Annotated in this window: 52 protein-coding genes, 1 tRNA gene, 1 rRNA gene and 1 pseudogene (1 of these 55 only partly in view); 39 read left to right on the forward strand and 16 right to left on the reverse strand. The window is 69.6% G+C overall.

Annotated features, from left to right (window positions below):
- The 21 genes from rrf to AB0B64_RS29840 all read left to right on the forward strand — a co-directional run.
- Positions 1-86, forward strand: a 5S ribosomal RNA gene (gene rrf / locus AB0B64_RS29740); the annotation flags it as partial.
- A gap of 1,442 nt (positions 87-1,528) precedes the next feature.
- Positions 1,529-2,818, forward strand: a complete 1,290-nt coding sequence (locus tag AB0B64_RS29745) for a folylpolyglutamate synthase/dihydrofolate synthase family protein (protein ID WP_357941452.1) — start codon at positions 1,529-1,531, stop codon at positions 2,816-2,818.
- Entirely contained in the window at positions 2,818-3,156 is a 339-nt protein-coding gene (locus AB0B64_RS29750; protein ID WP_357648052.1) for a DUF4233 domain-containing protein, read from the forward strand. The genes AB0B64_RS29745 and AB0B64_RS29750 overlap by 1 nt, the downstream gene beginning before the upstream one ends.
- A gap of 11 nt (positions 3,157-3,167) precedes the next feature.
- A complete protein-coding gene (locus AB0B64_RS29755) occupies positions 3,168-4,985 on the forward strand; it encodes a hypothetical protein (RefSeq protein ID WP_358181234.1) in 1,818 nt (605 codons plus the stop codon).
- A 545-nt stretch (positions 4,986-5,530) separates the two neighbouring features.
- The gene (ndk, locus tag AB0B64_RS29760; protein WP_214642928.1) at positions 5,531-5,941 is read left to right on the forward strand and encodes a nucleoside-diphosphate kinase; all 411 of its coding nucleotides are present in this window, start codon (positions 5,531-5,533) and stop codon (positions 5,939-5,941) included.
- A 545-nt stretch (positions 5,942-6,486) separates the two neighbouring features.
- Positions 6,487-7,518, forward strand: a complete 1,032-nt coding sequence (locus tag AB0B64_RS29765; protein WP_357939777.1) for a rod shape-determining protein — start codon at positions 6,487-6,489, stop codon at positions 7,516-7,518.
- The gene (gene mreC, locus AB0B64_RS29770) at positions 7,518-8,396 is read left to right on the forward strand and encodes a rod shape-determining protein MreC (protein WP_357939779.1); all 879 of its coding nucleotides are present in this window, start codon (positions 7,518-7,520) and stop codon (positions 8,394-8,396) included. Before AB0B64_RS29765 ends, mreC begins: the two co-directional genes overlap by 1 nt.
- Positions 8,393-8,860 carry a rod shape-determining protein MreD gene (mreD, locus tag AB0B64_RS29775; protein ID WP_357939781.1) on the forward strand — a complete coding sequence of 156 codons (468 nt, stop codon included), beginning with the start codon at positions 8,393-8,395 and terminating at the stop codon, positions 8,858-8,860. The genes mreC and mreD overlap by 4 nt, the downstream gene beginning before the upstream one ends.
- Positions 8,857-11,214 carry a penicillin-binding protein 2 gene (gene mrdA / locus AB0B64_RS29780; protein WP_358181237.1) on the forward strand — a complete coding sequence of 786 codons (2,358 nt, stop codon included), beginning with the start codon at positions 8,857-8,859 and terminating at the stop codon, positions 11,212-11,214. The genes mreD and mrdA overlap by 4 nt, the downstream gene beginning before the upstream one ends.
- Positions 11,211-12,377, forward strand: coding sequence for a rod shape-determining protein RodA (rodA, locus tag AB0B64_RS29785; RefSeq protein WP_357939786.1), 1,167 nt, complete (start codon positions 11,211-11,213; stop codon positions 12,375-12,377). The genes mrdA and rodA overlap by 4 nt, the downstream gene beginning before the upstream one ends.
- Before the next feature lie 4 nt (positions 12,378-12,381).
- Positions 12,382-12,561 carry a hypothetical protein gene (locus AB0B64_RS29790; RefSeq protein WP_357648066.1) on the forward strand — a complete coding sequence of 60 codons (180 nt, stop codon included), beginning with the start codon at positions 12,382-12,384 and terminating at the stop codon, positions 12,559-12,561.
- A gap of 20 nt (positions 12,562-12,581) precedes the next feature.
- Positions 12,582-14,492 (forward strand): TIGR03960 family B12-binding radical SAM protein, encoded by a 1,911-nt coding sequence (locus AB0B64_RS29795; RefSeq protein ID WP_358181240.1) that lies wholly within the window; start codon positions 12,582-12,584, stop codon positions 14,490-14,492.
- Between the two features lie 165 nt (positions 14,493-14,657).
- Entirely contained in the window at positions 14,658-15,410 is a 753-nt protein-coding gene (locus AB0B64_RS29800) for a TIGR03936 family radical SAM-associated protein (protein ID WP_357939790.1), read from the forward strand.
- 143 nt (positions 15,411-15,553) lie between these two features.
- Positions 15,554-18,358, forward strand: coding sequence for an Rne/Rng family ribonuclease (locus tag AB0B64_RS29805; RefSeq protein ID WP_357939792.1), 2,805 nt, complete (start codon positions 15,554-15,556; stop codon positions 18,356-18,358).
- 201 nt (positions 18,359-18,559) lie between these two features.
- A complete protein-coding gene (gene rplU, locus AB0B64_RS29810) occupies positions 18,560-18,862 on the forward strand; it encodes a 50S ribosomal protein L21 (RefSeq protein ID WP_357939795.1) in 303 nt (100 codons plus the stop codon).
- 16 nt (positions 18,863-18,878) lie between these two features.
- Positions 18,879-19,136 (forward strand): 50S ribosomal protein L27, encoded by a 258-nt coding sequence (gene rpmA / locus AB0B64_RS29815; RefSeq protein ID WP_090773491.1) that lies wholly within the window; start codon positions 18,879-18,881, stop codon positions 19,134-19,136.
- A gap of 243 nt (positions 19,137-19,379) precedes the next feature.
- Positions 19,380-20,729 (forward strand): GTPase ObgE, encoded by a 1,350-nt coding sequence (gene obgE / locus AB0B64_RS29820; RefSeq protein WP_357939797.1) that lies wholly within the window; start codon positions 19,380-19,382, stop codon positions 20,727-20,729.
- 172 nt (positions 20,730-20,901) lie between these two features.
- The gene (proB, locus tag AB0B64_RS29825) at positions 20,902-22,020 is read left to right on the forward strand and encodes a glutamate 5-kinase (protein WP_357939799.1); all 1,119 of its coding nucleotides are present in this window, start codon (positions 20,902-20,904) and stop codon (positions 22,018-22,020) included.
- Positions 22,021-22,212: 192 nt separating this feature from the next.
- Positions 22,213-23,493 carry a glutamate-5-semialdehyde dehydrogenase gene (locus AB0B64_RS29830; protein WP_358181243.1) on the forward strand — a complete coding sequence of 427 codons (1,281 nt, stop codon included), beginning with the start codon at positions 22,213-22,215 and terminating at the stop codon, positions 23,491-23,493.
- A gap of 66 nt (positions 23,494-23,559) precedes the next feature.
- A complete protein-coding gene (locus AB0B64_RS29835; RefSeq protein ID WP_358181246.1) occupies positions 23,560-23,736 on the forward strand; it encodes a hypothetical protein in 177 nt (58 codons plus the stop codon).
- Between the two features lie 82 nt (positions 23,737-23,818).
- Positions 23,819-25,591 carry a protein kinase gene (locus AB0B64_RS29840; RefSeq protein WP_357939805.1) on the forward strand — a complete coding sequence of 591 codons (1,773 nt, stop codon included), beginning with the start codon at positions 23,819-23,821 and terminating at the stop codon, positions 25,589-25,591.
- Between the two features lie 11 nt (positions 25,592-25,602).
- On the opposite strand, the gene AB0B64_RS29845 is transcribed toward AB0B64_RS29840, so the two are convergent.
- The gene (locus tag AB0B64_RS29845; RefSeq protein ID WP_357939807.1) at positions 25,603-26,634 is read right to left on the reverse strand and encodes a M48 family metallopeptidase; all 1,032 of its coding nucleotides are present in this window, start codon (positions 26,632-26,634) and stop codon (positions 25,603-25,605) included.
- 121 nt (positions 26,635-26,755) lie between these two features.
- Here AB0B64_RS29845 and nadD point away from each other — a divergent pair, with 121 nt between their 5' ends.
- From nadD to AB0B64_RS29870, 5 genes are all read left to right on the forward strand, one after another.
- A complete protein-coding gene (gene nadD / locus AB0B64_RS29850) occupies positions 26,756-27,373 on the forward strand; it encodes a nicotinate-nucleotide adenylyltransferase (protein WP_357648087.1) in 618 nt (205 codons plus the stop codon).
- Positions 27,374-27,464: 91 nt separating this feature from the next.
- Entirely contained in the window at positions 27,465-27,860 is a 396-nt protein-coding gene (rsfS, locus tag AB0B64_RS29855; protein WP_357648089.1) for a ribosome silencing factor, read from the forward strand.
- Positions 27,857-28,480: a histidine phosphatase family protein gene (locus AB0B64_RS29860; protein ID WP_357939809.1), complete on the forward strand. Its 624-nt coding sequence runs from the start codon at positions 27,857-27,859 to the stop codon at positions 28,478-28,480. Before rsfS ends, AB0B64_RS29860 begins: the two co-directional genes overlap by 4 nt.
- Positions 28,481-28,668: 188 nt before the next feature.
- Complete coding sequence (locus tag AB0B64_RS29865) at positions 28,669-29,589, forward strand: TetR/AcrR family transcriptional regulator C-terminal domain-containing protein (RefSeq protein ID WP_357939811.1); 921 nt, start codon at positions 28,669-28,671, stop codon at positions 29,587-29,589.
- Between the two features lie 65 nt (positions 29,590-29,654).
- Positions 29,655-29,727, forward strand: a tRNA-Ala gene (locus AB0B64_RS29870).
- Between the two features lie 894 nt (positions 29,728-30,621).
- On the opposite strand, the gene AB0B64_RS29875 is transcribed toward AB0B64_RS29870, so the two are convergent.
- A complete protein-coding gene (locus tag AB0B64_RS29875; protein ID WP_357939813.1) occupies positions 30,622-30,885 on the reverse strand; it encodes a hypothetical protein in 264 nt (87 codons plus the stop codon).
- A gap of 471 nt (positions 30,886-31,356) precedes the next feature.
- Between AB0B64_RS29875 and AB0B64_RS29880 the strand changes: the two genes are divergently transcribed.
- Positions 31,357-31,611: a hypothetical protein gene (locus AB0B64_RS29880; RefSeq protein WP_357939815.1), complete on the forward strand. Its 255-nt coding sequence runs from the start codon at positions 31,357-31,359 to the stop codon at positions 31,609-31,611.
- A gap of 713 nt (positions 31,612-32,324) precedes the next feature.
- On the opposite strand, the gene AB0B64_RS29885 is transcribed toward AB0B64_RS29880, so the two are convergent.
- Complete coding sequence (locus AB0B64_RS29885; RefSeq protein WP_358181249.1) at positions 32,325-33,179, reverse strand: helix-turn-helix domain-containing protein; 855 nt, start codon at positions 33,177-33,179, stop codon at positions 32,325-32,327.
- 198 nt (positions 33,180-33,377) lie between these two features.
- Entirely contained in the window at positions 33,378-34,907 is a 1,530-nt protein-coding gene (locus AB0B64_RS29890; protein WP_358181252.1) for a carboxylesterase/lipase family protein, read from the reverse strand.
- 96 nt (positions 34,908-35,003) lie between these two features.
- Here AB0B64_RS29890 and AB0B64_RS29895 point away from each other — a divergent pair, with 96 nt between their 5' ends.
- From AB0B64_RS29895 to AB0B64_RS29920, 6 genes and pseudogenes are all read left to right on the forward strand, one after another.
- Positions 35,004-35,390, forward strand: coding sequence for a hypothetical protein (locus AB0B64_RS29895; protein WP_357939821.1), 387 nt, complete (start codon positions 35,004-35,006; stop codon positions 35,388-35,390).
- Between the two features lies 1 nt (position 35,391).
- Positions 35,392-35,979 (forward strand): TetR/AcrR family transcriptional regulator, encoded by a 588-nt coding sequence (locus tag AB0B64_RS29900; protein ID WP_357939823.1) that lies wholly within the window; start codon positions 35,392-35,394, stop codon positions 35,977-35,979.
- 711 nt (positions 35,980-36,690) lie between these two features.
- Entirely contained in the window at positions 36,691-39,675 is a 2,985-nt protein-coding gene (locus tag AB0B64_RS29905) for a DUF4082 domain-containing protein (RefSeq protein WP_358181255.1), read from the forward strand.
- 222 nt (positions 39,676-39,897) lie between these two features.
- A pseudogene (locus AB0B64_RS29910) lies at positions 39,898-40,127 on the forward strand (sigma factor); the annotation flags it as partial.
- 146 nt (positions 40,128-40,273) lie between these two features.
- Positions 40,274-40,813: a dihydrofolate reductase family protein gene (locus tag AB0B64_RS29915; protein ID WP_357939827.1), complete on the forward strand. Its 540-nt coding sequence runs from the start codon at positions 40,274-40,276 to the stop codon at positions 40,811-40,813.
- A 145-nt stretch (positions 40,814-40,958) separates the two neighbouring features.
- The gene (locus AB0B64_RS29920) at positions 40,959-41,894 is read left to right on the forward strand and encodes a GNAT family N-acetyltransferase (RefSeq protein WP_358181258.1); all 936 of its coding nucleotides are present in this window, start codon (positions 40,959-40,961) and stop codon (positions 41,892-41,894) included.
- On the opposite strand, the gene AB0B64_RS29925 is transcribed toward AB0B64_RS29920, so the two are convergent.
- Together AB0B64_RS29925 and AB0B64_RS29930 are read right to left on the reverse strand one after the other, a co-directional pair.
- A complete protein-coding gene (locus AB0B64_RS29925) occupies positions 41,849-42,025 on the reverse strand; it encodes a hypothetical protein (protein WP_358181261.1) in 177 nt (58 codons plus the stop codon). The two genes, AB0B64_RS29920 and AB0B64_RS29925, sit on opposite strands and share 46 nt — an antisense overlap.
- A gap of 81 nt (positions 42,026-42,106) precedes the next feature.
- Positions 42,107-43,081: a YafY family protein gene (locus AB0B64_RS29930; protein ID WP_358181264.1), complete on the reverse strand. Its 975-nt coding sequence runs from the start codon at positions 43,079-43,081 to the stop codon at positions 42,107-42,109.
- A 44-nt stretch (positions 43,082-43,125) separates the two neighbouring features.
- Here AB0B64_RS29930 and AB0B64_RS29935 point away from each other — a divergent pair, with 44 nt between their 5' ends.
- Complete coding sequence (locus AB0B64_RS29935) at positions 43,126-43,578, forward strand: hypothetical protein (protein ID WP_358181267.1); 453 nt, start codon at positions 43,126-43,128, stop codon at positions 43,576-43,578.
- Here the strand turns inward: AB0B64_RS29935 and AB0B64_RS29940 are convergent.
- The 8 genes from AB0B64_RS29940 to AB0B64_RS29975 form a co-directional block, all read right to left on the reverse strand.
- Positions 43,565-44,341, reverse strand: coding sequence for a hypothetical protein (locus AB0B64_RS29940; protein WP_358181270.1), 777 nt, complete (start codon positions 44,339-44,341; stop codon positions 43,565-43,567). The two genes, AB0B64_RS29935 and AB0B64_RS29940, sit on opposite strands and share 14 nt — an antisense overlap.
- Positions 44,342-44,411: 70 nt before the next feature.
- Complete coding sequence (locus AB0B64_RS29945; protein ID WP_358181273.1) at positions 44,412-44,921, reverse strand: hypothetical protein; 510 nt, start codon at positions 44,919-44,921, stop codon at positions 44,412-44,414.
- A 66-nt stretch (positions 44,922-44,987) separates the two neighbouring features.
- The gene (nhaA, locus tag AB0B64_RS29950) at positions 44,988-46,784 is read right to left on the reverse strand and encodes a Na+/H+ antiporter NhaA (protein WP_358181276.1); all 1,797 of its coding nucleotides are present in this window, start codon (positions 46,782-46,784) and stop codon (positions 44,988-44,990) included.
- 173 nt (positions 46,785-46,957) lie between these two features.
- Complete coding sequence (locus tag AB0B64_RS29955) at positions 46,958-47,905, reverse strand: hypothetical protein (RefSeq protein WP_358181279.1); 948 nt, start codon at positions 47,903-47,905, stop codon at positions 46,958-46,960.
- A gap of 305 nt (positions 47,906-48,210) precedes the next feature.
- The gene (locus tag AB0B64_RS29960) at positions 48,211-49,713 is read right to left on the reverse strand and encodes a M28 family metallopeptidase (protein WP_358181282.1); all 1,503 of its coding nucleotides are present in this window, start codon (positions 49,711-49,713) and stop codon (positions 48,211-48,213) included.
- Between the two features lie 176 nt (positions 49,714-49,889).
- A complete protein-coding gene (locus AB0B64_RS29965; protein WP_358181513.1) occupies positions 49,890-50,888 on the reverse strand; it encodes a lytic polysaccharide monooxygenase in 999 nt (332 codons plus the stop codon).
- 41 nt (positions 50,889-50,929) lie between these two features.
- Complete coding sequence (locus AB0B64_RS29970) at positions 50,930-52,231, reverse strand: HAMP domain-containing sensor histidine kinase (RefSeq protein ID WP_358181285.1); 1,302 nt, start codon at positions 52,229-52,231, stop codon at positions 50,930-50,932.
- Positions 52,228-52,905: a response regulator transcription factor gene (locus tag AB0B64_RS29975; RefSeq protein WP_357939849.1), complete on the reverse strand. Its 678-nt coding sequence runs from the start codon at positions 52,903-52,905 to the stop codon at positions 52,228-52,230. The genes AB0B64_RS29970 and AB0B64_RS29975 overlap by 4 nt, the downstream gene beginning before the upstream one ends.
- Before the next feature lie 27 nt (positions 52,906-52,932).
- On the opposite strand from AB0B64_RS29975, the gene AB0B64_RS29980 reads away from it, so the two are divergent.
- Positions 52,933-53,472 (forward strand): hypothetical protein, encoded by a 540-nt coding sequence (locus AB0B64_RS29980; protein ID WP_357939851.1) that lies wholly within the window; start codon positions 52,933-52,935, stop codon positions 53,470-53,472.
- A gap of 84 nt (positions 53,473-53,556) precedes the next feature.
- Complete coding sequence (locus tag AB0B64_RS29985; RefSeq protein WP_357939853.1) at positions 53,557-53,937, forward strand: hypothetical protein; 381 nt, start codon at positions 53,557-53,559, stop codon at positions 53,935-53,937.
- Here the strand turns inward: AB0B64_RS29985 and AB0B64_RS29990 are convergent.
- Together AB0B64_RS29990 and AB0B64_RS29995 are read right to left on the reverse strand one after the other, a co-directional pair.
- The gene (locus AB0B64_RS29990; RefSeq protein ID WP_357939855.1) at positions 53,913-54,407 is read right to left on the reverse strand and encodes a DUF523 domain-containing protein; all 495 of its coding nucleotides are present in this window, start codon (positions 54,405-54,407) and stop codon (positions 53,913-53,915) included. The genes AB0B64_RS29985 and AB0B64_RS29990 overlap by 25 nt on opposite strands.
- Complete coding sequence (locus AB0B64_RS29995; protein WP_358181288.1) at positions 54,377-55,732, reverse strand: MDR family MFS transporter; 1,356 nt, start codon at positions 55,730-55,732, stop codon at positions 54,377-54,379. The genes AB0B64_RS29990 and AB0B64_RS29995 overlap by 31 nt, the downstream gene beginning before the upstream one ends.
- Before the next feature lie 54 nt (positions 55,733-55,786).
- On the opposite strand from AB0B64_RS29995, the gene AB0B64_RS30000 reads away from it, so the two are divergent.
- The 3 genes in view from AB0B64_RS30000 to AB0B64_RS30010 are tightly spaced (at most 10 nt apart) and all read left to right on the forward strand, a layout consistent with a single transcriptional unit that may run on beyond the window.
- A complete protein-coding gene (locus AB0B64_RS30000; RefSeq protein WP_358181291.1) occupies positions 55,787-56,476 on the forward strand; it encodes a TetR/AcrR family transcriptional regulator in 690 nt (229 codons plus the stop codon).
- A 10-nt stretch (positions 56,477-56,486) separates the two neighbouring features.
- On the forward strand, positions 56,487-56,849 hold the full coding sequence (locus tag AB0B64_RS30005; RefSeq protein ID WP_357939861.1) for a hypothetical protein: 363 nt from the start codon (positions 56,487-56,489) through the stop codon (positions 56,847-56,849).
- Positions 56,846-57,072, forward strand: partial view of a hypothetical protein gene (locus AB0B64_RS30010; protein ID WP_357939863.1) — the 5' portion only. The gene runs 154 nt beyond the window's last position; 227 of the gene's 381 nt are visible here — the first part of the coding sequence; the start codon lies at positions 56,846-56,848; its stop codon lies off the right edge, out of view. The genes AB0B64_RS30005 and AB0B64_RS30010 overlap by 4 nt, the downstream gene beginning before the upstream one ends.

The raw sequence follows: 57,072 nt of genomic DNA on the forward strand, positions 1-57,072 counted from the left end.
GTTACATTCCGAACCCGGAAGTTAAGCTTCCCAGCGCCGATGGTACTGCACTCGGGAGGGTGTGGGAGAGTAGGTCACCGCCGGACAATCTTTGAAGACGGAAAAGGGCTCCACGCACACGCGTGGGGCCCTTTTCCGCGTTTCAGAGACCTCACGCGTTGCGGGGCCTTGCGCGTTGTGGGGTTTTGCGCGCTGTGTGTGGGGCCCTTTTCTGCGTTGTTGGGTCGTGCGCCTTGCGCGTTGGGGTCCTTCTTTTGCGTTACGGGTCGGTACGGGTCGTTCCCGGGGGGTCGGGGGCGGAAGGGTTGTGCGGGAGGGTGGTGGCGCGCTGGGCTTGGTCAGGGCTTACGGGCGCCAGAGCGCTCGGCTCGTTCGCGGTGATGGGTTTCACGTCTTGGGCGTGGGGCCTTTTTTCGCGTTATGGGGCGTTGGGCCGTTCCCGGGCCTGGAGGGCTCGGCCCGCACGAGGCGGCCTGCCGGAGAGACGGCGAACGCGGGTAGGGACGGCTTGGCACGGGCCCACTTTTTGCGTTATGGAGTCAGGCGCCGTTCCCGGGCATTGCCGTTCCCGGGCTTTTCTGGGTTTCGGCCCTCGCGCCGCTCTCGGAGCCTCGAGGGCTCGGCCCGCATGAGGCGGCCTGCGGGAGGGACGGCGAAGGCGGGAGGGAGACGGCCTGGCGCGGGGGTCCACTTTTGCGTTTCGGGGTCAGGCCCTGTTCCCAGGCTTTTCTGCGTTCCGGGTCTCGCGCCGTCCTCGGGGCCTGGAGAGCTCGGCCCGCACGAGGCGGCCTGGAGGCGGCTTGCTGGAGCCGCGTCGAAGGAGCTGGAAGGACGGCTTGGCGCGTGGGGACCATTTTTGTGTTCCTGCACCTTTGGAACGCTCGTCGGAGACGAGAGGCCTTTGCCGGCGGCAACGGAGCATCCCGCGGATGAGGTCCCACACCACAGGCGACTTCGACGGGGACCTCAAGCGGGTTGGACGAGGATGGCGCGAGCCGGAACCGTGCGGCGTGGTTACTGGACGACCGTCTTCCTGCGTCGGTTCGGCATGGCGAACCTCAGATAGGCCGCCGGGATTTGCGGCTGACGTCTGAGAGCGGTAATCCACGGTCTCGTCATCGTGGTTTCCCTTGTCCTCTGCAGTGTCTTCGAGCGTGCGGAGCGATGTCGTGGAGGAAATGCCCGCGACCCGCCCTCCGGTTCGCGGCACGCAGATTCAGATCGACGGGGAGCTGACGGGGACGGTAATGCCGGAGTACCGCGGGTGGGTGACCATCCGTCAAACGGCCATGGAGTGTCACGGCTGGACGACCGGCCATGGAGTGTCACGGGTGGGCGACCGTCCGGCAGACGGCCGGCATCAACGACGCAAGCCGTCGGCCGTGCGGGTCGCGTACCGCGAGTTGCCAGCCCATTGCCGGCAAAGCCGGGCACCGAAACCGCTGATCATCAGGTGGTGGCGTGGGAGAGCGCTCCGTACGGTCAGTAGGGTTGAGGGGTGGACTTTCGTGCGGTTGAACGCGCGATCATGGAGCGAGGCGTCGAGTGGGACTTCGAGCCGACGCTGGACCGGATCGCGGCCCTCATGGACCTGCTCGGCTCGCCGCAGCAGGCATACCCTGTCGTACACATAGCGGGCACGAACGGTAAGACGAGCACGGCGCGCTTGACCGAGGCGCTGCTCAAGGAGCGCAATCTGCGTGTGGGCCGGTTCACGAGCCCGCATCTCGTCTCGGTGCGCGAGCGCATCACCGTTGACGGCGAGTCGCTGAGCGAGGAGCGGTTCGCCCAGGTATATGAGGAGATCGCCCCTTACGTTGAGCTCGCCGACACGCAGGGGCGGCGGATCCAGTTCTTCGAGTTGCTCACGGCCATGGCCTTCGCCGCCTTCGCCGACACTCCGGTGGACGTGGCGGTCGTCGAGGCCGGCATGGGCGGCTCCTGGGATGCGACGAACGTCGCGGACGGCACCGTCGCCGTCGTCACCCCGATCTCGCTCGACCATACCGACCGGCTCGGGCCCGACATCCCGAGCATTGCCGGGGAGAAGGCGGGCATCATCAAGCCCGGTGCCACGGCCATACTCGCCCAGCAGCAGCTCGAGGCCGCCGAGGTGCTGATGCGCCGGGCCGTCGATGTCGGCGCGGTGGTCGCCCGCGAAGGGCTCGAGTTCGGTGTGCTCGCCCGCGAGGTGGCGATGGGCGGACAACTGCTCACCCTGCGGGGCCTCAAGGGCGTCTACGAGGAGGTCTACCTGCCTCTCTATGGCGAGCACCAGGCGAGCAACGCGGCCTGCGCACTGGCCGCTGTGGAGGCTCTGACGGGGGGCGACGATCCGCTCGACGTGGAGCTCGTACGCCAGGCGTTCGCGGGGGCGTCCTCGCCGGGCCGGCTGGAGATCCTGCGCCGCAATCCCACGGTCGTCGTCGACGCGGCGCACAACCCCGGCGGCATGCAGGCGTCGCTCGAGGGCATGCAAGAGGCGTTCGACTTCGCCAAGGTCGTGGGCGTCGTCGCGGTGATGCGCGACAAGGATGTGGCTACCCTGCTCGACCTGCTGGAGCCGATTCTCGACGAGATCGTCGTCACGCGTAACTCCTCGCCTCGGTCGATGTCGCCCGCCGAGCTGGCGGAGGTGGCCATACCGCTGTTCGGAGAGGACAGGGTGCGGGTCGTCGAACGCCTCGACGAGGCCATCGACATGGGCATCGGCATCGCCGACGCCCAGGGTGAGTTCAGCGGCACGGGTGTGCTCATCACCGGCTCGGTCGTGACGGCCGGGGACGCGCGTCACCTGCTCAAGGCGGGGAGTGTGTGATGAACTTCCAGGTCACCCCGGGCATGCGCCGGCTCGGCGCCAGCGTTCTCGGCATGGAGGCCATCGTCGCCGCGCTGATTACGCCGGTGGCGATCAACAGCGGCGTTCAGACGGCGGTGGCGGTCACTGTCGGTATTGGGCTGGCGGTGCTGTGCGTGATCGTCGCCGGGCTGCTCAAGCGGCCCTTCGCGTACGTCGCAGGCACTATCCTGCAGGTCCTGGCCATCGGCACGGGGTTCCTCGTGCCGACGATGTTCTTCCTAGGGGTGATCTTCGCGGCGCTATGGATTACCGCGATATTCGTCGCTCGCCGTGTCGAGGGCGTGACTTCCCGCTAAAGTCGGCGAACATGGCCGTCCCCCCGATCCAGCGGTCCCCGAACGCACACAGCGCGGGACCCACCGCACGCGTCAGGTTCCCATGGTTGCTCGACTCGGTGCTCGGGCTGCTCATCATCGTCGCGTTGCCACTGGCGATGCTCGCGATCCCCAACACCGTGTCCGTGGTCTCGGGTCTGCTGCCCGAGGGCTTCGACAAGCTCGCGCTGATGCGCGCGCACGGGTTGGCGCTCCCGGCGATGATCCTCACGGTGCCGCTCGCCGCGGTGGCGCTGCGTCACGTCAAGGTCCCCCACATGCTGCTCGGCGGGCTCACGGTGCTCGCGCTGGCCGACGTCGCGGGCGGATTCGCGGGCTCGACGTTCCTGGTGGCGACGCTGCGCGTGCTGCACGGGATCGGCGCGGGCCTGCTCATCCCGGCCACGCTGGTCGCGGCCTGGGAGCGTTCCATGGCATTGCGGGCGATCTGGACCGGCATGCTCGCGTTCAGCCTGCTCGCCGCCCAGGCGCTCGCCTTGTGGCCGCTCGATCAGGTGAGCGACTGGAAGATCACGCTCCAGCCGTACCCGCTGCTGACGGGCATCGCGCTCGCGCTGGCAGCGGTCTACTTCGTCGTCTGGCTGCTGCAGGGCCAGCCGCCGATGCCCTCGCCACGGGCCGCCGAACGCAGCCGCTTGCTGCTCGCGAGCGTGCCCGCGGTGGGCATCTCGGTGGTGGCCATCAGCACCGCGAGCGAGGAGTGGGGGCCCGGCCTGGTCATCCTGCTGGCCGTGCTGGCGGTCGTCGCGCTGCTCGTGATGGCCTCCTTCGGCAGCCGTGAGGGCCGCACACTGGCGTACGTCATGGTCGCGGTCGGCATCGTGCTGCTCCCGAGCCTGGCCCAGATCACCTACGTGGAGATGCGTGGCCTCGGCGGTCCGGGCATGACCGGGCTGTGGATCCCGTTCGTGGTGGCGGGTGTGCTGGGGCTGGCCTCCGCCATCGCGGTGCGGCTGTTCGCCGGAGCGCGGTGGCTCGCGCCGATGGGGTTGCTGGCGATGGTGGTCGGTCTGTGCTCGGTGCGCGTCCTGGTGCCGGCCGCCGATGGGCTCGTGTTGGTGATCCCGTTCACTCTGCTGGCGGCGGGCGCGGCGGTGGCGCTCACGTCCGCGCTCAGCCAGTCGGGCATCGGGGCGGCGCTGTTCGGCCTGGCGCTCTGTTTTCCCGGTGTGCTGGCCGGTTATCTGCTGGCTACCGGGGTGCAGTTGATGATGCTGCGCGGGGTCACGGTGGCGCAGCAACTGGTGGACCGGTTTGTGGGCACGTTGCATCTGTGGTCGCTGATCGGCGGGTTCCTGGTGGTCGCGGTCATCGTCCTGGCGGAGCTGCTCTCGCGGCGCGCGGCTCCGGCCGATGAAGCATCTGAGGCAGATGAAGCGGCCGAGCCGACGGGCGGTGATTCGGCGCCTTCGCCGTCTTTGGTGTCTTCGCCGGATGCAGACGGTCATTCGGCGTCTTCGGCCTCTTCGGGGACTTCCACGGGCGCGGACGTGGTCGCGGAGGGGGCGGGGGAAGGCTCAGCCGCTGAGGCGGCGGTCCCTACGGTGAGGAGCCGCCGGTCTGAGCGCCGCGGGCCGACCATGGCGGTGGACGCCCTGGAGGTGCCCGCCCAGCCGGCAGCCGGGGCAGAGGATCGGCCTGCCGGGGCGATACCGCGCATCCCCGTGTCGCCCGACTCCTCCGGCGCGGCTGACCGGAATGTCGCGAGTGTGGAGGGGGTGGGTGAGGTGACCGGTCCTGTCCCACCTGTCCCGCCGCAGGCTCAATCGCCCGAGGACACCACTCCATAGCACCGACCCATCCGTAGCACCGGGTTGTGCTGGCCCGCCGGACCGGCCGGAGGCACGACCCATAGGACCCCGCGAAGGGCCGGCCCGTAGGATCCCGCGTGCGGCTGGCCTGTAGGACCGGTCCGTAGCACCGTTCCGTAAGGGCCTTGCGTGGAGCTGGTGTGTAGGACTGGTCGGTAGCACCGGCCCATAGGACCACAGGGTTGCGCTGGCCCGCCGGACCGGTCCGTAGGGCCCGCGTAGGGCGACCGCCCTGGGGGACCGGCCCGTAGGAGTGGGTTCCATGGACGGCCACCTCCCAGGCCGTTGGTCGATGGTGCGTTGCCGAGCGAGGCCTGTACAGGTGTGGCTGGCGCGAGGCGTGCCGGTGTGTGCGGCGTTGATGGGCTCGGTCGCGGCGAAACGGGGGAGCCGTCGTGGGCGGTAAGCTGAGCCGCAGCCACCTCGACGCGAGGGCCTGCGCCCCCGGGCCGATTCCCCGTGGAGCCAAGCCGGTGCATGTGGCCGCAGCCCCGAACCACACCCTGTTCGAAGGAGAACCTCAAGTGTCCGAGCGCACTCTTGTCCTGATCAAGCCCGACGGAGTGAAGCGTGGCCTCATCGGTGACGTGATCGCCCGCGTGGAGCGCAAGGGCCTGAAGGTCGCTGCGATGGACCTGCGCACTCTCGACGTCGACACCGCCAAGGCCCACTACGCCGAGCACTCCGAGCGCCCGTTCTTCGGCGAGCTCGTCGAGTTCATCACCTCGGGGCCGCTGGTCGCGCTGGTGCTGGAGGGGCCGCGCGCCGTCGAGGCGTTCCGCGCGCTGGCGGGGCTCACGGACCCGGTCAAGTCGGCGCCCGGCACCATCCGCGGCGACCACGCGCTGGAGATCGGCGAGAACATCGTCCACGGCTCCGACTCGCCCGAGTCGGCCGCGCGGGAGATCAAGATCTTCTTCCCCGACCGGTTCTAGTCTCTCCCGCTTCTCCTGCCCTCTCTGAGGTCTCCGCTTGCTCTGACGTCTCTGAGGTGCCGAGCGCCCGCCATGATGGCGGGCGCTTTTTTTGCGCAAATTTTGTCCGGTCCACCCGGCCGTGCGCGGCAGCGCGCGTCGGAGATATGACAGGCTTTTTGCGATCTTGTACGGCAAGCCCGGTGCACCCCACCCGCCGCACGGGGCCGGCGCCTGTCCAGGGGCACGCTCCTCCGGTGGAGGTGGCCGGGCGCCGTGACGTGCGCGCTGTGGGCCGTCTTCCGTGGATGGGGCCGGCCACGGTACAGAGGAGTTAGATCCCCAGGTGCCCGATGATCGGCCGCTGACGGTGGGTGGGTCAAAACGGTGCAAGACGGAGGCCCAATGTTGTCCTTCGCCTGCGGCGACATCGGGGCTCCCGGATGGGCTGAAGAATTTGTGGGGCACAGGGGGCTCATTGCGCGCCCTGGTGGGTAACGTCACGTTACGATTCGAATTCGATCCGTAGTCATTCGCGAACGACGTTACGGAAGGCTCCGTTCCCCATGGGCAGCAAGCTCGCGTTTCTCGGCCGTGATATGGCGGTCGACCTCGGCACCGCCAACACGCTGGTCTACGTGCGCGGCCGGGGCATCGTGCTCAATGAGCCGTCGGTCGTCGCGATCAACACTGCCACCGGGAAGATCGTCGCGGTCGGCATCGAGGCCAAACGCATGATCGGCCGGACGCCGGGCAACATCGTGGCCGTCCGGCCGCTCAAGGACGGTGTGATCGCCGATTTCGACGTCACTGAGCGGATGCTGCGCTATTTCATCCAGCGGGTGCACAAGAGGCGGCACTTCGCCAAGCCGCGCATCATCATCGCCGTGCCCAGCGGCATCACCGGGGTGGAGCAGCGGGCGGTGAAGGAGGCCGGATACCAGGCCGGGGCCCGCAAGGTCTACATCGTCGAAGAGCCGATGGCCGCGGCGATCGGCGCGGGGCTGCCGGTGCACGAGCCGACGGGCAACATGGTCGTCGACATCGGCGGCGGCACCACCGAGGTGGCCATCATCTCCATGGGTGGTGTGGTGACCAGCCAGTCCATCAGGGTCGGCGGCGACGAGCTCGACCAGGCGGTGATCACCTTCGCGAAGAAGGAGTTCTCGATCATGCTCGGCGAGCGCACCGCGGAGGAGATCAAGATGGCCATCGGCTCGGCGTGTCCCATTGGTGAGGACCTGCACGCCGAGATCCGCGGCCGTGACCTGGTGAGCGGCCTGCCGAAGACGGTCGTGGTGTCCGGCGATGAGATCCGCAGGGCGACGGAGGAGTCGGTCAACACCATCGTCGACGCCGTCAAGGTCACGCTCGACAAGTGCCCGCCCGAGCTGTCCGGCGACCTGATGGACCGTGGCATCGCGCTCACCGGCGGGGGCGCGCTGCTCAAGGGCATGGACGAACGCATCAAGACCGAGACCGGCATGCCCGTCCACCTCGTCGAGAACCCTCTCGACTCGGTGGCGCTCGGCTCGGGCAAGTGCGTCGAGGAGTTCGAGGCGCTGCACCAGGTGCTCGTACCGGAATCACGTCGCTGATGAGAGACTCCCGCCACGCCCGGCTGATCCTGGGGACGCTGCTCACGGTGGCGCTGGTCATCCTGACCGTCGACCACCGCGCCGGCGCGGCCTCGCCGCTGTGGCCACTGCGCACGGCCGGTTCGTGGTTCTTCGGTACGGTCGAGCAGGTCGGCGGCTCCGTGGTCCGCCCGGTCGGCGGCTTCTTCCACGCCATCGTCAACGCCCCCGCCGCCCAGGCCGAGCTCGACCGGGTCAAGGCGGAGAATGTCAGGCTGCGGGCCGGTCTGGCCGCGGGCCGGCTCGACGCCGCGCGCGCCGCGGAGCTGAAGCGGTTGCTCGGCGTGGCGGGGCTCGGCGGCTACAAGATCGTGACGGCGAACGTGGTCGCCAGGCGCGGCCAGCCCGGCTTCGAGGACGCCATCGAGATCGACGTCGGCACCTCCGACGGCGTACGCCCCGAGATGACCGTGCTCAACGGTGAAGGGCTGGTGGGCCGGGTCATCCAGGCGTCCGCCGACAGCTCGACCGTGGTGCTGATCAGCGACCCGGGCTCGGCCGCCGGCGCCCGGCTCGAAGGCGGCCAGGAGATCGGCGTCGTGCACGGGGTGGGGGAGAACGGGCGGCTTGTGCGGTTCCGGCTGCTGGACTCGACGGCGGCGATCACTCGTGGGAGTCGCATCGTCAGCTTCGGCTCCCAGCGCGGCGCGCCGTACGTCGCCGGGGTGCCGATCGGGGTGATCGAGCGGGTGGAGGCGACGCCGGGCGAGCTGACCCGTATCGCGTACGCCAGGCCGTACGCGGATCTGACCGCGCTCGACGTGGTCGGCGTGGTGGTGGGGGCGCCGGCGAAGGATCCGAGAGACGCCGTGCTACCACCCAAGGAGGAGCCGCGATGATCGTTGGGCTGTGCGTGCTGGCGGCGGTGTTGTTGCAGGTCATGCTCATCAACCGGCTGCCGCTGCCGGCCGGGGGAGCGCCCGACGTGGTGCTGCTCGTCGTGGTGGCGATGGCGCTGCTGCGCGGGCCGGCGGCGGGGGCGATCATCGGGTTCTGCGCGGGACTGCTGGTCGACATCGTGCCGCCCACGGCGCATCTGGTGGGCCAGTACGCGTTCGTGTTCGCGCTGGTCGGCTACGTGGCCGGGCGGGGCGTCGGCGGTCCGGCCACCACTGTCGTCCTGTGTGTGCTGATGGCGCCGCTGGTGTCGGCGGCGCTCGGCGGGCTGATCGCCGATCCGCGGGTGACGCTCTCGACGCTGACCGAGCAGGTGCCGGTGACCGTCGTCTACACGTTGATCCTCTCGCCGCTGGCGATCTGGCTGGTCACCCGTGAAAGGCCGCACCCGAGGTTCCCGCAATGATCAGGATGCGGACCCGGCTGGTCGTGCTGCAGGTGATCGTGATGGGCGTGCTGGCGGTGCTCAGCCTGCGGCTCTGGCAGGTGCAGGTGGTGCGGGGGCAGGAGCTGGTCACCAGGGCCACGGAGACCAGGACGCGGTCGGTGATCGTGCCGGCCGTGCGCGGGCAGATACTCGACTCCTCCGGGCGGCCGCTGGTGCGCAACCAGACCTCGCTGGTCGTCTCGGTCGACCGGACCGGGCTGATCAGGATGCCCGAGCAGGGGGTCCCGGTGCTGCGCAAGCTCAGCGAGGTGCTGGGACAGCCGGTCAAGCAGTTGCAGAAGCGCATCACGCCGTGCGGGCCCGGGGTGACCAAGCCCTGCTGGACCGGCTCGCCGTACCAGCCGATCCCGGTGGAGGAACGGGCCGACACCCGTCAGGCGCTGCAGATCCTGGAGCGGCAGGAGGAGTTTCCCGGCATCTCCGCCGAGATCCAGTCCGTCAGGCAGTACCCAGGAGGCAAGGCCGGCGCGCAGATGCTCGGCTACCTGCAGCCGGTCACCGAGGCCGAGCTGGCCAAGCGCGAAGGGCTGAAGGCCGCCTTCTCCGGCGTCGACCTGGTCGGGCGCGACGGCCTCGAGTACATCTACGACGACGAACTGCGCGGCAAGGCCGGGCTGCGGCGGGTGCAGGTCGACCGGATGGGCAAGGCCATCGGGGTGGAGGAGCAGGTGGCGCCCGTCAGCGGCGACAACCTGGTCACCAGCATCGACGCCCGCGTGCAAGACCTGGCCGAGCAGGCGTTGCAGCACGCGATGAAGAACGCCCCCAAGGCGGACGGCGCCGCGGCGGTCGTGCTCGAACCCGACACCGGCCGGGTGATCGCGCTGGCCAGCATGCCCGGCTACGACCCGGCCGTCTGGGCGGGCGGGATCTCCGACCGCGGCTACCAGCGGCTGCTGTCGGACGCCACGGGCAAGCCGCTGGTGTCGCGGGCGCTGAACGGGATGTTCGCGCCCGGTTCGACGTTCAAGGTGTCGTCGGTGACGTCCATGCTGCGGGCGGGCTATCCGCTGAACGGCACGTACGACTGCCCAGGGGCGGTCATGGTGGGCGACCGGGCCTTCCACAACTTCCACGGCATCGGCCTCGGCTCCATGAACCTGCACACCGCCCTGGTCAAGTCATGCGACACGATCTTCTACCGGGCGGGCTACGACCAGTGGCTGAAGGACGGCGGGCTCAATCCGAAGAAGGCGCCGAAGGAGGTGTTCGCCAACACGGCCAAGGCGTTCGGGTTCGGCAAGCCGACGGGCATCGACCTGCCGGGCGAGTCGGCCGGGCGCATCCCGGACCGCACCTGGAAGAAGAACATGTGGGCCCAGACGAGCGGCACCAGTTGCCGGCGCGCCAAGAGCGGCTATCCGGAGGTGGCCGACAAGTCGCGGGCGGAGTTCCTCAAGCGGCTGGCCAACGAGAACTGCCTCGAAGGCTTCCTGTTGCGGGCGGGTGACTCGGCCAACTTCTCGATCGGCCAGGGCGACGTGCTGGTGACGCCGCTCCAGCTGGCCAGGGCGTACGCGGCGCTGGTGAGCGACGGGAAGCTGCGCAGCCCGCGCATCGGCTGGGCCACGGTCCGGCCCGACGGCGCGCTGGTCAGGCGGATCGACGTACCGGTGGTCGGCAAGCTGCCGCTGTCGAAGAAGGAGCGCCTCTACATCAAGGACGCGCTCAGCGACGTGCCCTCTGACGGCACCGCGGCGGGGGCGTTCGCCGGGTTCCCGATGGACAAGGTGCGGATCGGCGGAAAGACCGGCACCGCGGAGGTGTGGGGCAAGGAGGACACCTCCTGGTTCGCCTCGTTCGCACCGGCGAACGACCCGCACTTCGTCGTGGTCGTCATGGTCTCGCAGGGCGGGATGGGCGCCTCCACTGCCGCGCCCGCCGCACGCGAGATCTACGAGGGCATCTTCGGTTTCGCCAAGAACAAGCCCGCGTTGCCCGCGGGCCGGCCGGTGTCCAAGCTGCCGAAGATCTCGGCCGATGGCACGGTGGCCGACGGCGGGACGGCTGATGGCGCGGTGGCCGACGGGTCCGATGGCGCGGTGGCGGGCGGCGCGGGCACCAGCGGCCCCGGGACAGACGGCCCCGGGACAGACGGCGCGGGGGCGGACGACGCGGGGAAGAGCGGCGCGGGGACAGACAGCGCGGGGACAGACGACGCGGGGAAACGTGGCGCGGGGAAACGCGGCGCGGGGAAACGCGGCGCGAAGACAGGTGACGCGGGGACGGGTGGCACCGTGGCGGGCGGAACAGGGGAGGACGGCAAGAGCAAGGGCACCAAAAAGGAGGGCGGCACGGAGGCGGGAGGATGATGGACCGCACGCTGATGGGCGGGCGGCGCTCGTTCGCCCGGCGGGCGGTGGGCGCGCAGTCGGCCATGTGGCGGCTGGACGGGGTGATGCTGGTCGCGGTGGCCGCGCTCTGCGTGATCGGCACGCTGCTGGTCTGGTCGTCGACCCGCACTTGGGCGCCCGGCTCCACGGGGCTGGTCAAGAAGCACGTACTCAACCTCTCCATCGGGACGCTGCTCTGCGCCGCGGTGACCGTCATCGACCATCGGGCGATGCGGGCGTACGCGCCTCTGGCGTTCCTGCTCTCGCTGGTCGGCCTGGGACTGGTGATCACGCCGCTGGGTGCGACGATCAACGGCTCGCACTCGTGGATCCTGCTGGGCGGCGGCTTCGCCGTGCAGCCGTCGGAGTTCGCCAAGCTCGGCCTGCTGCTCATCATCGCGATGCTGCTGGCCCAGCCCGGCGAGGGCAGCGATCGGCCGCGCGGGCTCGACGTCTGGCTGGCGCTGTTCGCCGCGCTGCTGACGATGGGGTTGGTGATGTTGCAGCCCGACCTCGGCACCACGCTCGTGCTGGCCGTGATCACGGCTGCCGGGCTGGTGATCGCGGGAGTGCGCAAGAGGTGGATCATCCTGCTGACGCTGATCGCCGGGGTCGGGGTGTTCTGCGTGTTCGCGTTCGGGATGCTGGAGCCGTACCAGGTCGCGCGGTTCACCGCGTTTCTCGATCCGCGCGTCGATCCGCGCGGCGTCGGCTACAACAGCACGCAGTCGCTGATCGCCATCGGCTCGGGGCAGTTGTTCGGCAAGGGGCTCTTCGACGGCGGGCAGACGACCGGCCGGTTCGTGCCCGAGCAGCACACCGACTTCATCTTCACGGTCGCGGGGGAGGAGTTCGGGTTTCTCGGCTCGCTCACCGTGGTGCTCCTGCTCGGCGTGGTGCTGGTGCGCGGGCTGAGGATCGCCCGGCTGTGCGAGGACAGGTTCGGCACGCTCGTGGCCGGGACGATCGTGTGCTGGCTGGCGTTCCAGACGTTCGTCAACATCGGCATGACCATCGGCATCATGCCGATCACCGGGCTGCCGCTGCCGTTCGTCTCGTACGGCGGCACGGCCACATTCGCCAATCTCATCTCGATTGGGCTTCTACAGTCGATCCGGATCCGCGAACAGTCGTTTAATTGACAGTATGTTCTTGGCCTACTGCGACGAGTGCGAGGAGCGCTTCCTCCTGCCCGCCAGCCACATCACCGCCGTACACAACCTCGCCAGCGGGGTCATCGCCATCGAGCTGACCTGCTACGAGGGACACAAACTGATCGTTCTCAGCGGCAACGACATCGACATCCCGGGACCTGCCACGGTCTGAGCGCCGCTAGTCTGGGTGTCATGACTGTCGAGTCGATTTTTCCCCGCCTGGAAGCGCTGCTGCCCAAGGTGCAGAAGCCCATCCAGTATGTCGGGGGTGAGCTCAACTCGACCGTGAAGGACTGGGACTCCACCGACGTGCGGTGGGCGCTGATGTATCCGGACGCCTATGAGGTCGGGCTGCCCAACCAGGGCGTCGCGATCCTCTACGAGATCCTCAACGAGCTGCCCGCCACGCTGGCCGAGCGGACCTACGCCGTCTGGCCCGACCTTGAGGCCCTCATGCGCGCGGAGGGCATCCCGCAGTTCACCGTGGACGCCCATCGGCCGGTGCGCGCCTTCGACGTGCTGGGCCTGTCGTTCTCCACTGAGCTCGGCTACACCAACATGCTGACCGCGCTCGACCTGGCCGGCATCCCGCTGCTGGCCGTCGAGCGCGGCGACGACGACCCGATCGTGCTGGCGGGCGGTCACGCGGCCTTCAACCCCGAGCCGATCGCCGACTTCCTCGACGCCGCCGTGCTCGGCGACGGCGAGCAGATCGCGATCGCCATCTCCGAGGTCATCCGCGAGTGGAAGGGCGAGGGCAGCCCCGGCGGGCGCGACGAGCTGCTCATGCGGCTGGCCGAGTCCGGCGGCGTCTACGTGCCGAAGTTCTACGACGTCGACTACCACCCCGATGGCCGCATCACGCGGGTCGCGCCCAACAGGCCCGACGTGCCGTGGCGGGTGCACAAGCACACGGTCATGGACCTGGACGAGTGGCCCTATCCGAAGAAGCCGCTGGTGCCGCTGGCCGAGACCGTGCACGAGCGGTTCAGCGTGGAGATCTTCCGCGGCTGCACGCGCGGCTGCCGTTTCTGCCAGGCGGGGATGATCACCCGCCCGGTCCGCGAGCGGTCGATCACGACGATCGGCGCCATGGTCGAGAACGGCATCAAGGAGTCCGGCTTCAACGAGGTCGGTCTGCTGTCGCTGTCGTCCGCCGACCATTCGGAGATCGGCGAGGTGGCCAAGGGCCTGGCCGACCGCTACGAGGGCACCAACACCTCGCTGTCGCTGCCCTCGACCCGCGTCGACGCGTTCAACATCGACCTGGCCAACGAGTTCTCCCGCAACGGCCGGCGCTCCGGTCTGACCTTCGCCCCGGAGGGCGGGTCCGAGCGGATGCGCAGGGTGATCAACAAGATGGTCACCGAGGAAGACCTGATCCGCACGGTCACCACCGCCTACTCCCAGGGCTGGCGGCAGGTGAAGCTCTACTTCATGTGCGGGCTGCCCACCGAGACCGACGAGGACGTGCTCGGCATCGCCGACCTGGCCAAGAAGGTCATCAAGGCGGGCCGCGAGATCACCGGCTCGCGCGACATCCGCTGTACGGTCTCCATCGGCGGATTCGTGCCCAAGCCGCACACGCCGTTCCAGTGGGCCGGCCAGGCCGACCACGAGACCGTCGACCGGCGGCTCAAGGCGCTGCGTGACTCGCTGCGTGGCGACAAGAATTACGGCCGGGCCATCGGCTTCCGCTACCACGACGGCAAGCCGTCGATCGTGGAGGGCCTGCTGTCGCGCGGTGACCGCCGGGTCGGCGCGGTGATCCGGGCCGTCTGGGAGGACGGCGGGCGCTTCGACGGGTGGAGTGAGCACTTCTCCTACGAGCGCTGGATGGCCGCGGCCGAGAAGGCCGGCGTCGACGTCGACTGGTACACCGTGCGCGAGCGCGAGGAGAACGAGGTCCTGCCCTGGGACCACCTCGACGCCGGGCTCGACCGCGAATGGCTCTGGCAGGACTGGCAGGAGGCCGTGTCCGGGAGCGAGGTCGAGGACTGCCGCTGGACTCCGTGCTACGACTGCGGCGTCTGCCCGACCATGGGGACGGAGATCCAGATCGGCCCGACGGGTAAGAAACTTCTTCCTCTCACGGTGGTCTAGCCGCGCTGAGTGCGCGGCCCGTACCTCGCCGTACATGATCTGGGACGTTGAGTCTCCGGAGCGGCATATCCTGAGACGAAGGAAACACTTACACGGGAAGGACGACCAGCTCTGAAACCTGTTCCCGATGGGCCCCCGCCCGCGCCTACGGTGCAGCGCCTGCGTGTGCGCTACGCCAAGCGCGGACGTCTGCGCTTCACCAGCCACCGCGACATCTCGCGGGCCGTCGAGAGAGCGGTCCGCCGTGCCGGCATTCCGGTGGCCTTCAGTGCGGGCTTCTCACCCCATCCGAAGATCTCCTATGCGGGCGCGGCGCCGACCGGCGTCGCCAGCGAGGCCGAATACCTCGAGATCGGCGTCACGAAACCGTGCGAACCCGGACGGATCCGTGTCGACCTGGACGGCTCTCTGCCGCCTGGTCTCGACGTGCTCGACGTCGTGGAGGCCACCGTTGGTGGGCTGGCCGACCGCTTGGAGGCATCTGAGTGGGATGTGCGGTTGCCCGGCGCCGACTGGGAGCTCGCGGAGACGGCGGTGGCGAAATTCCTCGCCGCCGAGACCGTGGAGGTCGAACGCCTCACCAAGAAGGGCCCCCGACGCTTCGACGCCCGGGAGGCGGTGTTGAGGCTCGAGGTGCCCGAGGGAGCAGACAGAACCGCAGCTCAGGTGCCAGGACAGTCGTGTGTCATACTGCGCATGGTTGTTCGGCACGTGATTCCTGCCGTACGACCCGACGATGTGCTCACAGGGCTGCGCCTTGTGGCCGACTTCGCGCCGCCGGTTCCCCCCGAGGTGACCAGGCTGGCGCAGGGGCCGCTCGACGTCAGCACCGGTGCGCTTGCCGATCCGCTCGGCCTGGACCGCGACACTACGCGCGGCGGCGAGGCGGTTTCGGCGGGTGAGCAGGTCGACGGTTAAGGACGTGCCTTGCGCGAGCGGGGTACGACCGCTGACAGGACTTGGCGCCTGCGCCCCCCTCCGGGGGCGCGGGCGGACAACGAGACACGAGAGCTCCTGCGCGGCGCGGCGACGCGCCCGGGAGCTGACGGGAGAGCGCCCGCATGCTCGAGAACGAGCCCAACGGCGGGGCCGACGGCCCCGGCGGGGAGACAACTGAACAGTCCAAGGTGACAAAGCGTCGCCGTGCCGCGAGCCGGCCGGCGGGACCGCCGCCCGAGCTGCCAGAGGAGCCGTCGCCCACGGTCACGACCACGGTCGCGGCCGCTGCGACCGAGCCCGCGAGCCCGGTCGAGCCGGCGAGCCCGGTTGAGGCCGCCGTGGCGCAGGCCATGGATGACGCTGTGGCGCAGGCCGCCGACATCGTCGCTGAGGAGAAGCCCAAGAGGGCGGCGAGGACGCGGTCGACGGCCACGACGACGCGCCGCCGTACCAGCAAGAAGGCCGCGGACGAGGCGCCGGAGAGCGCGCAGGACACCAGCGGTGGGGTCCCCGAGAGCGTGACCGGCACCGGCGGTGAGGCCGTGAGCACCCTGGAAGCGGCTGAGGGGGGCGAGCAGGCGGTCGAGGCCGCCCCGGCCAAGCGTCGCCGCACTCGCAAGAAGACAGAGCCTGAGGCGGCCGCTGAGAGCGTCGAGACGGCTCCGGGACGCTCCGCCGAGGTCGCGGCGGGCGTCGGTGAGGCGGCCGCCGAGCGGCTCGGCAGCGCCGACGCCGAAGAGGACGTCACCGAGCTCCTGCCCGAGGACGAGCCGCTGGACGACGAGCCCGCCGGCGAGGACCTCGACGAGGTCGACCGGCCGAGCCTGCTCGCCGACCCGTTCGGCCTGTCCGCGCGGGCGCAGAGCCAGCAGGGGACCGCGTTCCAGCGCCCCGCCGCCATCTTCGCGCCGCTGTTCCAGGCCCCGGACCCGACCCAGGCCAAGCCCGCCGCGACCCGGCGCCCAGAGCCGCAGCCGCAACCGCAGCCCGAGCAGGCGGCCCCGGAGCCCGAGGAGGCCGCGGAGACGGTCACCGACGAGGAGGCCGACACCGCCGACGAGACGGAGGAGGAGGGCGGCAGCCGCCGTCGTCGCCGCCGTCGTGGCGGCAGGGGCCGTGGCAAAACACGCGAGCGTGACGACGCCGACGACGAGTCCGACGAGTCCGACGACGAACAGGGCGAGGAGCCTCAGGAAGAAGAGGCGTCCAGTTCCCGCCGGCGTCGCCGCCGCAGGCGCCGTGGTGCCGACGACGGCGCCGAGCCGGCCGGGGACGACCCGCCCAACACCGTCGTACGCATCCGCGCGCCCCGCACGGGCCGCGCCGCCGGCCATGACATCTCCGCCGACGGCGTCACGAGCGTGCGCGGCTCCACCAGGCTCGAGGCCAAGAAGCAGCGCCGTCGTGAGGGCCGCGAGCTGGGCCGCCGGCGTCCGCCGATCATCACCGAGTCGGAGTTCCTGGCTCGGCGCGAGTCGGTCGACCGGATGATGGTGGTGCGCCGCCAGGGCGACCGCACCCAGATCGCGGTGCTGGAGGACGGCGTGCTCGTCGAGCACTACGTCAACCGTGAGGCCAGCCAGTCCTATGTCGGCAACGTCTACCTCGGCAAGGTCCAGAACGTACTGCCGTCGATGGAGGCCGCCTTCGTCGACATCGGCAAGGGCCGCAACGCCGTCCTGTACGCCGGTGAGGTCAACTTCGACACCGCGGGCCTGGAAGGCCAGCCCAAGCGCATCGAGGCGGCGCTGAAGTCCGGTCAGTCGGTGCTGGTGCAGGTCACCAAGGACCCGATCGGCCACAAGGGCGCCCGCCTGACGTCGCAGATCAGTCTGCCGGGCCGCTACCTCGTGTACGTGCCCGACGGCTCGATGACCGGCATCAGCCGCAAGCTGCCCGACAAGGAGCGCACGCGGCTCAAGAGCATCCTGAAGAAGGTCATGCCCGAGAACGCCGGCGTGATCGTGCGCACGGCCGCGGAGGGCGCTTCTGAGGACGAACTGGCCCGCGACGTGGCCCGCCTGTCGGCGCAGTGGGAGAACATCCAGAAGAAGGCCAAGTCGGCCAGCCCGCCCGAGCTGCTCTCGGCCGAGCCGGACCTGACCGTCCGCGTGGTCCGCGACGTCTTCAACGAGGACTTCACCTCGCTGGTCGTGCAGGGCGAGGAGGCGTGGGAGACGGTCGAGGAGTACGTCAAGTATGTCGCGCCGCACCTCGGCGAGCGCCTGTCCAAGTGGGACACCGAGCAGGGCGACGTGTTCGAGTCCTACCGGATCGACGAGCAGCTCGGCAAGGCGATGGAGCGGAAGGTCTGGCTGCCCAGCGGCGGCTCGCTGGTGATCGACCGTACCGAGGCGATGAGCGTCGTCGACGTCAACACCGGCAAGTTCACCGGGCAGGGCGGCAACCTCGAAGAGACCGTCACCCGCAACAACCTGGAGGCGGCCGAGGAGATCGTCCGCCAGCTCAGGCTCCGCGACATCGGCGGCATCATCGTGATCGACTTCATCGACATGGTGCTGGAGTCCAACCGCGACCTGGTGCTGCGGCGGCTGCTCGAATGCCTGGCGCGCGACAGGACCAAGCACCAGGTGGCTGAGGTCACCTCGCTGGGTCTGGTCCAGATGACGCGTAAGCGGGTCGGTCAGGGCCTCCTGGAGGCCTTCTCGACGCCGTGTGACTGCTGCAACGGGCGTGGTCTGATCGTCTCCACGGAGCCGGTCGAGTCCAAGCCGGAGCCGCGCGGCACTCAGGGCAAGATGGCCATCGAGAAGGCGGTCTCGGACAAGGTGTCCGCGGCCAAGGACTCCGGTAGCCGTGATACCGTGACCGATGCGCTTGAAGACGTCCCGGCTGAGGACGACCAGGCGGGCCAGACTTCCGGCAGAGGGCGGCGACGCTCTCGCCGAGCCAAGTCAGCCGAGTAGCCAGGCGCTCCCGCAAGGGAGCGCTCCTCGGCGGACTGCCCCGACGATCCGTCCGGTTCGACCAGGGCACCGTTAATCCGGTACTCTTGAGAATCGGTGCGTCCAGCGGCGCGCCCTGTTCGCGCGCCTACTCGGTTCGTCGGTTCCAGACAGCACCGAATGCCGGGCGCAGCATTCAGAAGTCAGTAGAAGGGTTCCGCGGTGTACGCGATCGTTCGTTGCGGCGGCAGGCAGCAGAAGGTCTCCGTCGGTGACGTCCTCGAGGTGGACAAGGTCGCCGGCGAGGTCGGCACTTCGGTTTCGCTGCCGACGGTCCTCGTCGTCAACGACGGCGATGTGACCACGGAGGCGGGCAAGTTCCTGGTGAGCGCCGAGATCCTCGGTGAGACCAAGGGGCCGAAGATCCGCATCCTGAAGTACAAGAACAAGACCGGTTACAAGAAGCGCCAGGGTCACCGTCAGCGGTACACCCAGGTGAAGATCACCGGTATCGACCAGGCCTGATCGGGGAGTTAGAGAGATGGCACACAAGAAGGGCGCGTCGTCCACCCGGAACGGCCGTGACTCCAACGCCCAGCGCCTGGGCGTCAAGCGCTTCGGCGGCCAGCTGGTCAACGCGGGCGAGATCATCGTCCGGCAGCGTGGCACCCACTTCCACCCCGGCGACAACGTCGGCCGCGGCGGCGACGACACGCTGTTCGCGCTGGCCGCCGGCCACGTGCAGTTCGGTCTCAAGCGCGGTCGCCGCGCGGTGAGCATCGTTCCGGTGGCGGAGTAGATTCTCAGAGTTTCCTGCTCAGGGGCGGATCGGGTTCTCGATCCGTCCCTGAGTGCGTTTGTATGGCTTTTATGGTGTACGGCTCAGCGCGGTGGGCCCCACCCGCCGTGCGGGGCCGGGGCCCGTCCAGGGGCACGCTCCTCCGGTGGACGTGGTCGCGCGCCGTGACGTGCGCATTCTTGGCCCCGGTCCGTGGACTGGGTTATGTGACGGGCCTTGATCGGCCTAGGAGGAGGGGCCGGGATGGCTGACTTTGTGGACCAAGTGGTGCTGCATCTCAAGGCGGGTGACGGCGGCAACGGCTGCGCGTCCGTGCACCGGGAGAAGTTCAAGCCGCTCGGCGGGCCCGACGGCGGCAACGGCGGGCGCGGCGGCGCGGTGATCCTTGAGGTGAGCCCCAACACCGCCACACTGCTCGAATACCACCACCGGCCGCATCGCAAGGCCGACAACGGCAAGCAGGGCCAGGGGTCCAACCGCGACGGGGCCAATGGCGGGGACGTCATCCTTCCGGTGCCCAATGGGACGGTCGTCAAGAACGCCGCCACCGGTGAGGTGCTCATCGACCTGGTGGGCGTCGGCACCCGCTACGTGATCGCCGAAGGCGGTTTCGGCGGGCTCGGCAACGCGGCGCTGGCCAGCACCAAGCGCAAGGCGCCCGGGTTCGCGCTGCTCGGGGAGCCGGGGGACGCGCTCGACGTCATGCTGGAGCTCAAGAGCGTCGCCGATGTGGCGCTCGTCGGCTTCCCCAGCGCCGGGAAGTCGTCGCTGATCGCGGCCCTGTCCGCGGCCCGGCCGAAGATCGCCGACTACCCGTTCACCACCCTGATCCCCAACCTGGGCGTGGTGACCGCGGGCGAGACCGTCTTCACCGTCGCCGACGTGCCGGGGCTGATCCCGGGGGCGTCGCAGGGCAAGGGGCTCGGGCACGAGTTCCTGCGCCACGTCGAGCGGTGCGACATGCTCATCCACGTCATCGACTGCGCCACCATGGAGCCGGGACGCGACCCGATCAGCGACTACGAGGTGATCGAGGCCGAGCTGGAGGCCTACGGCAAGCTCGAGGACCGGCCCCGCATGGTCGTGCTGAACAAGGCCGACGTGCCGGACGCCCGGGAGCTGGCCGATCTGGTCAGGGGCGAGTTCGAGGAGCGGGGGCTGCGGGTCTTCACCATCTCGGCCGCCACCCATGACGGGCTGCGGGAGCTGACGTTCGCGATGGGCGAATGGGTGGCCGCGGCCAGGGCCGCCAAGCCCGTCGAGGAGCCCACGCGGCTGGTGCTCAGGCCCAAGCAGCTCGGCGAGGCCGGGTTCAGCGTCCGCCGGGTCAACGACAACCTCTTCCAGGTCACCGGCGAGAAGCCGGAGCGCTGGATCAGGCAGACCGACTTCAGCAACGACGAGGCCGTCGGTTACCTGGCCGACCGGCTGGAGCGGCTGGGCATCGAGGATCAGCTGGTCAAGGCCGGTGCCACCGCGGGCGCGGAGGTCGTTATCGGGCCGATGGAGGGTGGCTACGTCTTCGACTGGCAGCCCACGCTCAACGCCGAGTCCGTACGGCAGGGGCCGCGCGGCACCGACAACCGGTTCTAGCGGCGCCCGACCCCCGGCTTTCGGTCCTAGGTCGCCCGGCCCGCCCTCTGGCGTCCCCGGCTTTCCGTCCCGGGGGGCCTGGCCCCGGCGGCATCCCGGTCCTCGGCCGGTTGCCGACGGCGGGAGCACCGGCCGGGAAGGTCGGGTCGCCGGTCTCCGATAGGCTTCGAACGTGCGGGAACAGATCAGCTCAGCGTCGAAGGTCGTCGTCAAGGTCGGCTCTTCGTCGCTCACCACCCCCCAAGGCATGATCGACGTCGACCGGGTCGATGCCCTGGTCGACGTGCTGGCCGCCCGCCGCCGCGCCGGGACCCAGCTGGTCCTGGTCTCCTCGGGAGCGATCGCGGCGGGCCTGGGCCCGCTGGGGCTGACCGCACGCCCCCGCGACCTCGCCACCCAGCAGGCCGCCGCCTCCGTCGGCCAGGGCGTGCTCGTCGCCCGCTACACCTCCTCCTTCGCCCGCTACGGCCTGCGCGTCGGCCAGGTGCTGCTGACCGCCGACGACATGATGCGCCGCGCCCACCACGCCAACGCCCAGCGCACCCTCAACCGGCTGCTGGAGCTCGGCATCGTGCCGATCGTCAACGAGAACGACACCGTCGCCACCGACGAGATCCGCTTCGGCGACAACGACCGGCTGGCGGCCCTGGTCGCCCATCTCATCCACAGCGACGCACTGGTCCTGCTCTCCGACGTCGACGCCCTCTACGACGGGCCGCCGAGCCGCAGCGGGTCCCGGCGGCTGGCCGAGATCCGCGGCCCAGAAGACCTGGTCGGCGTCGAGCTCGGCAAGAACGGCGCGGCGGTCGGCACCGGCGGCATGGTCACCAAGGTGCAGGCCGCCAGGATCGCCACCGGCGCCGGCGTGCCCGTCGTGCTGACCGCCGCCGCGCACGCCGCCCAGGCGCTGGCCGGGGCCGATGTCGGGACCTATTTCCACCCTGGCGGCCGTCATCCCGGCACCCGGCTGCTCTGGCTCGCCCACGCGACCACCGGACGAGGGCGGCTGCTGCTCGACGACGGCGCGGTGGAGGCCATCGTGGCCAGGCGCAAGTCGCTGCTGCCCGCCGGGGTCACCTCGGTGGAGGGCGACTTCGCGGCCGGCGACCCGGTGGACCTGTGCGGGCCGCGTGGCGGGGTGGTGGCGCGCGGGCTGGTCAACTTCGACGCGGTGGAGATCCCCGGACTGCTCGGCCGCTCGACGCGAGACCTGGGCAATGAGCTCGGTCCCGAATACGAGCGCGAGCTGATCCACCGCGACGACATCGTCATACTGGAAGCCCACAACTAGACAGCCGAAACCGGCAGCCCGCAGCCAGGCCACCGGTCACCGAAAGCAACCAGGCCATCGGTCTCCGGAGGCCCGCAACCAGGCGGCCGGATACCAAAAGCAACACCGGAAGCCCGCAACCAGGCGGCCGGATACCGAAGGCCACAACTAGGCAGGCAGCCGGCTCGCCGGCGGTCGGCAGAGGAGCGTGTGATGTCCGAGGAGTTCCTGAAGGTCGCCCGCGCGGCGCGAGAGGCCGCCGCCGAGCTGGCCCCGCTGCCGCGGGCGCCCAAGGACCGGGCGTTGCGCGCCGTCGCCGACGCCCTCGTCGCCCACACCGCCGAGATCGTCGAGGCCAACGCCAAGGACGTCGCGCAGGCGCGGGAGCAGGGCACGCCGGAGGCCATGATCGACCGGCTGCGCCTCGACGGGCCCAGGATCGAGGCCATCGCCGAGGCCGTACGCCAGGTGGCCGACCTGCCCGACCCCGTCGGCGAGGTGATCCGGGGCAGCACGCTGCCCAACGGCCTGGAGCTGCGCCAGCTCAGGGTGCCGCTGGGCGTGATCGGCATCATCTACGAGGGCCGCCCCAACGTCACCGTCGACGCCGCCGCGCTCTGCCTCAAGAGCGGCAACGCGGCCCTGCTCAGGGGCTCGTCCAGCGCCTACTCCTCCAACACCGTGCTGGTGCGGGTGATGCAGGACGCGCTGGAGGGCACCGAGGTGCCTTCCGGGGCGGTGCAGCTGGTGCCGGGCCTGACGCGCGACTCCGTCAAGGAGCTGATGCGGGCCCGCGGCCTGGTCGACGTGCTGATCCCGCGCGGGGGCGCGTCGCTGATCAACTCGGTGGTCGAGGAGTCGACGGTCCCGGTGATCGAGACCGGCGTGGGCAACTGCCACGTCTACATCGACGCCGACGCCGATCTGGACTTGGCCGTCGACATCCTGGTCAACGCCAAGGCGCAGCGGCCGTCGGTGTGCAACGCGGCTGAGACGTTCCTGGTCCACGCCGGGGTGGCCGACGCGTTCGTGCCCCGGGCGCTCCAGGCGCTCAAGGACGCGGGCGTGACCGTGCACGGCGACGACCGGATCGCCGCCTACGGCGAGGTGGAGCCGGCCACCGAGGACGACTTCCGCACCGAATACCTCTCGCTCGACATCGCCGCCGCCGTCGTCGGTTCGCTGGAGGAGGCCGTCGCCCACATCAGGCGCTACGGCTCGGGCCACACCGACGCCATCGTCACCCGGTCGCAGCAGGCGGCGCGCAGGTTCGTGTCGCTGGTCGACTCGGCGGCCGTCGCGGTCAACGCCTCCACCCGGTTCACCGACGGCGGCGAGTTCGGCTTCGGCGCGGAGATCGGCATCTCCACCCAGAAGCTGCACGCGCGCGGCCCGATGGGACTGCCCGAGCTGACGTCCACCAAATGGGTCTATACCGGCGAAGGGCATCTGCGTACATCAGCAGGCACGGTCATCCCAAGGTCAGGCGCCTGACGGGGTTGGGCAGCGGTGGCGTGTCGGCGTGACCGGTCAGCGGAGGAGCTCGGTTGACTGGTCTACATGGAGATCGTCATCGCCTTGGCCTTCGCGGCCGTGGTGCTGGTCGGCGCGGATCGGCTGCTGCTGTGGATGGAGAGCCGCGGCCACATCCACTGGCGCGGGAAGGGCAGGAAGGACCTGTCGGCGGAGCTTACGACAGAGCTCGACAGCATGCTGTCCGAGCAATCCCGCCGATAAAGCTTCGGCGCGCCGCACGCGCTATCAGGCGTCCCAGCGCTAGGGTGTTGACCCTTATGGGCGCGCCGGGCGGGGAGGGACGGTGACCAAGCTCGGCAAGGTCGGGCCGTACACCCTGCTCGAGAGGCTCGGTCGGGGCGGCATGGGCGAGGTCTATCTCGCCAGCTCCCGCCGGGGCGAGCGGGTCGCCCTCAAGGTCCTGCACGACCTGGCAGAAGACAACTCCATGCGGGTCAGGCTCGAACGCGAGGTCCGGGCGCTGCGCCGGGTCGAGAGCCCGTACGTGGCCAAGGTGCTGGACGCCGATCTCTCGTGCGACCGGCCGTACCTCGTCATGGAGAACATCGAGGGCGCCACGCTGCTCGACATGGTGCGCCACAGCGGCCCGCTCAACATGGCGCAGCTGGTGGAGCTGGCGCAGGGCATCGCCACCGCGCTCGCGATCATCCACGCGGCCGGCGTGGTGCACCGCGATCTCAAGCCCGCGAACATCATCATGGGCGCCGAGGGCCCGGTCCTCATCGACTTCGGCATCGCGCAGGTGCTGGACGCCACCCGGCTCACCCTGACCGGCACCTTTCTCGGCACGCCCGGCTACACCGCGCCCGAGATCTTCGCCGACGAGCACGTCGACTCGCCCGCCGACATCCACGCGTGGGCGGCGACGGTGGCGTTCGCGGCGACCGGGCGGCCGACGTTCGGGCGGGGGACGGCCGAGGCGCAGATGTACGCGGTGCTCAACGGGCAGGCCGACCTCAAGGGCGTGCCGGTGGCGCTGTTGTCGCTGGTGCGGGCCGCGCTGAATCGGGAGCCGGGCAAGCGCCCGACGGCCGCGCTGCTGGCCGATCGCCTGTCACGGCTGGCCAAGGCGACCAGTCCCGCCGAGCCCGATGCCGCCCGTGCCGTGCCCGCGGCAGAGGAGGGCGTCGCGGTGCGTGGCCGGGCCGGTGAGGAGGCCAAGCCGCGCGGCCGTACGGCAGAGGAGGCGAAAGCCCGCAGCCGTACGGCGGAGGAGGCCAAGCCGCGTAGCCGGACCGGTGAGGAGGCCAAGCCACCGCGCGGCCGGATCGCGGACGACGGGAAGGTGCCCGCGCCGCGGACGCGGACGAACCCGGATGGGAAGGTCCCCATGCCGCGCGGCCGTACGAGTGCGGACGGGAAGGTGCCCGCACCCCGCGGCCGCACGAGTACGGACGGAAAGGGCACGGGGCCACGGCTCCGCACAGGCGAGGGCGTCAAGGCCACACCCGTACGGAGCCGCACGAAGGCCGTGACCGGGAAACCCCGGACGCCGGGCACGCGCAACACCGGACTCAGGTCGGAGTCGGGCTCCACCACGCTGCCCGCGGGCAACGCCGCGCTGTTGCTGCTCGCGGTGCTGGCCGTGCCCTGTGTGGTGGCGTCGGTGATCTGGCCGATCGCGACGATCGGGATCACGGCCGCGTTCGTCCTGCTGACCAGGACGCTCTGGATGAGCCACTGGATGGTCAGGAAGCGGGTCTCGCGCCGGGTCAGGGTGACCCTGCGCGTGGTGCTCTTCCCGTTCGCGTTCACCGGTGCGACCGCGACCGCCGTGGTGTGGCCGGGCGTGCCCGTCGCGGTGGCGGCGGGTGGCGCGCTCTGGCTGATCGGCGGCGGCCAGATCGATGCCGACTGGTGGCAGCAGCCCGCGCCGGTCACCGCCGCGGGTGTCGTGTTCGGGATGCTGTGTGGCGGCATCACCGGACGCGAGATCGAGCGGGTCGGCGCTCACCTGCCGGATCTGCGCAGGGAAGGGCTGCGCGCACTGGCCGTGCTGGGCGGGTTCGTCGCCCTGTGCGCGGCGGCGGTGCGCGCTATCGCGCTGCTTCTGTGACCGGCTGTGGGTTAGCCCTGGCCGCCGTCGCGGCGGGAGAAGCGGTTGAAGATGCGCTCGCCCGCGTTGACCGCACCCTCTGCCACGTCGCGCAGTACGCCGATGAACGGATCCTGCGACTGCGACCACGACGCGCGGTAGGACTCGGCAGCGGCCTTGATCTCCTCGGTGACCCGGGCGCTGGCGTCGTCTTCCCTGCGCGGGTAGTCGCCGCCGAGGATGCGCTCGTACTCGCCGCCGCGGTGCCACTTGTCGAGCTCGGCCACGCGCACCACGGCGAACGGGTGGGTGGTGCCGAGCAGGTTGAGCACCTTGAGGAAGCCGTCGCGCAGGTCGCCAGCGGTGTCGTATTCCTGGTATTGCTCCAGGAACGCCTCGATGTTCATCTCGTGGGTGTAGGCGCCGCCGGCCAGCTTCATCAGCGCGCGCTTGGCCGCGTCCGGGTCCTGGCCGGTGAGCAGGCCGCCGCGGTCGGAGGAGAGCTCGGACTTGCGGTACCACTCCTCCAGGCCCGCGACGATCGCGCGCAGGCCGATGTAGCCGAGCGGGATCCAGGCCACGCGGGTGGCCAGGCGGGTGAGGATGTCGAGCATCGTCCGGTAGACGGCGTGGCCCGACAGGATGTGCGAGGTCTCGTGACCGATGACGAAGCGCTGCTCCTCCTCGTTCATGAGGTTGAGCAGGCCGGTGGTCACCACGATGAACGGGTCGTCGAAACCGATGGCCTTGGCCTGGACCTGCGGGTCCTGCTGGACGTAGATCTCGGGGATCCGGTGCAGGTCGAGGACGTAGGCGGCGTCGCGGCCCATGTCGTAGAGGGAGCGGAACTGAGTCTCGCTCACACGCACGGCCGACGCCAGGTACATCAGGCGCAGGCGGCGCTCGCTGATGAGGCCGGACATCTGCTTGAGAACCGTGTCGAACCCACTCAACTTACGCAGAGCGACCAGCGCGGACCGGTCTGCGGGGTGTTCGTAGGCACGAGACGAGATGCCGGGCAATTGGACGCGGTTGCGGTCCGGGGTGGTCGTCATGCCCGGCATGCTACGTCGGCAGCCGGGACGGCGCGCGTTCATCACCTGGGTTCGTGACGGGGTTGGTGACCGCTTTGGTCAGCGGGGGGTGCCATGTGGGTGTCGGATAGCCGACGCGTAGGGTCCTTTCATGATGAACGCGCCGAGTGTCCAGGGAAAGCGACGCGTGGGAGTGATGGGTGGGACGTTCGACCCGATTCACCACGGTCACCTGGTCGCCGCCAGCGAAGTGGCTCACCACTTCAATCTCGACGAGGTCGTCTTCGTGCCTACGGGCCGGCCCTACCAGAAGTCGGAGCGCGAGGTGTCCGCGCCCGAGGACCGCTATCTGATGACCGTGATCGCGACCGCGTCGAACCCCCGCTTCTCGGTGAGCCGGGTGGACGTCGACCGGCCCGGGCCCACCTTCACCATCGACACGTTGCGTGAGATCTCCGCGATCTACGGACCTGAGGCACAGCTCTACTTCATCACCGGAGCCGACGCCCTCGGTGCGATCCTCAGCTGGCAGGACGCCGAGGAGCTGTTCGAACTCGCCCATTTCGTGGGATGTACGCGGCCCGGCCACACGCTGCACGATCCGGGCCTGCCCCCGGGGAAAGTGACCTTGCTGGAGATCCCCGCCCTGGCCATCTCCTCGTCGGAGTGCAGGCAGCGGGTGGAGAAGGGTGAGCCGATCTGGTACCTGGTGCCGGATGGAATCGTGCAGTACATCAACAAACGCGGCCTTTACCACGCAGAGGGGTGAAGGTGCTCGTGCCATACGTGGGGCTGCGGAGCCGTAACGGGTACCCTCAACATAGGGGCATGTTGCCGACACAGGAGGACCGACCCGCATCGTGACCGCATCCGAAAGAGCCGTCCAGCTCGTCCAGATCGCCGCCGAGGCCGCGGCCGACAAGCTGGCCGATGACATTCTCGCCTACGACGTGAGCGAGCAACTCGTCATCACCGACGCGTTCCTGCTCTGCTCCGCCACGAACGACCGCCAGGTCCGCGCCATCGTCGACGAGATCGAAGACAGGCTGCGCATCGAGGCCGACGCCAAGCCGGTACGCCGCGAGGGTGAGCGCGAGGGCCGTTGGGTGCTCCTCGACTACCTCGACATCGTCGTACACGTGCAGCACGAGGAGGACCGCACCTTCTACGCGCTGGAGCGCCTCTGGAAGGACTGCCCGGCCATCCCGCTCCCGGAGAGCGTGGCGCAGGCCAACATCCAGCGGGCTCGCACTTGAGCAAGAGGATCGTCTGCCTCAGGCATGGCCAGACGCTGTGGAACGTCGAGCGTCGCTTCCAAGGCCACTCCGACATCCCGCTCGACGAGACCGGTGTCGCCCAGGCGGCGAGGGCGGCGTCCCTGCTGGCCTCGCTGCGGCCCACCGTCATCGTCTCCTCCGACCTCCAGCGGGCCAACGACACCGCCCTGGCGCTCGGCCGGATCGTCGGCCTCGAGGTCTCCGTCGACAAGGACCTCCGCGAACGCGGCGGAGGTCAGTGGGAGGGCCTGACCCGCGACGAGATCGCCGCCCGCTGGCCGGAGGAGTACGTGGCCTGGGAGGCCCCCGACGGCGAACCGGTCGCCGACGTGGCCGGCCGGGTGGCGGCCGCCATGCGCCGCTGGGCCGACCGGCTCGACGACGACGGCCTGCTGGTCGTGGCCTCACACGGGGCGGCGCTGCGGCTGGGCATCTGTGAGCTGCTGGGGCTGCCTGAGGAGCTCTGGCCGGCGCTGGGCGGGCTCGGCAACTGCTCCTGGTCGGTGTTGCAGGAGGGGCGTAAGGGGTGGCGGTTGCTCGAGCACAACGCGGGTACGCTGCCTGAGCCGGTCAACAGCGACGACCGTCCGGACGCCTAGCCCCGCCTGGCCCTCGGTCTGCCGCGTCGAGCCCGGGTCGCGTCGAGTCCGAGTCGTGTCGCGTGAGCCGGGGCTGCTGCGTGGGCGGATTCTTCCGGCGATAGCGGATTTGTAGCTCTAGTGCGGGTGGCGGAGGGGATGTGGTGTTATTTCGTCTTAGTGCGCTAGGGCGATGAGGAGACTTCGCGGTGGACCGAGGTGAGGTGCCTTACCTCCGGATCGTCGGCGAGCTGCGGCGGCGGATCGCCGCAGGGGAGCTGGCGGCAGGGGACAGGATCCCGTCCACCCGGCAGATCATGCGTGACTGGGGAGTGGCGATGGCCACGGCCAGCAAGGTGATCGGCGCGCTTCGTGACGAAGGGCTGGTACGCCCGGTGCCCGGGATCGGCACCGTGGTGGTCTACCGGGTCGACGCTCTGCCCGAGGCGGCTGACGGCGGTGGGGGGCTGGAGTCCGCCCCCGCGGACCAGACCGAGCAGCGCGTCCTCGGCGTGGCCATCAAGATCGCTGACAGTGAAGGGCTTGCCGCCGCCTCCATGGACCGGCTCGCCACCGAGCTCGGTGCTTCGGTCCTGTCGCTTCATCGGCACGTACAGAGCAAGGACGAGCTCGTACACCTGATGGCGGACGCCGCCTACGGCGAGATTCCGCTGCCCGCACAGCCGCCGCCCGGTTGGCGCGCCCAGCTGGAGGTGTCGCTGAGGCTTCAATGGCGCCTCCACCGCCGCCATCCCTGGCTGTCCCAGGCCATCCCGCTCACCAGGCCAGAGTTCGTCCGCAACGCGATGGCGCACACCGAATGGATCCTGCGCGCCCTCGACGGCCTCGGCCTCACCCCCAACGCCATGCTGCACGCCAGCGTGTCGCTGGCCGGGTTCGTACGAGGGGTCGCGGCGGCCCCGGAGGCCGACCATGAGGGGCTTGCGGCGGTCAGGGAGGGGCAGCTGGCCGAGGCGCTCTCCTCCGGCGGCTTTCCGACCATGGCCAGGGTGATCGTGCAGCCGGGACTCGACCTCGACCTGGACTCGCTCTTCGAGTTCGGGCTGCGGCGCCAGCTGGACGGGCTGGCCGTACTGGTGGCCAGTGCGGCGCATGGACGGCGCGATTAGGCGAATCCCCGCGATGGCTATATGCTCTCGGAGCGCCGTCACGAGCCAGCTCGTCACGGTGACCAGGGGCTATAGCGCAGCTGGTAGCGCACCTCCATGGCATGGAGGGGGTCTGGGGTTCGAATCCCCATAGCTCCACGTTCGTCGGCGGGGTTGGTATGGTCGCTCGCCCCCTACGGGGGCTTCGCTCCCCCCGGCCTCCTCATTGTTTACCCCGGGGGATAACCCCCGGACCCCCAGCGTCGGGCCAATCGGCCTTCGCTTCGCTCCGGGCTGTTTCTTTTTTGGTTTTCCAATCGGCTTCGCCTCATTGGCGCTTCGCGCTTGGGGGCTTCAGGCGTTTTCTTCCAGTCGGGCCTGGTCCCGACCCCTGTAGGGCCTTCGCTTCGCTCGGGCGTTCTTATTTGGCGCTTCGCCTGCTTGTGGTCATTTGGGTCCTCGGTTGGGAGCATGTGGCGGAGTGTGCTCGTCGTCGGGTAGGGCGCATGAGGACTGCTCGGGACCATCGGTGTGGGCAGGTTGGCCGCAGTTACCCTCCGGTGTTGTTGTCGCCTGTGGGTTCTGCATGTGGATGAGTGGCGCGTGGGCGAGTGTTTCGGTGCCGAGCAGATGCCAGCGGGGCGTGGAGCGCATTTGACCGGTTCGGCGGTCCGGTGTTGTCGTCACCCGTAGGCTCTGCGCCTGGATGAGTGCCGTGTGGACGAGTGTTTCGGTGCTGACCAGATACCTGCGGGTGGTGGGTGTGTCCGCGATGACCTGCGTCAGTACATGTGCGAGTCTGGGTTTCGCGTGGGCTGTGGTGCCGCGGCGGCGTGGGTCACATGGCGCTCCCGGCACAGCAGGCCTGCGGATGACCGGCTCAGAAGGCCAGCGTGATGCCGCCCGCCTCCAGACTGCGGTGAGCTATTGGCCGCTGTCGTACAGGGTCGGCAGCGCCTTCCGCTCCAGCAGCATCCACCACACCTGTCCACGCCGGCCTGCACTTCGGCCCAGATGCGCCGGGGAACTCGGATGTGACGGGGGAACTCGGATTTACCGGGGGAAGTCGCCTCCGCAGGGCGGCATCACGTCTGCGCCCAGAGTGCGTACTAGCGCTTCGTCCTTCGGTTTGGTGTCGGCGATCACGCGCGCGTCATCCCGCTTCCTGTAGAGGCGAAGGGCGAGGGGCGCGGTGATGGCCGCGGTCGCGATGAGCGACCAGGCGAGAGAACCGCCGGTGCCGCCGGTGTCGTTGGCTGCGATCGCGACGTGGCTGAGCGGCTTGATCTCGATGAAGGCTTGGAGCCGGCCGGGCATGGTTCGGGTTGGATGAAGATGTTGCCGGCGAACAAGAGCGGCATCAGCACGACATTGGCGATGCTTATGGTGACGGCCGGGTCGGGCACGAGTAAGGCGGCCGCGGCCCACAGCAATGACAGGTCAGGGCTGGGGCGATCGGCTGCCTCGCCGCTTCCGTTCCTCGGCCCGGGGCGGTTCGCCCGTCACGCCCCAAGTTGTGGTGGCCGCTTCCTGTTTCTTCGCCGTGGTCTATGACGGCCTACTTAGTTTTGAAGGCGTTTCCGTCGTCACAGTACGGACCGGGCGCCAAGCTGCCATCGGCTCTCTTGTATCGGACGCGCCAGTATTGGCCGAGTCTCTTACGCGTATGCGATCAGGGTTTCCCATAGGAGATGGAGGTTGGGGTCGCTGGCTAGCGAAACATGGGGCAGTTGAGATCCCGCCGAGCCGGCCTTCGCTGGAGCTGAAGATGACACCTAAGATCAGCTCATGCTTGACACCGTGATTCCTCTGGGCTTCTTAGGGCTCTTCGCCTGCTTCCTTGTCTTCTGGGTTGTGATGGTCGTTCGGATACTTCGGCAGCGCCGTGTCCTCAAGTACACGGACGCCGTCAGAGCTACCGAACTCACCGGTCGTGTGCGCCAGCTCAAGGTTCGCGGATACGAAGAGCAGGCGGTCCGGCTCGTACAGGAGGAATTGGCGATGCCTCCCAAGGTGGCCCGTTCCTGGGTGAAGTCCATCTAGGAAACAGCGACAGGCTGAGTATTGTGTCCTTCGTGGGCCACCTGCCAGCCGTACGTCTTCCCGACCGTTACGCCAAAGGCGGGCATCCTCCTGGGATGGCGTCTGAAGGCGGATGGCCAGTGGAAAGCACTGGTGGAGAACACGGCCATCGTTCCCGGCTATCGTGGCGGCCTGGCCCCGCACCAGCCATGAATCCCGCCGCGCAGGTAAAAGCGACACGCCGAGAAGAAGAGCGGGACCACCTTTGCTGAGAGAATCGATGGGCGAGTCAGGGCGTATTCGGCTGTTTAGTACTCCAGCCGTACTTAGCCGTTGAGGAGGTGTTGTTGTCGCTGGTAGCGGCAGCGGCGGGCGCGGGCTTGGTGGCGGCGTCTCCATCGTGGCCAGCGTAAACAATGCCAGGCTGGGTGCTGGGGTTGGTAGAGACGGGCATGGGGACGACAGATCTCGTAGGCGGTGAGCGGGACCAGATCTTCTGAAAAGTCCAACTGTAGGGGTCGGCGGGCTGGGGCGGTGATTGTCCGGCGGAGGGCCCTGTGTGCTGGACCGGGGCCGGCTGCTGGGCGGCGAGGAAGGCCGGGTGGGCGTGGGCGACCATGACCAAGATGATGAAGTCGTATCAGGAGATTGCGCGGCGGACCCGGTAGTGGTCGAGTCCGAATGATCCCTCCTCGTGGTCAGCGCGACAGGACCCTCTGGAACGCTCGCTCTCGTCACATGACAGATGCATGCTTGGGAGGCCACGCGACATCGTCGATCGCGAGAAACGGCTGGACCGCGACCGCTGCCGGCGTCATCCCGGCGAAGGCCATGACGTCTCTGTGAAGGTGGGACTGGTCGGCGTAGCCGCTCTCCGCCGCTACCAAGGCGGCGCTATGGCCGGCGGCCAGGCGGTGGGCCGCGTGGTCGAAGCGGATGAGCTGGGCGACGCGCTTGGGGGTGAGGCCGACCTGGGCGCGGAACCGGGACCAAAGGCGTTTGCGGCTCCAGCCGATCTCGGTGACCAGTCGTTCGACGCGTATCCGCCCTCGGCTGGCCACCATCTGCCGCCAGGAGAAGGTGACTTCCGGGTCGAGGGCTCGGCCCGCGTCGGCCCGCCGTGCCAGCGCGGCCTCCGCGATCGCGAATCGGTCCTCCCACGAGGCGGCGGCGCGCAATCGCTCTTGGGTTCGTACGGCGTCTCGTCCCCACAGGTCGTCGAGAGCGACCAGCGTCCCGCCCAGCTCCGAGGAGGCGCCCAAGACCGCGTGTGCGACCATCGGCGAGAGCCGCAGCTGGAGGCATTCGGAGCTGCTGGCGAACCCCCGCCCTCGAGCCCTGTGGGGGGCGAGTCCGGCGACGACGCGTTCTCGCTGCCGCGAACCACAGTCGTCTTCGATGACGAATGGCTGGTCGCCGAGGTCGAAGATCACCATGACCGTGGGGTGCGGGACCAGCGCGACGTTGCGCAGCTCATTCGCTTGATCGCTGAACCCGGCCATCGTGACCCCCGGCAGCCGGCCGGGACGCGATGGAACCGTGATCTCCCATCGAGGCACACCGGCGCGAGCCGACTCGGCTGATCGCACAGCCGACATGGTAGGAGCCACTTCGCGGTGTCGCAATGCCACAACGCGCCTCCGGGGTCGGCAAGGGTCCTGGCTCAGCACCATAGGCCGATGGTGGCGAGAAACGGATCGCTACCGCTGAGCCGCACGGTCGACACCGAATGGCAACTCCCGGGCAGCGCCGGGCTGCTCCACACACCCCGCGCTCAGCACCGCCGGTCAGGGCCGGTTGGTCCACACCTCGCGTTCGGCGCCGTCGGGGTCGTCGGCGATGGTGATCCGCTCGTCGATCAGGGCGGTGGACCGGTTGGCCAGGTTGTATCGGGGCCAGCCCGGGTCGCTCTCGGCGATGAAGCGGACCCAGGCGCCGTGGGTCGTATCGGCGATGACCTGTGGTGGTTCGTCGCCGATGAGGGCATGAGTGGACTTCTCGTCGAGGAGGTCGAACACGTACGGGAGCTCCACCGCGTGGGCGGCGCCGAGGCGGCCGGCGAAGCTCGGCGACTCGTGGTCGAAGCGGTACATCCAGGTGTCGGCCTCGCCGGCCTCAAGGTGTGCCTCGGCGACCCGGATCACCGGAACCCGGATGAAGCAGTCGGTGGTCACGGCGGCGAGCAGGTCCCCGTCGCTCGCTCCCGGCCGGGCTGCCCGATAGAGCTCGATCGTCCCGTCGGGCCCGCCGTAGGCGCCCACGACCGCGGAGAGGATGCGCTCGTCGGCGAGGTCGATCATGCCGGTGGGGACGAGGCCGATCCGGGTGTCGTCGCGGTTCCACCCGGCCAGGAGCCGCACGCCGCTGCCGGCGCCCCTTCTCAGCGCGTCGAGCGGATGGTCGGCGAGGGCGTCGCTGTCGATGACCGGGGCGAAGGGGAGGCTGCCCCACTTGGTCGGATCCGCGACGCTCTGGACCTCCTTGACGAGGGCGGACGCCGCCCGCGTGAGCCGTTCGACTGGCACCTCGCTGAAGGCCTCGCGGGTCGGGGCAACCCCGAGCGACTCAGCCAGCCTTGAGGCGACGCCTGCGGCGCTCTCGGCCGTGAGTGTCTGGGCGGCCGCCCCGCTCTGGGTGATCGCCTGGTGGAACAGGCCTCGGGCACGGGGCATGGCCATGAGGGTGATGATGCTCATGGCCCCGGCGGACTGGCCGGCGACGGTCACCCTCCCCGGATCTCCGCCGAAGGCGGCGATGTTGTCCTGGACCCACTCGAGCGCGGCGATCTGGTCCAGCAGCCCCAGGTTGGCGGTGCCGTCATCCAGGTAGAGAAAGCCCTCGGCACCGAGCCGGTAGTTGATCGTGACGCATACGACCCCGTCGCGGGCGAAGGAGGTGCCGCGGTAGCCGGCGATGGATCCGGACCCCTTCGTGAACATGCCGCCGTGGATCCAGACCAGTACCGGCAATCCGGATGCCTGGCGATCGGGGGTCCACACGTTGAGGTTGAGGCAGTCCTCGCCAGGGATCACGGCCTCCGGGAACAGCGCGGCGCCCTCCGGGTCGTCGTTGTCTTTCGGGCAGGTCGGCCCGTAATCGGTAGCGTCGCGCTCGCCCTCCCACCGCACGGGCGGCTCGGGAGGTCGCATGCGGCGTGGCCCGAAGGGCGGGGCGGCGTACGGGATCCCGAGGAACGCCGCCACTCCCTGGTCATGGCGGCCCCGCAGCCGGCCACTCGACACCTGAACCTCTGGCGCGCTGTCCACGGTCTTCGTTATTACCTCTCCTATCGACGTTCCGGACACGAGGTCGAGCATCACAAGCTCCGGGCCTGGGTGTCTTGGATGAATGTTTCCTTCTGTGGTCCACCAGGGCTCTTGCAGAACATTATCCGCCTGTGTAAATTTATACGCATGGATAAGAAACCGTGGAATCTGGTCCGGTCGCTCTTCGTCGCCGTGCTGGTCATCTCGATCGCGACGCTCGGGGTGGCCGCCGTCATCGGTGGCAACTGGGTGGTCTGGCTGCGCGGCGCCGCCGTGGCCGCCGCCTCCGTCTGGCTCGTGGCTCTGGCGGGGCAGGCCGCACGAGGCAAGCGATCGGCCTACCTGCGCATCCGCTTCATCACCTTCGCCGCGCCCATCGGAATCGTGCTCATCCTCCTCGCGCCGGACAGCGGCTATCCCGACTGGATGAAGGCGGAGCAGGCAGTGGTCGGCGTCCTGGTCGCCGCCGTCGCGGTCATCGTCAACCGTCGTGCCGTACGTGAGGCGTACCCGAAGCGTGGCAAGCTGGGGTGATATGCAGACCTCCGGAACTCGCCGCGAAGCCACCGAGGCCCGCAGAGCCCAGATCGCCTCCGCCACCATCGCCGTGCTCGCCGAGCGCGGCTATGCGGAGACCACGTTCGAGGCCATCTGTGAGCACGCCGGGCTCAGCAGCAAGAGGCTGATCTCCTATCACTTCTCCAACAAGGAGCAGCTTTTCGAGGCCGTTGTGCGTCAGGTCATCACCGACGCGGCCGCCTTCATGCGTCCGACACTGGACGCCGCCTCCGGAGCCGGTGCGCAGTTGGAGGCGTTCATCCGGGCCAACATCGCCTTCATCGCCACCCATCCTGGACACGTGCGCGCGGTGCAGCAGATCGCGCACAACCAGGCGTTCGCGGGTGACCACGAGCGGGACGCCGCGATCGCCAGGCTGGTGGCGCTGTTCACGGACGGGCAGCGTACGGGGGCTTTCCGGGTGTTCGACAGTGTGCTGATGAGTACGGCCCTGCGTGCGTCGATCGACGCGATGGCCGAGCGCATCGTCGACGGCCTTGACCCGGACCACTGCGCGAACGAACTCGTCGAGATCTTCGGCCGGGCGACAAGAGCTGGATTCTAAAAGGTCTTTTCTCCTCGTTCCATTGCTCGCGACAGTGCGGCGAAAGGGCGTGGCGCGACGATGTTCCTCACTCGCACAGGCCGCGGTCTGGGATTGCTCCGCCTATATCGACGTCGCCTACAACACGGCCTCGGCCACGTGTCTCTCAGGGTTCGGGAACTTCCGGGTGCGGGCCGAATGCAATTCCGGGCACTGGCCCTGCACGACCACCATCTGGGGACCATGGATATACCGGCGCAGTGGGCCGGACAGGTTCGTGTCGGAGGTCTCCGGCGACCCGTACGGCTGCAACGTCGCCAGAGCGTGGTACGAGGTCTGATTCGGCCGAGCCCGGCCCTGGCCGCGTTCCTATGGAGGCGCGGGTTACTGGGATTTTCCTCGTTATAAGCGGCGACACGCCCATTTCATAAGAGCTGCTGTCGTATCACCGCTCGCTCCAGGAGTAACCAGTCCGGCCCATAGCATTCCTCACTGAGTCGATGATCTTGACGGCCTGCGTCGCCGTCTTCTGCCCGGCTCTTTTGCGTGGGGTACTGCGACCGGGGGTGGCACATGTCGGAGCGTGAGAAGAAGGCCATGAGGAGGCGTCGGCTGCCCTGCGTCGGGCTGGTCGTCGCCATGGCGGCCGGCTTGGTCTGCGGGGCTGGGGGAGGATCCGGCGCGGAGGCGCGCATGGTCCGTACGGGTACAGCTTTTGCGAGTACAGCTTCTGTGAGTGCGGTATCGGCGGGTACGGGCCGTGCGGAACCGGCGCGGAGCGCGTCGGACTTCGCGGCCCGTGTCGCGGAAGGCACCCGTCGGCAGGCGCGGGAAACCCGCTCGGGAGTGCCGGTCGGCGCTCGGAGGCCCGCTGTCTGCCCGCCGACCTCCGTCATCTGCATAGAGAACAACAAGCCCGGCAACCCCGCCAGCGAATGGGACATCTCGGGGGCGGGCAGCGGCACCATCCAGGGCTATGCGACGCAGATGAGCGTCAATCACGGGGAGACCGTGCTGTTCAAGGTCGACACCGTGGCGACCGACTACCGCCTCGACATCTACCGCATCGGCTATTACGGCGGAATGGGAGCGCGAAAGATAACGACGGTCCAGCCGTCCGCCCCCCTGCCCCAGTCGCAACCCGCATGCGCGGAGGACACGTCGACCGGGCTCATCGACTGCGGGAACTGGGCGGTGTCGGCCTCATGGGCGGTGCCCAGCGACGCCGTCTCGGGGGTCTATATCGCGAAGCTGGTCCGGGAGGACGGAACGACCGGTGCCAGCCACATCATTTTCGTCGTCCGGGACGACACCAGGGGCTCGGACATTCTCGTGCAGACCTCCGACACGACCTGGCAGGCGTACAACAGGTACGGCGGGAACAGCCTCTACTTCGGCAATCCTGTCGGCCGCGCCTACAAGGTGAGTTACAACCGCCCGTTCAAGACGCGCGACCCCTTCTCCATGGACGCCCCGGAGACCTTCTTCTTCAACGCCGAATACCCCATGGTCCGATGGCTTGAGGCCAACGGATATGACGTGAGCTATTTCAGCGGCGTGGACAGCGCCACCCGCGGTCAGGAATTGCTGGAGCACAAGGCGTTCCTCTCCGTCGGGCATGACGAGTACTGGTCGAACCAGATGCGCAACACCGTGGAGACCGCCCGCGACAGCGGCGTGAACGTGGCCTTCTTCTCCGGCAACGAGATCTTCTGGAAGACCAGATGGGAACCGAGCATCACCGGTGCGATGACGCCCTTCCGGACGATCGTCTGCTACAAGGAGACACACGCCAACGCCAAGATCGACCCCAGCCCGGAATGGACCGGGACGTGGCGCGACCCGCGTTTCTCGCCGCCGTCGGACGGAGGCAGGCCGGAGAACCGCGTGAGCGGAACCTTCTTCAGGATCAACGGTATGGTCAACGACGCGATGACCGTTCCGGCGGAGTACGGGCCGCTGCGGTTCTGGCGCAACACGTCCGTGGCAAGCCTGCAACCAGGGCAGACGGCGACGTTCCCGGCGGGAACGCTCGGGTTCGAATGGGATGAGGCCCCGGACAACGACTTCGAGCCGCCGGGGACGGTGCGGCTCGCCCAGACGACGCTGTTCTCGTCCAACAAATACCTGCTCGACTTCGGTAGCACCTACGGTGCCGGGACCGCGACGCACAATCTGACGTTCTCCAAGGCGCCGAGTGGCGCGCTGGTCTTCGGCGCCGGCACGGTCCAGTGGGCGTGGGGCCTGGACAGCGTCCATGACCGGGCGGGCACTCCCACAGATGTCCGGATGCAACAGGCGACGGTCAACATCCTGGCCGACATGAAAGCCCAGCCGGCCAGTCTCCAACCGGGGCTGGTGGCGGCGACGGCGTCGACCGACACCACCCGTCCGACCTCGGCGATCACGGCTCCGGCCGCCGGCGAGAACGTAACCCCAGGAACCATCCAGGTCCTGGGAACGGCGGCCGACACCGGCGGAGGCGTGGTGGGCGCCGTGGAGGTGTCGGTCGACGGCGGCGCCACCTGGCGCCAGGCGACGGGCCGAACCACCTGGCAGTACGCATGGACGATCCAAGGCACCGGTGCCAAGACGATCATGGTGAGGGCGGTCGACGACAGCGGCAACATCCAGTCGCCCGTCACCACGAGGACGGTCAACTCGACCACGGACTGCCCCTGCAGCCTCTGGACGTCGTCCACGGTGCCCTCCGTGCCCGCGGCCGATGACACGAGCCCGGTCGAAGTCGGGGTGAAGTTCCAGACCTCGACGGCGGGCACCGTCTCGGCGGTCAGGTTCTACAAGGGCGCGGGCAACACCGGCACCCACGTCGGGAGCCTGTGGACCAGCGGCGGCCAGTTGCTGGGGAGGGCGACGTTCACCGGTGAGACGGCGACCGGCTGGCAGCAGGTGAACTTCTCGACCCCGGTCCCGGTGAGCGCCAACACCACCTATGTGGCCTCGTACTTCGCGCCCAACGGCGGATACGCCAGGGACGTCTCGTACTTCTCGAACGCGGTCGTGCGGGGTCCTCTCACCGCCCCGGACAGCGCGAGCAGCGGCGGCAACGGCGTGTACACCTACGCGGGGAGCAGCATCTTCCCCAACAAAACGTACATGGCGACCAACTACTGGGTGGACGTCGTCCTCAACACCTCCGGCCCCACGCCAACACCGACGCCCACGCCCACTCCGACGCCCACTCCGACTCCGACGCCGACCCCAACGAACAGCCTGTGGCCTGACTCGTCGGTTCCGGCGACGACGTCGGCGGACGATCCGGTGGCCGTCGCGCTGGGCGTGAAGTTCAGGGCGACGACGAGCGGGAGAATCCTGGGGGTCCGGTTCTACAAGGGGGCGCAGAACACTGGGACCCATACCGGGTACTTGTGGACCAGCGCCGGGGCGCTGCTGGCGTCCGGGACGTTCACCAATGAGACGGCGAGTGGCTGGCAGCGGATGAACTTCGCCACGCCTGTCACGATCGCCGCCAACACCACCTACGTGGTCTCGTACTTCACGACCTCGGGGAACTACGCGGTGGACCGGCAGTATTTCGCCACCCAGTACAACAACGATCCGCTCCTCGCGCTGGCGAGCGGGGCGGGAGGAGGTAACGGCGTCTATCGGTACGGCGCGACGAACGGCTTCCCGACGAAGAGCTACCAGGCCAGCAACTACTGGGTAGACGTGGTGTTCACCGCCGGCACGGGGTAGCCGGCGGGGTAAAGCGCAGGCGGACGCGGGCCGGTGGGACGAGCCGGTCCCGTCCGGCCTGTCGTAGCGTTCCTTCCGGGAGTCGAGTACGCGCGGATGGGGCGGCCGGTGGACGCGGATCGCGATGATGTGGTGGTGGCTGCCGCGCGGGCGGGTGACGAGGCGGCGTTCGCGGTGCTGGTGGAGCGTCATCGGGCGGAGTTGCGGGTGCACTGTTACCGGATGCTGGGCTCGTTCGACGAGGCGGAGGATCTGGTGCAGGAGACGTTCCTGCGGGCCTGGAAGAGCCTTCGTGGGTTCGAGGGGCGCTCGACGTTCCGCGCCTGGCTGTACCGGATCGCGACGAATTGGCGTTCCTGGCCGCGATCCAGCACCTTCCGCCCAGGCAGCGCGCGGTGCTGATCTTGCGTGACGTGCTCGGCTGGCCGGCCAGGCAGGTCGCGGCGCTGCTGGCCGAGGATGTGCGGACGGCGATGCCGCCGTACCCCATGTGGTTCCAGGGACGCGACGCGGTCGTGGCGGCGCTGGCGGCGCACCGATGAGTTCTCGGCCGAACCTCCGTCTCATCAAGGGTCAACCGCTTTGATGGAGGTACGCCGTGAGCAAGCTGCTGTATTCGTGCACCATGTCGCTGGACGGGTTCATCGCGGGGGCAGGCGGTGACATGTCCTGGCTGACCGAGCACATCGGGCCCAATCCGCTGGTGGACGACGTCATCGGCAAGATCGGCGCCCTGCTCGTCGGCAACCGCACCTTCCGCGGCGACGATCCGCACAGGGGCACCGACAAGGAGGGTAAGCCGTTCGGCGGGGGATGGGCCGGACCGCAGTTCGTGCTCACCCACCACGCGCCGGACACGCCGGTGCCGGGTGTCACCTTCGTCGGGGACCTGGACGGCGCCGTCGCCGCCGCCAAGGCCGCCGCGGGCGACAAGTACGTCAACGTCCTCGGCGCCGACACCGCCCGGCAGTGCCTCGAGGCCGATGTGCTCGACGAGATCCTCGTGTTCATCGCGCCCGTCCTGCTCGGCGACGGGGTCCGGCTGTTCGACCGGCCGGGCGGGGCCGACGTCAAGCTCGAACGCCTGAGCCTGACCAGCGCGCCGCAGGCGACGAACCTCTGGTTCCGCGTGCTCTGACAGGGGCAACGTTCCATACTTACCGGAGGCGAAAGAAAGTTTCCAGGGCTACGTTGTCGGGGAAAATTCTTTCCTGATACCTCTTGACCTGGCTCTTCATCACTGGGGAGGGTGGGAAGGCAGAGCCCAGGGTGAAAGGACCCCCATGGTCACTGTCCGCGCGTTCGCCTCGGGGGACGAGGTCTCCCTCATAGACGCCTGGAATCAGAGCATGCCAGGCGACCCCACGACCTCCGGCTGGTTCCGTGACTGCGTGCTGCTCGACCCCAACTTCGACCCCGAGGGGCTGCGGGTCGCCGTGATCGACGGGCGGGTGGCCGGCTGCGCGTACGCCGTGCGCCGGCTGATCCCGCTCGCCCCGGGCACCGACCTGGAGCCGGAGACGGGCTGGATCCCGTTCTTCTTCGTGGCGCCCGAGCACCGGGGGGCCGGGCTCGGGCGGCGGTTGCTCGGCGAGGCGGTCGCCTTCCTCGAAGCCCGGGGCAGGACCAGGATCGACTTCTCCTCCTACACGCCCAACTACGTGCTGCCGGGCGCCGATGCCGCGCTCTACCCCGACGGGTACCGGCTGCTGGAACGGCTGGGGTTCGAGACGCTCTACTCGCCGGTCGCGATGGACCGCACGCTGGTCGGCTACGTGACGCCCGACGAGGTGCGCGCGCTGCGGGCCAAGCGGGAGGGCGAGGGGTACGAGTTCCGCAGCCCGCGTGAAGGGGAGTTACCGGAGCTCATCCGGTTCGCGGCCGACGTCTTCAACCCGGACTGGGGCGAGGCGATCAGGCAGCACCGCGACACCAAACGCATGATCATCGCGAAAAACGCGGAAATAGTCGGGTTCGCGTTATACGGGGCTTACCGGGGGATCCCTGAGAGGTTCGGGCCGTTCGGGGTCGATCCAGGCGAGCGGGGCACCGGGCTCGGCAAGATCCTCCTCCACCTGACCATGACCATGATGCGGGCCGAAGCCCTGCACTCCTCGTGGTTCCTGTGGACGGGCGAGGCGAGCCCGGCCGGTCACCTCTACAGCAGAGCAGGCTACGAGGTGACCAGGCGCTTCCACGTGATGAGGCGGTCGGCGTGACCCATGTGCTCGCCATCGGGGCCCACGCGGGCGACCTGGATCTGACCGCGGGCGCCGGGCTCGCCCAGCACGTCCTGCGCGGCGACCGCGCGACGCTGCTGCACCTCACGCTCGGGAGCGCGGCCACCCACGCCTGTCCATCCCCGAGCGGCAGGCCGAGGAGACGGCGCTCACGCGGTGAGCTCCCGTCAGGTCGGCTCACGCGGGTCGGCTCACCCGTGGTAGCGGCGGGTCAGCTCCGCGGCCGTGGTGGCGACGCGGTCGCGGAGCTCGGTGGGAGCGAGAACCTCGACGTCCGTGCCGAGCCGCAGGAACTCACCCGCCGCGTGCTCGATCGACTCGATCGGGACCGTCACCTGAGTCCAGCCCTCGCCGTCCGGCGGCTGCGCGCTCTCCTTCGCCGCCGCCGAGACCCCGGGCGTCATGAGGTTGGCCAGCAGCCGCATCCCCTGCGGCGACAGCCGGATCACCGCCTCGCCCCACCGCAGCCGGGCCTCGAACTCGGCCAGGTACGCCTGCCAGTAGACGGTCAGGTCGAAGTCGTCGGGCCGGGTGAAGCGCTCGGGCAGCGCGTGCAGGCCGAGGATCTGTGACACCCGGTAGGTACGCACCTGCTCACCGGCCCGCGCCACCAGATACCAGCGCCCGGCCTTGACCACCAGCCCGTACGGCTCCAGCCGCCGCTCGACCTCCTGGGGCGCCTGCCAGCGGCGGTATCTGACCTCCAGGACGCGCTCGTTCCACACAGCGTCGGCCACGGCCGGCAGGTGCGTCACCGGCTGCGCGTCGCGGTACCAGGTCGGGGCGTCCAGGTGGAAGCGCTCCTGGATCCGCCCGGCCCGGTCGCGCAGCTCGACGGGCAGCGCGGCCATCAGCTTGAGCTGCGCGGCCGTCACCACGGCGGCCAATCCCAGCTCGGCCGCGGGACCCGGCAGCCCGGCGAGGAACAACGACTCCGCCTCGTCCGTGGTCAGCCCGGTGAGCCGGGTGCGGTAGCCGTCGAGGAGTTGGTAGCCGCCTTTCGGCCCGGCGTCGCCGTACAGCGGGATGCCCGCGGTGTGCAGCGACTCGACGTCGCGGTAGATCGTCCGTACGGAGACCTCGAGCCGCTCGGCCAGCTCCTGGGCGGTCATGCGGCCGCGCGTCTGCAGCAGCAGGAGGAGAGAGACCAGCCGGGAGGCGCGCATTCACTGACACTACCTGTCAGTGACCCTGCTCTACGTTCGTCCGCATGAACGACTTCGACTTCCTCTCCGGCTCCTGGAACGTCATCAACCGCAGGCTCGTCAAGCCGCTGACAGGTAGTGACGAGTGGGATGAGTTCCCCGGCATCAGTGTGGCCAGCCGCCACTTCGACGGCGCGGCGAGCTTCGACGAGATCAAGTGTCCGGCCAGGGGATTCTCCGGGCTGACCATCCGGATCTTCAACCCCGCGACACAGCAGTGGTCGATCTACTGGGCCAGCACCTCCCGGGGAACGCTCGACACGACGCCCATGGTCGGCGCCTTCGACGGTGACCGGGGCGAGTTCTACGGCGAGGAGCGGTACGACGGCGCGCCGGTGCGCTGCCGGTTCATCTGGACCGTGCGCGGCCCGGACTCCTGCCGGTGGGAGCAGGCCTTCTCGGCGGACGGCGGGCAGACCTGGGAGACCAACTGGACCATGGACTTCACGCGGGCGTGACGCTGTCGAGCACCCCGTCGAGGGCCCGGCGGGCGGCGTCGCCGTCAGGCACCGTGCTGCCGTACACGTAGGAGAGGCCGCCATCGGCGGTGTGCACCGCCACGATGCGGACATAAGCCGGATCCTTGGTGGCGCTCTTGAACACCACCCGGAACGACGCCGTGGCCGCCGGCTGGCCGCCGACCTCCAGCGCCTGGGTGCGCAGGCCGTCCCGGCTGCCCAGGTCGGGCAGGAACCGCCGGGCCGTGTCCAGCGCCACGGCGTCGGCCCTGGCCTGTAACTGCTCGGACGTGGCGGCGCCGCCGATGCCGCCCTGCTGCTGCGGGAAGGCGACCACGACCGCGCCGCCCGCGGCGATGCCCGAGGTGTAGGACGGCCGGTCGGCCTTCGTCCAGCCCTCCGGGATGAGGTAGGACACCTGGGCCTTGGTGTCGGTGATCCGTGCGGGGCCCGATTTGACGGACGACTGCGAGCCCGGTTTGACGGGCGGCTCGACGGTGCTCCGGGCCCACAGGAGGGCGACCACGGCCACGGCGACCACCAGGACCGCCACCCCGCCGACCACGATCACCCACCACCAGCCCGACTTCGGCGGCTTGGCCTCGTACTGGGGGACGTCGGGGAGCATGTCGGGGGTGTAGGGCAGGCGCTGCGTGTAAGGGCTCTGGCCGGGTTCCTGGCGGGGTGGCTCGGGTTGCGGCCAGCGGTGCCTGATGGTCCGGTTGGGGTCGGGGCCGGGCTGATCCGGCTGCTCTGGAGTCATGATCCCCTCGGACGCGGCGCAGAGAGCTTTATCCAGACATTGTCACATTCCTAGGCGATCGGGCGGCTGGTTAGCCTTGCGGGTTCTGCCAGCCGGGCCGCTCGGGGTTCTGCCAGCCGGGCTGCGGGGCCGAGGGCGGCTGCGGCGGGGACTGCGGCTGCCACTCGGGCGGCGACTGGGACTGCCGCTGCCACTCCGACTGCTGAGGCTGCTGCCAGCCCTGTGGCTGCTGGGGTTGCTGCCAGCCCGGCGTCTGCTGCGGCTGGGCCGGGGTGCGGCGGGCGACCACGGCCCAGATCAGCAATCCCACACCGACGGCGGTGATGAGCGTGCCGATCGCGTCTATCACGAACAGCACTATGGGGAACGAGTCGGAGCCGATCGCGCGAGCCAGGCTGTCCAACGTGAAAATGCGCACGATGCTGTAGAGCTCGCCGAACAGGAGCACGAAGCAGCCGAACATCCCCAAGGTGGCCGCCCGGCCGTGCTCCGCCTTCGCCTTGGCTGTCAGCACGACGCCCACGATCAGCAGGCCGCTCATCAGCAGCGCGAGGATGGTGTACAGAACTTGGGAAAGCATATGTCCCAATCTTTCGGCTCAGGCGCGCAGTACGCATTTCGCACGTTCTCTTGTCGAGACGCGACCTTACGGGGATTGACGCGCGCTTTCCACCGCCCGGGTGATCGAACGGAGATCCAGGTCGCCCTGGTAGCGGACGCCGTTCAGGAACAGCGTGGGCGTCCCGCGGACGCCGCTCGCGCGGCCCGACTCCTCGTCCCGGTCGACCCGCGCGGCCTGCGCGGGCACGTCGGGCCACGGCTCGACGTCCAGTTCGGCGGCGTAGCGGGCCAGGTCGGTGTCGGTCAGGAAGCGCTGGTTGTCGAAGAGGGTGTCGTGCATCTCCCAGAACCGGCCCTCCATCGCCGCGGCCTCGGCGACCACCGCGGCGGGAAAGGCCCGAGGATGTATGGTCCGCAGCGGGAAGTGCCTGAACACCAGGCGCACGTCGGCGGACTTCCGCAGCAGCTCGCTCAGGACCGGATGGAGAGCTCCGCAGTAGGGGCACTCGAAGTCGCCGTACTCCACGATCGTTACCCGCGCGTCCGCCGGCCCCCGTACGTGGTCGTCGGGTCCCACGGGCTCGGTCAGCAACTCGGGTAGCTCCTCCTCCGGCTCGGCGTCGGGAGGCGCGCACACCCCGCCGCGGTCCCAGGCCATCCGGAAGATCGCCCCGCCCATCAGCGCCGCCAGCAGCGACCCGGCCAGGATGCCGATCTTCGCCTGGCTCTGCACCGCCGGGTCGTCGAAGGCCAGGTCCACGATGAACAGCGCCACCGTGAACCCGATGCCGGACACCGCCGCCCCGCCCAGCAACTGTCCCCAGACCAGGTTGCCGGGCAGGATCCCCCAGCCGGACTTCAGCGGCAGCCAGGTGCCCAGCGAGATGCCGACGAATTTCCCCAGCAGCAGCCCGGCCGCCACTCCGATCGTGATGGGCGAGGTCAAGGCCGTGCGCAGCGTCTCGGCGTCGAGCCGGACACCCGCGTTGGCCAGCGCGAAGATCGGCACGATCACATAGCTGCTCCAGGGGTGCAGCAGGAGTTGCAGCCGCTCGTTGACGGACACGGCCCGCCGCAGCGTGCGCGCCGCCACCCTGGCCGCCTCGGGGCTCGGGTCGCTGGTGAACTCGTGTACGGCCTCGTCGGCGCGGAGCAGCTTGCGGTCGCTGGGCGCGTACACGAACACCAGGATGCCCAGCGCGATGCCGATCAGCGTCGGATGCACGCCGCTCTCCAGCGTGGCCACCCACAGCGCGAACCCGAGCACGATGTACGCGGGCGCCCGCCAGATCCTCAGCCACCGCAGCGTCACGATCGCCGCCAGCAGCGCCGCCGCGACCACCAGGGCGATGACGTCCAGGCTCTCGGTGTAGAAGAGCGCGATGATGATGATCGCCAGCACGTCGTCGACGATCGCCAGCGTCAGCAGGAACACCCGCAACGGCTCCGGGCACCGCGCTCCCACGATGGCGAGCATGCCGAGCACGAACGCGGTGTCGGTGGCGATCGGCACCCCCCACCCACCGGCCGCGGGCCCACCCGCGTTCAGCGCGAGATAGACACCGGCGGGCACCATCATCCCGCCCAGCGCCGCGAGCGCGGGCACCGCGATCAGCCGCCGATCCCGCAACTGGCCGAGCCGCGCCTCGTAGGAGATCTCCAGGCCGATGACGAAGAAGAAGATGGTCATGAGGCCGTCGTTGACCCAGTGGCGCAGGTCGAGCTCGAACGTGGCGCTGCCGAACGACAGGCCCATGTTGGTGTGCCAGAAGGATTCGTACGTGCCGCCCCAGGGGGAGTTGGCCCACAGCAGGGCAAGCAGGGTGGCCGCCAGCAGCACGCTGGTGCTGCCGGTCTCGGTCTTGAAGAACGCCCGCAACATGTAGACCCCCGGCGTCCGATGATAGGCGGCGCGCGGGTGAGACCGAAGATGGGCGGCGAGGTCCGCCTCGCATGGGCCGCCCCACCGCGCTTCAGGGGTGGAGCGGCTGGTCGGAGCACTTCCGGGGTGGTGAGGGGGCTGCTCGGGACAGGAGCCGCGCCGCTACCGGATGCTCACGAGTTCGGGGTGGGCGTGGGGGTCGGGGTCGGGGTCGGGGTCTCGGAGGTTGTCGGGGTCGGGTCGATGGTCGGGGTGTCTGTGGGGGTCTCGGGTGGGGTCACGGTTTCGGTGGGTGTGGGGCAGGCGGTCGGGGTACGCCAGGTCGGCGGGTTCATCCACGACTGCTTCGACTGCCACCAGCCGTGGCCGCGCCAGAAGTTCTTGGTGGGCCTCGACAGGTCGAAGACGTAAGCGGCTGTCGCTGTCGCGGTCGCTGTTGGTGCGGTCGTCTCGGTGGGCGCCAATGTCGCCGTGACTGTGGGCGTCACGGTCGGCGTCTCGGCGGGCGTTTCGGTGGGCGTTTGGGCCGGTGTCTCTGTTGGGGTTTCGGTCGGTGTTTCGGTCGGTGTCTCTGTGGGTGTTTCTGGGGGCGGCGTTGTGCCCGTGTCCTCATTGGCGGTGGCGGTCACCGATACCCAGTCGCCCTCCTTGACCTTGCTGGTCCCACGGCGTCCCGCGATCGTGCGGGTGGACTCGCTGATCGCGTACACCTTCTCGAAGCCGTCCTGGCTCTTCACGGTGATGGAGTCCTCGGCGACGGCGGTCGCCTGCCCGGTCTGGGCGAGCAGCGTGACGACGCCGCAACCGTCCTTGGTCGCCACCGCGAACTCGCCGTGCATCGCACCGACGAAGCCCCAAGGGCTGATGGGCGGCAACTCGGTCGCTGTGGGGGTTTCTGTGGGTGTCTCGGTCGGGGTCTCGGTAGGTGTCTCGCTGATTGTCGGCGTGGGAGTCGGCGTCTCCGTCGGCGTTCCCGACGCCGCGGCGGCCACTCCGATCCCGCTCGTCGCCACCATGGCGATGGTCGCGGCAACGATCAGCGGCCGTGGGACGCGCCTGCGCGGCGCGTCCGGTCCGATCGACAGGTCCTCGTTTGGGTGGTCAGAACGCGTTGGCGTCACTATGTCCTCCAGCTGAGTTGCTCCGATTCAATCCCGGCGGGTCTAAACCGGAAGTAAGCCGGACGGCAGTCACATGTGCCCCGTAGTGCCATCGCGTACCACTGGAAACGGAGAACCGCAGGTGACGGCCCGTTTGGCGCAACTAAGCTAATAATTGATGAACAGGGCCACGCGGCCCCGATTGAGTCGCGAAACGATGATCGAGACGGCGCTGCGGCTGCTCGACGGTACGGCCTCCACCCTTCAGGCTTCCGGACAGCAATGAGCCCAGGCCCCGCGCGGCCCGGGCTCATTGGGTCATTTCCCTACCGGGTGATCTTGACGTCGTCCACGCCCGCCTCGACCAGGCTGGCCCCTGACGCGTCGGCGGCCTCGATCACGATGCGGACGCTCTGCCCGGCGAAGGCGGAGACGTCGGCGGTGGCCGTACTCCAGGCGGCGTCGCGGTTGCTCGCGGCCCCCAGCTGCTGGAACACCGTGCTGGAAGTGTTCCCCACCACCCTGACGCGGAAGAAGTCGGCGCTGGAGGCGTTGCTGCCGTGCGCGAGATACCACGAGAGCGACAGCTTGAGCGTCCCGCCGGTCGGCAGGGTGATCGCCGGTGACTGGATCGAGGTGGTGCCGCCGTCCAGATCGTTCTCGCCCGCACTGGCCCCGGCCAGTCTGCCGGTGACCAGGTCGTTCGTGCCGCTCACCGTGGTGCCGAGCTGCTTGGTGCCGCTGGAGGTCGTCGCCTCCGGGTCGCCGCGCTCCCACTGGCCGGTGGTCGCGGTGTCGGTGCCACCGGCGTTGGTGACCCAGCCGTTGGCGGTCTCGAACGTGTCCGACCAGACGGTCACGGGCGGTGTGGCGGTGGCGATCGTCCAGACGGAGTAGGCGATGGCGTCGGCGTTGCGGTCGAGCGCGGTGTCGTTGATGTTGGCGGTCGTGTCGCAGGACCGGTGGTAGCAGGAGTCGAACGCCTGGCCCGCCGTACCGCCCCAGAGCTGCGCCTGCGCGCTCGACTTGATCCCCTCGGCGCCGGTGAACGTGCCGCCCGCCGCGATGCCGACGGCGATGAACGGGCCGTAGTCGGAGCGGCCGTCGAAGTCGGTGCCGCGGGTCGGGACGCCGATGGAGGAGAAGTACGCCGCCAGGGTCTGTTCCAGCTGCGCCGATCCGGCCGGGCCCGGCCCGGAGCCGGTGCCGTCGGAGTTGTCGCCGTCGTAGAGGAAGTAGCCGGGGTTGGGGGAGCCGACCATGTCGAAGTTCAGGTACGCCTTGATCTTGGTACGTTCGGCGGCCGGCAGGTTGTTCACGTAGAACTGCGAGCCGCGCAGCCCCAGCTCCTCGGCGCCCCACCAGGCGAAGCGCAGGTGCTTCGTGGGCTGCAGCGCCTGGCGCGAGACCTCCAGCGCGACCTCCAGGATCGACGCCGAGCCCGAGCCGTTGTCGTTGATGCCGGGTCCGGCGGTGACGCTGTCGAGGTGGGAGCCGATCATGAGGATGTCGTTGGGGTCGCCGCCCGGCCAGTCGGCGATCACGTTGTAGCCGGTGGCGCCGTTGTAGGTGAACGACTGCAGCGTCGTGGTGTATCCGGCGGCGTCGAGCTGGCCCTTCACGTAGTTGGCCGAGGCCAGGTAGCCGGGCCGGCCGTGCGCGCGGGTGCCGCCGTTGTTGGTGGCGATCGTCTGCAGCTGCGTCAGGTGGGCCTTGACGTTGGTGAGGGAGATGTTCGGTGGTGCCGCCGCGACGGCCGCTGGTGTGGGCGCGCTGAGCGCCAGGGGTAAGGCCAGCGCGAGAGTGCCTAATGCCGCGAGGAGCTTCATCGGGGGTCCTCCGTGGGGGGTGGACAGAGGTCAGGTCGCTAGATCCCGTTCTGGGATGTTTGGCAGGCGCGGACAGCCCGTAAACAGCCGCGCTGCCTGAACGTAACTAGCGGACTTGATCCTGAGAAGACCCATTTGTCACAGAAGTTCACATGGGGACGGCCAGAGGGCGAGTGTCAGGCCCGTACGGAAACGACCGTGCGGGCCTGGCCGCCGTTCCGGCAGTAGACGATCACCGGGTACGTACCTGTTCGGGCGGCCCTGAACGACGGCGTCCAGGCGGCGGCCGACGCCGGAGCGAACGCCTGGCGCGGGCTGAAGGCGCCGGAGGCCACGCCGCGTACCTTGGACCCACCGCACACCGCCGTGACCGTCACCTGCCCGCCCACCCTGACCGAGGCGGGGCTGACCCCGGCACCCGCGTTGATCGCCGACAGGGCGATGCCGCCGGGCTGCTGGGCCGGCGGAGCGCTGGTCGGCTGCGTGGTGGGCTTGCTGGTCGGGGCAGAGGTGGGGGCGGTGGTCGGGGTGGTCGTGCCGCCGCCGAAGGTCACGTCCGAGCAGGAGTAGAACGCCTCGGGGCTGTCGCTGCGCTGCCAGATGGAGTAGATCAGGTGGCGGCCCTGCTTGGCGGGCAGCTTGCCCTGGAGGTTGTAGGCGCCGTCCGTCAGCGCGGGATCGCGCTGGGTGAGGAACGGCTTCGACTCCAGGTCCGACCACTTGAGCGGCTTCGACGGGTCATAGCCGTCCTTGGTGACGTACAGCTCGAAGGAGCCCTTGTGCGGAGCGGTCGACCGGTAGCGGAAGGTGAACGAGGCGCCGCTCGACATGCTGGTGGCGGGCCAGTCGGCGCGTGCCTGGTCGAAGCCGCGGTACTTGTCGCGGCCCGCGCTGCACAGCTTGCCGTCCGGGATGAGCTCGCGGTGCCTGCCCGCGGCGTTCGCCAGGTTGACCTCGTTCCAGTCGTAGAGCGGCTGGGTGCCGCCGAGTTCCACGGCCTTCTTGCAGGCGGCGGACTTGGGGCTCTCCGGGTTCTCGTTGTAGCAGACCAGGGTCCGGCTGGGCGGGTTGTTCATGGTGCCGTGGGCGTTGGCGACACCGGGCGCGACGGTCAGGACGAGCAGCGTGGGAACGGTGAGGGTGGCGGCGGCGAGCGCCTTGCGCTTGATCTGCATGTAGATCACGTTGAAGCATGAAAAGGGGCGAAAAATGCTCTTTAAACCGCTCTTAAGGTTGACTTAGGTGCCTTTTCAGTGCGGCGGATCCAGACCTGGACCTGCGCCCCGCCCAGCGACGAGCGGTCCAGCCGGAGTGACCCGCCGGACGACTCCGCCAGGCGGCGGGCGATGTCCAGGCCGAGCCCGGTCGAGCCGGCGCCGCTGGTGCCCCGCTCCAGCGCCGCCTCCGGGTCCGCGATGCCGGGACCGGCGTCGGAGATCAGGATGCCGACCGTGTCCTTGCCCTCGTGCAAGGACACGCTGAACGCGGTGCCCTCGGCCGTGTGCCGGAACACGTTGCCCAGCAGCGCGTCGACCGCCGCGGTCAGCTCGGTCGCGGGCACCGGCACGCGTACCGGCAGCGTCGCGCCGATGAGCTGCCACGGCCGCTGCTGGTCCTCCGCCAGCGCCGACCAGAACGTCAGCCGGTCGCGCAGCACCTCCGCCGCGTCGCAGACCCGGTCGGCGCGTGACGGCCGCCTGGCCGCGGAGATGATCGTGTCCACCTCGCTCTCCAGCCGGGCCAGCGCCTGCCTGCTCGGCTCGGCCTGCGTGCCGAGCTGGTCGAGGCTGAGCCGGAGCGCCGTGAGCGGCGTACGCAGGCGGTGTGACAGGTCGGCGGCCAGCTCGCGTTCGGCGGCGAGCAGGTGGGTGACCCGGTTGGCCATCGCGTTGAACGCCGTGGCCGCCGCGACCAGCTCCGGCGGCCCCTCGGGGTAGATGCGCTCGCTCAGATCGCCCGCGCCCAGCGCGGTGGCCGCAGAACCGAGCCGGCGGGCCGAGCGGACCACGCGCGCGCCCAGCCGGTCGCCGACGAGCACCGAGCCGAGCACGAGCACCACGGCCACACCCGTCAGCACCGCCCACGACGTGCCGACTCCCCGGTTCAGGTCGTCGGCGGGCACGAAGACCTCGATCACCGCGCCCCGGTCACCGTCCAGCGCGACCGGCCGGAGCAGCGCCTGGCCCGCAGGCAGCTCGACGGAGTCGGCCCTGGTCTGGGCCGCCGCCCGCGCCACCTCGGCGGCCGGGGCGCGGGACGTGCCCGTGGTCGGGCCGCCGTTGACGTGGATGGCCAGCAGGCCGCGCCGGCCCGCCTCGGTACGCGCCATCGCGTGCGCGAGGTCGTCTGTCTTGGTGGTCAGGGCCAGCACCGGGACCAGCGCCGACGCCTGGCGTTCGGCACCGGAGACCGCCCTGCTCTGCGCCGTCTCCTTGACGATCAGGGCGAGCGGTACCAGGAAGGCCAGCGCCACCATCGAGGTGACGGCGACCATCAGCACGGCCAGCGCGCGTCTCATCGGGGCGCTGACAGCATGAAGCCGACACCCCGGACGGTATGCAGGTAGCGGGGGTTCGAGGCGCTTTCGCCGAGCTTGCGGCGTAACCAGGACAGGTGCACGTCGATGGTCTGGTCGTCCCCGTACGCCTGGTGCCAGACCTCGGTCAGCAACTCCTTGCGGGTGACGACCCGGTCGGCCCGCGTGGCGAGGTAGGCGAGCAGGTCGAACTCGCGCCTGGTCAGCGTGAGCGGCCCGCCGTCCAGCGCGGCCGTCCGCCGGTTGACGTCGACCACCAGCCCGCCGACGCGCAGCACCTGTGGCGGCGGCGCGGACCTGGCCCGGCGCAGTACGGCGTCCAGCCGGGCACCCAGGTGGTCGCCGGAGAACGGCTTGACCAGGTAGTCGTCGGCTCCCGCCTCCAGCAGCCTGACGATCTCGGCCTCGTCGTCGCGGGCCGTGGCCACGATGACCGGTACGTCGGAGATGCCGCGCACCATCTTCAGCGCCTCCGAGCCGTCGAGGTCGGGCAGGCCGAGGTCGAGGATGACGGCGTCCGGCGGGTTCTGCGAGATCTCCCGGAGCGCGTCCAGGGCGCAGCCCGCGCTGCGCACCGCGTGCTGCCGGCCGGCCAGCTCGCGGATGATCGCCGATCGGACGAATTCATCGTCTTCGACTACAAGAACCGTCGCCATGCGCACCAACCGTCCATAATTCGTCCCATGCGTCGAGCCCTCGGATACATCGTGGTCTGGTGTGGAGCCACCGTGATCGCGGTCTCAGTGTCGTGGTTCGGCGTGCGCGGTGTCTTGCGTACCGAGTTCGTGGACGATGTCCAGGTTGAGCCGTTCCTGGCGCAGGCGGTCGCGGACGGCGACCGTACGCCCGGCCAGGCGCCCGCTCCCGCCAAGACGTCCGCTCCCACCAGGACGCCCACTCCCACGAAGACGCCTGCCCCCACGAAGACGCCCACACCTACCAGGACGGCGGCTCCCACCAAGCCCGCGGCGCGGAAGACGCAGGCGCCCGCACCCACCAGCACCCCGAAGAACCTGCGGGTGGTGTCGGTGAAGGGCGGCGAGGTGGCGTTCACGCTGGGCCCCGACGGCTGCCGCCTGGTGTCGGCCACTCCCAGGAGCGGCTACTCCACCAAGGTCGCCAGGAACACCGGCTGGATCAGGGTGGACCTGGTCAAGGGCGAGCACGGCTCGGGGGTCTGGTGCATCAGTGGCGAGCAGCGCACCGACACCTGGGAGTACTGATGGCGCTCACTACTACGGACGGAGTAGCCGAGCCATAGCCGTACAGCCGATTCCCAGCGCTGCCCCAGGTGCGAACGTGACCGCATGGACGCACTGCGGAAAGCGCTGGGAGCCCTCTCAGCGGCCTACGCGCTGATCTTCTTCTGCGCGGCGCTGCTGCACACCGGGCTTCCGCTCGGCCCGCTGCGCGAGCCCGTGATCGTGCCGGCGACGATCGTGGAGACGCTCTGCGGCCTGGCCATGCTCGTCGGCGCCCGCGGCGCGCTGAGCCGCCGGCCGTGGGCGTGGGACGGCTTGTTCCACACCCACGCGGGCGCGCTGGCCGGGGTGCTGATGGGGATACTCGCGATGGCGTTCGGCGCGGGCGAGACGACCGCACTGAACACCTGGTATCACCGCACGATGGCGGCACTGTTGATCGCGGGCCTGGCCGCCGCCGGTTACGTGTCGAGGGTACGCAGATAGGCATCGGCTTCGGCGATGTGGTCCTCGGTGAAGACGCGGATCCCGTTGAGCTCCAGCAGCGCCGTGGTGACGCCCTGGCCGGGTGTCCGGCGGCCCCGGAACGTGCCGTCGTAGACGGTCAGCGAGCCGCACGAGGGGCTGCCCTCTTTAAGCAGCGCCACCCGGACGCCGAAGGAGCGGGCGACGGCGAGCGCCGACTGCGCGCCCGCCAGGAACTCGGCCGTGACGTCGGACCCGTCGGCGGTGAGCACGCGGGCGGCTCCCGACAGCACGGCCGCGCCGCTGACCCCGCCCTCGATCTCGGCGGCCGGGCGCGGGGTCGGCAGCCCGCCCTCCACCTCGGGGCAGAACGGCACCAGGCGGCCCTCCTCGCGCCAGGCGGCGAGCCGGGCGTCGGCGCTGGTCTTGGCGCCGCCGTCGTAGCGCACCCGCCGGCCCATCAGGCAGGCGCTGACGAGGACTCTCTCCATACCGACGATTTTAGGAGCGCGATCGGCACCAGCGAGACGGCGGCCAGCGCGATCGCGCAGCCGAACGCGTAGGTGAACGGCTCGGCGACGCCCGCCCTGGTGAAGACCTGCAGGAGTACGGCCAGCAGCGCCACGCCGAACGACGACGCCAGCCGTACCGAGATGTTGCTCAGCGTGGAGGCGGCGGGCATGGCGGCCCGGTCGAGCGTCTTGAACGCGGCGGCGGCCACGGAGGGCGCGACCAGCCCGTGCCCGAGGCCCAGCACGAACATCGGGACGACCCCGCCGAACAGCACGAACCCCAGCACGCCGAGCGTCGCCAGCGCCACGCCCGCCGCACCGACCCCGCGCGGCCCGCTCCGGTCGGTGAGCTTGCCGGCGATCGGCATGGTCAGGGCCGCGCCGACTCCCATCGGCGCCAGCAGCAGTCCCGCGTCCAGCGCGTCGCCGCCCTGGGCGAGCTGGCTGTAGAGGGGGACGAGCACGGTCACGCCGAACAGCGCCGCCGAGTAGCAGATCAGCGCGACCACCGCGGCCGCGAACGTACGGTCGCCGAACAGCCGCAGGTCGAGCAGCCCGCCCGGCGTCCGTACCGCCTGCACCGCGAACACCGCCACCAGCGCGAGCCCGCCCCACAGCGCCGGATGGGCGAGCGAGGCGCCGTTGCCCACCTCCGACAGGCCGTACACCAGCGCGGCCAGGCCGGGGGAGAGCAGCGCCAGGCCGAGCACGTCGAGGCGGCTCCCGCCGGTCGGCTGCCCGCCGGGCAGCAGCTTGATCGCGGCCACCAGGGCGATGACGCAGACGGGCAGGTTGATCAGGAAGAGCCAGTGCCAGTCGAGGTCGCGCACGATCACGCCGCCGAGCACGGGCCCGAGCACCGGGGCCAGCATCGCGGGCACCGAGATCATGGCCATCGCCCGGCCCATCCGGTCCTGGCCCGCTACCTGGGCCATCATCGCCTGGCCGACCGGCATGAGCAGGCCGCCGCCCAGCCCCTGGACCGCGCGGAAGGCGATCAGGGCGCCCACCGACCAGGCCGTGGCGCTCAGGGCGGAGCCGCCGGCGAACAGCACCAGCGAGGTCAGCCAGACCGCCTTCGTGCCGAACCGGCCGACCGCCCAGCCGGTGATCGGGATGGTCATGGACAGGGCCAGCAGGTAGCCGGTGATCACCCACTGCATGGTGGCGAGCGTCGTGTGGAAGTCGCGGGCCAGGACGTTGACGGCCACATTCATGATCGTCGTGTCGAGAATCGTCATGATCACGCCCAGCAGGACCACCAGGCCGGTCGTTTTGAGGGGATCTCGTACGCTGTATCGCATGACGTACACCGTAACACTTCTCGTACGGCGTATCGCCCCGCTTAGACTGGGCTCGTGAGTTCCGTCTGGTCGCGGCCCGCGCCGCAGCGACGCCCCGCGCTGACCCGGGAGGCGATCGTGGCCGCCGCGATCGCGATCGCCGACGCCGAAGGGCTGGGGGCCGTCTCGATCCGGCGTGTGGCCACCGAGCTGGGCGCCCGCGCGATGACCCTTTACTCCTACATCGAGCGCAAGGAAGACCTCCTCGACCTGATGGCCGACGAGATCGCCGCGGAGGTGCTGGTCGACGAGCCGCTGCCGGAGGACTGGCGCGAGGCGATCCTGACCATCGCCCGGCGTGAGCGGGAGATGGTGCTCCGGCACCCGTGGCGGGTCGACCTGGTCTCCCAGCGCGTCTCCGTCGGCCCCAACGGCCTGCGTCATGTCGAGCAGTCGCTGGCCGCGCTCGACGGGCTGGCGGTCGACCAGCCGGCCAAGTGGCGGATCCTGGCCGCGATCGACGACTACTCGCTGGGCTTCATCGTCCGCGAGTCGCTGGAACGCGCCGCGCCCCGCCGGATGGGGGTCAGCGACGCCGAGCGGACCGCCCTCGCCGAGCCCTACATGCGGGAGCTGGTCGCCAGCGGCGCGTTCCCCCGGCTCGCGCCGCTGATCGAGGGCGGAGTGGCGGGCGCCGACGACACCTACGAGCGAGGTCTCAACTGGCTGCTGGACGGAATCGAGGGCGACCTACCCGGGCGATAGCCTTTTCCCGATGAACACCACCGTCGCCACGATCGTGATCGTCGGCTCGCTGCTGCTCGCCCTGGCGAGCCTGATCGCCGCGATCCGCAACCGGTCCATGGGCATGATCCTGCTGGTCGGGTTCGCCGTGCTGGAGGTGGCGGTGCTGGTTCAGGCGGGCATCGTGATCGCCGCAGTGGTCGGCGGCCAGGGCCCCGCCGAGAAGGGCACGCTCTACGGCTATCTCGCCGGCCAGGCGGTCATCCCGCCGGCGGGCGTCTTCCTCGCGCTGGCCGAGCGGAGCCGGTGGGGGCCGGCGATCCTGGTCGTGGCCGGGTTCGCGATCGCGGTGATGACGGGCCGGCTGATGCAGATCTGGCAGGGCCTCCCGTGAGCGGGCCGGCGATCGGCAGCGGGCCGGGCCGGGCGCTCGTCGCCGTCTACGGGCTCTTCGCGCTCGCCGCAGGCGCGCGGGCCACCGTGCAGATCCTCACCAAGTTCGGCGAGGCGCCGCTGGCCTACACGTTGTCGGCGCTCGCCGCGCTGGTCTACATCCTGCTCACCGTCGCGCTGGCCCGTGGCGCGCGCACCCTCGCGCTGGCGGCGCTCGGCGTGGA

Source organism: Nonomuraea sp. NPDC049129 (assembly GCF_040648495.1).
GTDB lineage: Bacteria > Actinomycetota > Actinomycetes > Streptosporangiales > Streptosporangiaceae > Nonomuraea.

Coding starts and splice junctions, on each gene's coding strand:
- AB0B64_RS29995 (WP_358181288.1), bottom strand. CDS start 55,732: ATGCGATACAGCGTACGAGATCCCCTCAAAACGACCGGCCTGGTGGTC.
- AB0B64_RS29845 (WP_357939807.1), bottom strand. CDS start 26,634: ATGCCGGGCATGACGACCACCCCGGACCGCAACCGCGTCCAATTGCCC.
- AB0B64_RS29830 (WP_358181243.1), top strand. CDS start 22,213: ATGTCCGAGGAGTTCCTGAAGGTCGCCCGCGCGGCGCGAGAGGCCGCC.
- AB0B64_RS29880 (WP_357939815.1), top strand. CDS start 31,357: ATGCTTGACACCGTGATTCCTCTGGGCTTCTTAGGGCTCTTCGCCTGC.
- rpmA (WP_090773491.1), top strand. CDS start 18,879: ATGGCACACAAGAAGGGCGCGTCGTCCACCCGGAACGGCCGTGACTCC.
- nhaA (WP_358181276.1), bottom strand. CDS start 46,784: ATGTTGCGGGCGTTCTTCAAGACCGAGACCGGCAGCACCAGCGTGCTG.
- AB0B64_RS29790 (WP_357648066.1), top strand. CDS start 12,382: ATGTTCTTGGCCTACTGCGACGAGTGCGAGGAGCGCTTCCTCCTGCCC.
- AB0B64_RS29985 (WP_357939853.1), top strand. CDS start 53,557: ATGGACGCACTGCGGAAAGCGCTGGGAGCCCTCTCAGCGGCCTACGCG.
- AB0B64_RS29975 (WP_357939849.1), bottom strand. CDS start 52,905: ATGGCGACGGTTCTTGTAGTCGAAGACGATGAATTCGTCCGATCGGCG.
- AB0B64_RS29750 (WP_357648052.1), top strand. CDS start 2,818: ATGAACTTCCAGGTCACCCCGGGCATGCGCCGGCTCGGCGCCAGCGTT.
- AB0B64_RS29895 (WP_357939821.1), top strand. CDS start 35,004: ATGGATAAGAAACCGTGGAATCTGGTCCGGTCGCTCTTCGTCGCCGTG.
- AB0B64_RS29795 (WP_358181240.1), top strand. CDS start 12,582: ATGACTGTCGAGTCGATTTTTCCCCGCCTGGAAGCGCTGCTGCCCAAG.
- AB0B64_RS29835 (WP_358181246.1), top strand. CDS start 23,560: ATGGAGATCGTCATCGCCTTGGCCTTCGCGGCCGTGGTGCTGGTCGGC.
- nadD (WP_357648087.1), top strand. CDS start 26,756: ATGATGAACGCGCCGAGTGTCCAGGGAAAGCGACGCGTGGGAGTGATG.
- AB0B64_RS29990 (WP_357939855.1), bottom strand. CDS start 54,407: ATGGAGAGAGTCCTCGTCAGCGCCTGCCTGATGGGCCGGCGGGTGCGC.
- AB0B64_RS29875 (WP_357939813.1), bottom strand. CDS start 30,885: ATGCCCGGCCGGCTCCAAGCCTTCATCGAGATCAAGCCGCTCAGCCAC.
- AB0B64_RS29970 (WP_358181285.1), bottom strand. CDS start 52,231: ATGAGACGCGCGCTGGCCGTGCTGATGGTCGCCGTCACCTCGATGGTG.
- AB0B64_RS29765 (WP_357939777.1), top strand. CDS start 6,487: ATGGGCAGCAAGCTCGCGTTTCTCGGCCGTGATATGGCGGTCGACCTC.
- AB0B64_RS29935 (WP_358181267.1), top strand. CDS start 43,126: ATGAACGACTTCGACTTCCTCTCCGGCTCCTGGAACGTCATCAACCGC.
- AB0B64_RS29965 (WP_358181513.1), bottom strand. CDS start 50,888: ATGCAGATCAAGCGCAAGGCGCTCGCCGCCGCCACCCTCACCGTTCCC.
- mrdA (WP_358181237.1), top strand. CDS start 8,857: ATGATCAGGATGCGGACCCGGCTGGTCGTGCTGCAGGTGATCGTGATG.
- AB0B64_RS29805 (WP_357939792.1), top strand. CDS start 15,554: ATGCTCGAGAACGAGCCCAACGGCGGGGCCGACGGCCCCGGCGGGGAG.
- AB0B64_RS29920 (WP_358181258.1), top strand. CDS start 40,959: ATGGTCACTGTCCGCGCGTTCGCCTCGGGGGACGAGGTCTCCCTCATA.
- AB0B64_RS29755 (WP_358181234.1), top strand. CDS start 3,168: ATGGCCGTCCCCCCGATCCAGCGGTCCCCGAACGCACACAGCGCGGGA.
- AB0B64_RS29930 (WP_358181264.1), bottom strand. CDS start 43,081: ATGCGCGCCTCCCGGCTGGTCTCTCTCCTCCTGCTGCTGCAGACGCGC.
- AB0B64_RS29960 (WP_358181282.1), bottom strand. CDS start 49,713: ATGAAGCTCCTCGCGGCATTAGGCACTCTCGCGCTGGCCTTACCCCTG.
- mreD (WP_357939781.1), top strand. CDS start 8,393: ATGATCGTTGGGCTGTGCGTGCTGGCGGCGGTGTTGTTGCAGGTCATG.
- AB0B64_RS29940 (WP_358181270.1), bottom strand. CDS start 44,341: ATGACTCCAGAGCAGCCGGATCAGCCCGGCCCCGACCCCAACCGGACC.
- AB0B64_RS29745 (WP_357941452.1), top strand. CDS start 1,529: ATGGAGCGAGGCGTCGAGTGGGACTTCGAGCCGACGCTGGACCGGATC.
- obgE (WP_357939797.1), top strand. CDS start 19,380: ATGGCTGACTTTGTGGACCAAGTGGTGCTGCATCTCAAGGCGGGTGAC.
- rodA (WP_357939786.1), top strand. CDS start 11,211: ATGATGGACCGCACGCTGATGGGCGGGCGGCGCTCGTTCGCCCGGCGG.
- AB0B64_RS29900 (WP_357939823.1), top strand. CDS start 35,392: ATGCAGACCTCCGGAACTCGCCGCGAAGCCACCGAGGCCCGCAGAGCC.
- AB0B64_RS29890 (WP_358181252.1), bottom strand. CDS start 34,907: ATGCTCGACCTCGTGTCCGGAACGTCGATAGGAGAGGTAATAACGAAG.
- AB0B64_RS29945 (WP_358181273.1), bottom strand. CDS start 44,921: ATGCTTTCCCAAGTTCTGTACACCATCCTCGCGCTGCTGATGAGCGGC.
- AB0B64_RS30005 (WP_357939861.1), top strand. CDS start 56,487: ATGAACACCACCGTCGCCACGATCGTGATCGTCGGCTCGCTGCTGCTC.
- AB0B64_RS29980 (WP_357939851.1), top strand. CDS start 52,933: ATGCGTCGAGCCCTCGGATACATCGTGGTCTGGTGTGGAGCCACCGTG.
- mreC (WP_357939779.1), top strand. CDS start 7,518: ATGAGAGACTCCCGCCACGCCCGGCTGATCCTGGGGACGCTGCTCACG.